Source organism: Bacillus sp. BS3(2021), from assembly GCF_021043345.1.
Taxonomy (GTDB): domain Bacteria; phylum Bacillota; class Bacilli; order Bacillales; family Bacillaceae; genus Bacillus; species Bacillus paralicheniformis.
This window is the reverse complement of sequence record NZ_JAJNDM010000006.1, coordinates 57410-112920: the sequence shown is the minus strand read 5'-3', so window position 1 is coordinate 112920 and position 55511 is coordinate 57410. Positions and strand designations below refer to the sequence as shown.

The window sequence follows — 55511 nt, the reverse complement described above, 5'->3', positions numbered from 1 at the left end:
CCACTTGATAAAAAATAAATCAAAATCGTTTTTTAAGCGGATGATTTCATCCAGATAAGGCTTAAATGCCTGATTTTTGACAAACTCCAAATCCGCCGTGCGCTCGACGATCTGCGAATCGGTCCGAAACGAAACGATCCGGTAGTTTCGTTCGGCGCACAGCTTCATTCCTTCGATCAGCGCCTTGAATTCCGCTTCATGATTGCTCAGTAAGCCGGCGGGAAGGGAGAAGGACTCGGTCTTCTGACCGTCTTTGATGAAAATGCCAAGTCCGGACGGTCCGGGATCACCCGCGCTTGCTCCGTCGATATAGACCTCAATCGGCATTGTTTCCGCTCCTTTCATCCAAAGGGGTGATTCTTTTAGCGGCATAAGCGTACGGCGCTGCGAAAACGGCGACAACGAATTTCAAGACATATGTCGTGATGAAAATCTGAATCCAGACATTCAGCGGATAAGCGCCCATAAATGCGACGCTTGTAAAAATCAATGTATCGAGCAGCTGGCTTAGGGCTGTGCTGCCGCTGTTGCGAAGCCACAGTGCCCGATCGGAAGGAAATAACCTTCTGATTCCCGAATATACATAAACATCAAGCGTTTGGCTGATGATATAGGCGAGCAGGCTGCCGAGCGCCACACGGGGCAAGAAGCCGAATATCGTCTCCAGCGCAGGCTGTGCAATGTCTTCCGGATGCGGCTTGAACAGAAGCGCTCCCTGCATGACGAGCGTCAAAGCAATCAGAATGAAAAAACCGATTGAAACGGCTTTTTTCGCTTCTTCCTTTCCGTATCTTTCATTGATGACGTCGGTCGCAAAAAATACGCTTCCGTACAGGATGTTGCCGAGTGTCGCGGTCAACCCGAACAGCTCGACCGTTTTGACCACCTCGATATTGGCGGCGGCTGTCGCAAAACCGATCCAGACAAATAAACCGGTTTTGCCAAATCGTTTAAAAAAGAAGAGAACAATGATAAAATTAATGATCGCAAAACTAATCCATAATATTTCGTTAAACAAGAACGAGTACTTCCTTTCTGAATAAACTGTTTTGATTATAGCATAACAAGCCATAATTTGAATAAAGGTGATTTTGTGAAACTGAGAGCAGGTATGAAAATCAAGATTAAAGGGTCTTCACCCATTCCTTTTACAGCTGATGAATGGATCGAGATGAAAGAGGCAGTGGCGGCTGGGCGTCAGCTTTCTCAAAGTCCGTATGTCACTGAACTTGAGTTTGAAGATGAGAAGGGCAGCTTTTGGACTCTGAAAGAGCTGGAAAAGCTGAAAGAAGAACTTGCGGCTGAACCGGATGAGATCACCGTCTATTTTGACGGCAGCTATGATAAAGAAAGTCAGCTCGCTGGTTTAGGCATTGTGATATATTACTCCCTCGGCGGGGATCGGTACCGATTGAGAAAGAACAAGAGCTTTCGGCTGACAACGAATAACGAGGCGGAATATGCGGCTCTCTCCGAAGCCGTTAAAGAGCTTAGAGACCTTGGGGCAAGCAGGAACTCCGTCGTCATAAAAGGGGATTCGCTCGTCGTGCTGAACCAGCTTGAAGGTAACTGGCCATGCTATGACCCCGTTCATTCGAAATGGCTGGACAGAATCGAGAGCCAGCTTCAAAAATTAAAGCTAACGCCCACCTATATTCAAATCAGCCGCAAAGACAACAAGGAAGCGGATCAGCTCGCAAAAAAAATGCTTGAGCATACCATTGTGGAAAGCCAAATCAAACTAGATGAATAACGGAGATGAACGTTTTGGATAAGAAAGAGATCTTTAAGGAACTCACACATTTGCAGGACACCTACTGTGAAGGGTGCTTCATTAAAAAACACTTCAGAAAAGAATACGGAAAAACGTATGCCCACGCATTTTGCATTTCAAAATGCACGGTCGGAGAAAAGCTCCGAACCTATGGAGACGTGCTGACAAACAAAAATTAAAAATTGATCCCCCCAATAAACCATCATCCTTGGGCCGCGCTAAAAAAACCGCTGAACGCGGTTTTTTTAATGCTGTGATTCGTCAAGCTGGTGCTGGCAATCATTTAAGATGTTGAGCTGTTCGTTTAAGAAGTCTTCATCCAGGGCGGATAGTTCCTCAGCCTGTGACAGCTGTCTGGCGTCTTCGATGGATTGATACGCCGATTTCAGCAAAGTGGAGCTCTTTTGCCTCGTCGCCATTCCCGTCGTCTTTTGGGCGGTTTCTACGGCTATTTCAAGCTGCTTGCGCTGATTAAATCCCGTTACAAGAGCATCGCGATGTTCTGAGTTCATGATCATACACCTCCGACAAGTATTTTTTCTAAAAAAGGCATTTTTATGTGTGAAATAGAAAAAATAAAGTAAAATTAATCCGATATAACTATTGAACCTAAAAAATATAAGTCTTTATTACTAATTTAGGTAATCATGAAAAAAAGGAGTCTGAGGAACAGTGGAAAGCAATGAACTGCAAACCGTTCTTCACAAGACATTTGTGGAGGTATATAAAGATCTTGAACAGCTCGTTGATATCGCGAAAAAGGGGCGTCCATCTCTCGAGAAGAACATTGAGGAAATCGAGCAAAGGTTGAAGCAAAATATACTGGCAATCGAAATTCAGCTGAAAATTAAATAGGAGAGGCAAAAAATGCCTCTCCTCTTATTTGAAGTCTCAATTGTCTTGATTTTGTTAAAGCTTTACAACGTTAGATGCTTGAGGTCCACGATTACCTTCAACAATCTCGAAAGAAACTTCTTGTCCTTCTTCTAGAGATTTGTATCCGTCACCTTCGATTGCAGTGAAATGAACGAATACATCGTCTCCGCCTTCAACTTCGATGAAGCCGAAGCCTTTTTCATTGTTAAACCATTTTACTTTACCGTTTTGCATATTGCTTAATCCTCCTAGTACTGTAGCACAATGTGCTAAAAAAAATTTTCATCATCTAACGGTGTTCTGCTAAATGATGGTTTCACTATACACTATCTATGGAGGCTTCGTCAAGCTGTCAAGAGAAAAAAATGAACTTTAATGCTTTTTTAAGGAATTTCTTTGAAATCGTTTTCAGTTTCTGGTTATTGATCATTATTTTTCGCAAAGTGGACGAAACATTTTAAGCGTCAGCCCGTATATAATAAAACCAATATCAGGAATGCGAAGAGGAGTGTTTATAGATGAACCGTTATTCGGTTGATGAGTTTGTATCCAAAACCCAGCAGGAAGACAAAGGGGAGGGGCTGTTTGAAATGGAAACACCCCGTCTCTTGGAAGTTAATCTCGATGGAAAAGTGTGGGCAAAGGCCGGTTCGATGGTTTCCTACAGGGGAAGAGTCAAATTTAAGCGTGAAGGGGTATTTGAACACGGAATTGGACGGATGGTGAAAAAAGTGTTCAGCGGAGAAGGGGCTGCACTGATGAAAGCGGAAGGAAACGGAAAGGTGTACCTCGCTGATCAAGGAAAGAAGATCTCCATCTTAAACTTGAAGGGGGACTCCATATTTGTGAACGGGCACGATCTGCTCGCATTTGAGCCGTCAATCCATTGGGACATCAAACTGATGAAAAGAATTTCCGGCATGCTGGCCGGCGGATTGTTTAACATTAAGCTTGAGGGAACTGGAATGGCTGCAATCACAAGCCATTACGAACCGCTCACTTTGATCGTAACCCCGGAAAGCCCAGTCTATACCGATCCAAACGCAACGGTTGCCTGGTCTGGAAGCCTTCAGCCTGAATTTGTGACAGATGTATCTTTTAAGACGTTCATCGGCAGGGGAAGCGGGGAATCGATCCAAATGAAGTTTTCAGGGAACGGGTTTGTCGTTGTGCAGCCGTTTGAAGAAGTTTATTACTCGGAATCTTAATATTAAACGAAAAAAACACTTGCAGGGCAAGTGTTTTTTTGACTCGGGCTTTTTTAGGACAGCGCCCGGACAGTCTGTTTTTTGTTCATGATGATTTCAGACTGCTCGATAATGTCCGTCAGGATGACTTCTGATGAATTGGATAAATGCAAGTTTTTAATGTTTTTCTTCATTTCGTTTAACTTTTTCTCATCAGCCAAAAGGGAGGAGACTGATTCAAGAATTTCCTCATGCCTGTTGACGACGATGGCAGCTCCTCTGTCTTCGAAGAACAGGGCATTTTCCTTTTCCTGCCCGGGAACAGGCTTGTAAAGGATGACGGGAACGCCGATTGCCGTGGCCTCCGTCAGGGTAATTCCGCCCGGCTTTGTGATCATGCAGTCAGCCACCCTGAACAGCTCGTCAATTCTTTCGATATAACCGAGTGATTTCAGCTTGTTTGGATAAAGGGCTTCAATGTCTTCCAGTGAAGATTTCAGCATCGTATTTTTTCCGCACACGACGACGACTTGAACATCCTCTTTCGTCACCAGAGATTCACACAGTTCCTTTACGTTTTTAAGAACCCCGTGTGCGCCTGCCATGATCAGCAATATCTTCTTGTCGGGAGACAGCTGATACTTCTCGTAGATTTTATCTTTGTCCATTTCTTCTTCAAACTGCCTGCGGATCGGAATACCCGTGATCTTGACATTGCTCGGGTGAGTGCCGATTTCGAGCAGTTTTTCCTTCACATAATCAGTGGCTACGTAATATTTGTCAATGTGTTCGTGGACCCAAATTTTGTGAAGGCAGAAATCCGTCATGACGTTAAAGGTCGGAATGACTTTTCCCATTCTCCGTCTGTATTCGGGTACGACAATCATTGGAAACGTATTGATGATGATGTCTGGCTGATGTTTTTTAACCAGTTGGTCCAGCCGTTTATTTCCCATTTTGAAATAAATATTAAACTTTCTTTTATTGTAAATTTTATCGACCCCATAGTAGAAAAGGCGATAAAACTGTTTACCGATTGAAAAGCTTTTCAGGTAGAGATACTGTGTGATCTCTGACACAATCGGGTTTGATTCTTGATACAAATTCGAAACAGTTACATTCTTAAAACCGAGCCGTTCGCACTCTTGGTAGAGCGTTTTGGCTACTTGAACATGGCCATTTCCGTAATTTGCAGTCAAAATTAATATATTTTTATTGGTATTCAAGCATATTCACCTCAATTAATTCAAACAGCAAGAGCTAAAATGGTAAAAAAACAGGAGTCAATGTCCACACATACCATACCATAAATATTATTTTAATTATAAATGAAGAACAAAAATTAAGGTATTTTTAAAGTATGGATCGGCAGGAAAGCACTGGGTTCCTTATTATTCCTGCTTTCGCGGCCAAGCCGAACCCCCTTATGGAAGACTAACCCAACTGTATTTTAACACATTTTGAATGTCTTGCATCAGACCAGGGCATGAGAATTTCATTTCCACTCGTACGGTGTTTCCTGGTAAACGTAATAATTCAGCCAGTTCATGAACAAAAGAGTCGCGTGAGCTTTCCAGCGGTTTACAGGCGCCGCACCGTCCGGCCCGTCTTTAAAATAATTCACCGGCGGATCAATGTCCATGTTTCTGGCCAAATCCCTTTCATACTCTTCTTTAAGAGTATCTGTATCATACTCAGGATGTCCAGTTAAAAAAACTTGTTTTTCATCTTTTGAAGCAATTAAACAGACGCCCGCTTCATCGGATACGCTGAGCACTTTTAAATGAGAAACGGCTTTTAGGTCATCCATATTTATATCTGTATGCCTTGAATGCGGGACATAGTAGAACTCTTCAAAGCCTCTGACCAGTCTTTCATTTTTCTCCATTATTCTGTGTTCGAAAACGCCAAATGTTTTTTTCGGCAGTTTGACTTTGCGAATTCCGTAATGATGATAAAGCCCCGCCTGCGCTCCCCAGCAGATGTGAAGCGTTGACGTGACATGCGTTTTGCTCCACTCTAAAATCTCCTGAAGTTCTTTCCAATAGGACACTTCCTCATACTCCAGGTGCTCGATCGGCGCGCCGGTAATGATCATGCCGTCAAATTTTCTGTTCCTGATCGAAGAAAAAGTTGTATAAAACTGTTCCAAATGCTGCCTTGGTGTATGTTTTGGCGTGTGTGTAGACGGTATTAAAAAAGTGAAATATACCTGTAAAGGAGAATTTCCGAGCATTCTGAGCAGCTGTGTCTCGGTCCTGATTTTCTGCGGCATCAGATTAAGAATCACAATATTTAAAGGTCTGATGTCCTGATGAAAAGCCCGTTTTTCATCCATGACAAAAATATTTTCACTTTCAAGAATCTGCTTCGCTGGCAAATTGATAGGTATGTTGATAGGCAACACGCCACCTCCGGTTTTCTCCGCTGATTTTTCTTCATTATAGGAACTTTTTGGCGATATTTCAATGTGTGAATTGTGTTACAATGAAAGAAGTGTGCGAAAAATATGGAAAATCATCGTGTGATGAACCAAAAGGAGGATCCTCTTGCAAATGAAATCCCATCTATCAGACATAGAAATCGCCCAAAGTACGGAATTAAAACCGATTGCCGAAATTGCACGGAAGCTCAATATAAATGACGATGAAATAGAGTGTTTTGGTTGCACAAAAGCGAAAATTTCTTTAAAAATTTTTGAGCGTTTAAAAGAAAAAAACGATGGACAGGTGATTTTGGTAACCTCCATCAACCCGACCCCGGCCGGCGAAGGGAAGTCGACTGTCACCGTCGGATTGAGCCAGGCGCTCTGGCAGATTGGCAAAAAATCGATCGTTGCACTGAGGGAACCTTCACTCGGTCCGACAATGGGACTGAAAGGCGGGGCTGCCGGAGGAGGATATTCCCAGGTTCTTCCGATGGAGGATATCAATCTTCACTTTACAGGAGATATGCATGCGATCACAGCTGCGAACAACGCTTTGGCGGCTTTTATAGACAATCATATTCATCAGGGAAACGAATTAAACATCGATATTAGAAAAATCGTCTGGAAAAGGACGCTTGACCTCAATGACAGGGCGCTGCGCGAAACCGTTGTCGGCTTAGGCGGAAAAGCGAACGGATTTCCCCGGGAAGACGGCTTTGACATTACTGTCGCATCGGAAATCATGGCCGTTTTATGCCTGGCCGGAGACTTGGCCGATTTAAAAAGACGTCTGGCAGCAATGATCGTTGCCTACACTGTTGACGGACAGCCGGTGACGGCCGGCATGCTCGGTGTTCAGGGAGCGCTCGCTCTCCTGTTAAAAGATGCCATCAAACCAAACCTTGTTCAGACTGTTGAAGGAACACCGGCGCTCGTCCACGGAGGCCCGTTTGCAAACATCGCACACGGGGCGAACAGTTTGATCGCGACTAAAACGGCGGCGAAACTGGCTGATTATGTCGTGACTGAAGCGGGATTTGGCGCGGATTTGGGTGCGGAAAAATTCATGCACATCAAAACGAGAGCCGGCGGGTTCACCCCGGGAGCGGTCGTGATCGTCGCCACCGTAAGAGCGCTGAAAATGCACGGCGGAATGCCTCTCGCCGATTTGAAGCAAAAAGACGTAAACGCATTAAAAAGCGGAATCGCAAACCTTGCCAAGCATATCGAAACGATAGACGCCTTCGGTCTTCCGTACGTTGTGGCCGTCAACAGGTTCGTACACGATGCGGAGGATGAGCTTGAGACGGTTCTTGGCTGGTGCAGGGACAACGGGCATCCGGCTGCACTGTGCAATGTTTGGGAAGAAGGCGGAAAAGGCGGGATTGACCTGGCAAGGGAAGTCATTCATGTCATGGAGCAAAAGGACAATCATTTTTCCTATTTATACGAATTAACCGACTCGATCGAAGACAAATTAGCCAAAATTTCCCGCACCGTTTATGGAGCCGAGGGGGTAGAGTTTACCGAAAAGGCGAAAAAGCAGCTGCTGGAATTGAAAAAGAACGGATTGGACGTGCTGCCAGTATGCGTGGCCAAAACTCAGTATTCTTTATCAGATGATCCGGGGAAAATTGGCAGGCCGAAAGGTTTCAGCATCACCGTCCGTGAATTAAAACCATCGAGGGGCGCGGGATTTATCGTCGCTTTAACTGGCAGCATTTTAACAATGCCCGGGCTGCCGAAACATCCTGCTGCACTTAAAATGGATGTCGGTGAAGACGGCAGGGCCAAAGGTTTATTCTAAAAAGGAGGGACCGTCATGTCCATTTACGATATCAGCGTCAAGACGATTAAAGGCGAGGACACGACACTGCGGCCGTATAAAGGCAAAGTGCTTCTTATCGTCAACACGGCCTCAAAGTGCGGATTTACACCCCAATATCAACAGCTTCAAGACTTGTATGAAACATATAAAGACCGGGGGCTTGAGATTCTGGGCTTTCCCAGCAACCAATTCATGAATCAGGAGCCTGGCGATGAAAAAAGCATAGAAGAATTTTGCAGCGTAAACTACGGGGTCACGTTTCCGATGTTTTCGAAGGTGAATGTAAAAGGAGATCAAATCCACCCGCTGTTCCGCCACTTGACGAACAAGGCGAAGGGCATGCTTGGAACAAAAGCGGTCAAATGGAATTTCACAAAATTTCTCGTTGATCAAACCGGGGAGAACGTTGAGCGTTTTTCACCGCAAACCAATCCAAAGGAGATGGAGGAGGCCATTCAGAAATGGCTGGGCTGAATCAGGAACAAACAGAACAGATCCGCTTGATGTCCGAATGGGTAAGAAAAAAGCTCGCAGCCGAAGGGACAGGACATGACTGGCTGCATATCGAAAGGGTTCGGAACATAAGCCTTCAGATTGCAAAAGAAGAGGGTGCAGACCTGTTTGTGACCGAAGCTTCCGCCCTTCTCCACGATATGATTGATGTAAAGCTGGACGATGAACACCGGGTTCCGCTAGATGAGTTGAAAAGGCGCCTCTCAGAAGACTGGAAGGTCGATCCTGGAACGGTTGACGGGATTCTTGCCATCATCACAAGAATGTCATTCAGAGACAGAGAAAAATATAAAGACGAACGCCTTTCAAAAGAAGGTATGGCAGTTCAGGATGCCGATCGGCTTGATGCGATCGGCGCCGTCGGGATCGCCAGGGCTTTGATGTATGCAGGGGCAAAGGGTCATCTCCTCTACGGGAGCGCCAATGCGCCTACTGCTGTCGGCCACTTTTACGAGAAGCTTCTCCTTTTAAAAGATTTGATGAATACAAAGACGGGACGGATGCTCGCGGAAAAAAGGCATCAGCTGATGCTCGAATTTCTCGGCGAACTGGAAAATGAATGCGCCTTCTCCGGAGAAAGCCGCCTTGATAGATCAGGACCGGGGGTTATGGTAGAATAAGACCGGATCTTTTAACAGAGGGGGACAATGATGAAAATTAAATCGATAGAACCGACACCGAGCCCGAATACAATGAAGGTGATTTTGACCGAAGAACTGCCGGGCGGAAAAAGCAATAATTATAAAAAGGACCATGCGGAAGGCGCGCCTCCCGTCATCCAAGAGGTTTTAAACATAGAGGGAGTAAAAGGCGTCTACCATGTGGCCGATTTTATCGCTGTCGAGCGCAATGCGAGATTTGACTGGAAAGACATCCTCCCTGCCGTGCGTGCTGCTTTCGGAATGGGCGAAGCCGAAGAGGCGGGGGGCCGTTCCGAAGAAAAAGAATCGTTTGGCGAAGTTAAAGTCTTCGTGCAAATGTTCAGCGGGATACCGATGCAGGTGAAATTGACCGACGGCGAGCGCGAGGAGCGCTTCGGCCTTCCAGAACGTTTCCAAGAAGCGATCTTGAAGCTTAAAACTGCGTCTTCCAACGTCGTGCTCGAACGGTCTTGGAAAGAGCAAGGCGTCAGATTCGGCGATTTTTCAGAAATCGGCCGTGAAGTAACGGAAGAGCTTGAGGCGGCTTACGATGAGGAGCGCCTGCGGAAGCTGACGGAATCAGCCGCATCAAGCGATGCTGAGGATAAACGCGCGGCTGTGCAGCGAAAGTCTTACCGGGTAACGCTTGAAATGATGGATGAGGAAGATTGGCAAAAACGCTATGCCCATCTTGAACAAATGGATCCGGATGAAAAGGACATTCCAGTACTCGAAAAAGCGCTCAATGACCCGAAAACATCGATCAGAAGACTTGCTGTCGTTTATTTGGGCATGATCGAAACGCCTGCGGTGCTTCCTCTTTTATATCAAGCACTCGAAGACAAAACGATCACGGTCAGAAGAACAGCCGGTGATTGTCTGTCAGACATCGGAAACCCGGAAGCGATTCCGGCAATGATCAAAGCGCTCAAGGACCCGAGCAAGCTTGTGCGCTGGAGAGCCGCCATGTTTCTGTACGAAGTCGGCGATGAGAGCGCGCTTCCCGCTTTAAAAGAAGCTGAAAACGATCCCGAATTTGAAGTCAGCCTTCAAGTCAAAATGGCGGTCGAACGGATCGAATACGGTGAAGAAGCGAAAGGCTCCGTATGGAAGCAAATGACGGAAAGCCGCAAAAAAGACGGCTGACAAGGACGCTGGAAACAGCGTCTTTTTTTATGCCTTAAGCTCTTCGCTCTGAAGCGGCGATCCATCCGGGAATTTTGAAAAAAGTCACGCGTCTTGTTATAAAATATCACTTTTTCTATAAAAATATTTCGAATATTGTTGAAAAACACGCTGAAAATATATATAGTAGTTAGCAATCATATGGAATGTGGAGGTTCTGATTCATGGGGAATGATTTACAGATGAAGATCAAAACAACCGTCATCTTGCGGATCAGTCCGGCAAGCGGTTAGCAGACAGTTTTTTAAAACTGAATATTCAGAAAATATAGAATGTAAATACGAAGATGTTTAGGAGGATCACGATGACAGGTTTACGCAGTGACATGATTACAAAAGGGATCGACAGAGCGCCGCACCGCAGTTTGCTGCGCGCGGCTGGGGTAAAAGAAGAGGACTTCGGCAAACCGTTTATTGCCGTTTGCAACTCATATATCGATATCGTACCGGGTCATGTCCATTTGCAGGAGTTTGGAAAAATCGTCAAAGAGGCGATCAGAGAGGCCGGCGGTGTTCCGTTTGAATTTAATACAATCGGGGTCGACGACGGAATTGCGATGGGGCACATCGGAATGAGATATTCTCTTCCGAGCCGCGAAATCATCGCCGATTCAGTGGAAACGGTTGTATCAGCGCACTGGTTTGACGGAATGGTATGTATTCCAAACTGCGATAAAATCACGCCGGGTATGATCATGGCAGCAATGCGGATCAATATTCCGACCGTGTTTGTCAGCGGGGGGCCGATGGAAGCGGGAAGAACGAGCGACGGACGGAAAATCTCGCTTTCCTCTGTATTTGAAGGCGTTGGCGCTTATCAATCAGGCAAAATCGATGAGAAAGGGCTTGAGGAGCTTGAACAGTTCGGCTGTCCGACATGCGGATCATGCTCGGGCATGTTCACGGCCAACTCGATGAACTGCCTTTCTGAAGCTCTTGGCATCGCCATGCCGGGCAACGGCACCATTTTGGCGACATCGCCCGACCGCAGGGAATTTGCCAAACAGTCGGCCCGCCAGCTGATGGAGTTGATCAAGTCGGATATTAAACCGCGCGACATCGTGACCGAAAAAGCGATCGACAACGCGTTCGCTTTAGACATGGCGCTCGGTGGATCAACGAATACGATCCTTCATACGCTTGCGATCGCCAATGAAGCGGGGGTCGACTACTCGCTTGAACGGATCAATGAGGTAGCGGCAAGGGTTCCGCATTTATCAAAGCTTGCGCCGGCTTCCGATGTGTTTATTGAAGATTTGCATGAAGCTGGAGGCGTATCAGCAGTCTTAAACGAGCTGTCGAAAAAAGAAGGCGCGCTTCACTTGGATACGCTGACCGTAACGGGAAAAACGCTTGGCGAAAATATTGCCGGGCGCGAAGTGAAAGATTACGAGGTCATTCATCCGATCGATCAGCCGTTTTCAGAGCAAGGCGGACTCGCCGTCCTGTTCGGCAACCTGGCGCCTGACGGTGCGATCATTAAAACCGGCGGCGTCCAAGACGGGATTACCCGCCATGAAGGACCTGCGGTTGTCTTTGACTCACAGGAAGAAGCGCTTGACGGCATCATTAACCGTAAAGTAAAAGCGGGAGATGTCGTCATCATCCGCTATGAAGGTCCTAAAGGCGGACCGGGAATGCCTGAAATGCTTGCACCGACTTCGCAGATCGTCGGAATGGGCCTCGGTCCGAAAGTTGCTTTAATTACCGACGGCCGCTTTTCCGGAGCCTCCCGCGGTCTTTCGATCGGCCACGTTTCGCCAGAAGCAGCCGAAGGCGGCCCGCTTGCTTTCGTAGAAAACGGCGACCATATCATTGTTGATATCGAAAAGCGGATTTTAAACATCGAAATCTCCGATGAAGAGTGGGAAAAAAGAAAAGCAAACTGGCCCGGATTTGAACCGAAAGTGAAAACGGGCTATCTCGCCCGGTATTCAAAGCTGGTGACATCTGCCAATACCGGCGGCATTATGAAAATCTAGCGGTTTTTTCGCCCGGTGTTTGAAATTCAGCCCCCGCTGTAGTATCCTTGACATCAGTAGCAAGGTTTATAGAGGGGGCTTTTTAATATGTCAACAGCTTATGAAGAATACATGCGCCAGCTCGTTCTTCCGATGCGTCAGGAATTGGTGCAGGCCGGCTTTAAAGAGTTATCGACCGCGGAAGAAGTTGAGACATTCATGGAAGGTGCAGAAGGCACGACTTTCGTCGTCGTCAATTCAGTCTGCGGATGTGCCGCAGGGCTGGCGAGACCGGCAGCCGTTCAGGCCGTCTCCGGAAGCGAAAACGGGCCTGATGAGACCGTTACAGTCTTTGCCGGACAGGACCGCGAAGCAACGGCGAAAATGAGGGAATACTTCGAAGGATATGAACCGTCTTCACCTTCAATGGCACTGCTGAAAGGCAAAGAAGTCGTTCATTTCATTCCTCGTGAACAGATTGAAGGCCGTGAAATGACGGAGATTATGAAAAACATCACGGACGCTTTTGAAAAACATTGCTAAAATGCCCTTTGAAGGGCATTTTTTACGGAGAAAAACATGATTGTCACAACAAGCTACAGACCGACTGAAAACACGGTTTTAACGGCGGAAAAAATCAGCCGGACGCTCGGCGCCCGCTTTTCCGAACGGAGAAAACGGCCGATTCGCCAAATCCGGGAGACAGAGCAGGAAGATGTTCTCGTGGTTGGAAAAGAGCGCTTCGAGCTGTATCATTCAGAAGGCGAAAAGTTCTTTTTCCACCCGAACTCTGCGATGTTCCGGGCGAAGCGCATGTTAAGAGGCGAACCGGATCCTTTTGTCGAAGCTGCACAAGTTGAACCGGGAGACAAGCTGCTCGATTGTACGCTCGGCCTTGGATCAGATGCCATCATTGCAAGCCTTGCCGCTGGCGAACAAGGCGAGGTGTGCGGAATTGAAAAAAGCCCGCTCCTCGCTTTTCTTGTCGAGGCGGGACTTCAATCGTGGGAGACAGGCCTTGACGCTTTGGATCAGGCGATGAAAAGGATTCGGGTTCATTCCGGCGACAGCTTTGAATATCTGCTGGAGCTTGATGATGATTCAGCAGATATCGTCTACTTTGACCCGATGTTTGATGATGGAATCGAAGAATCAAACGGCATCGCCCCTTTAAGAAAGTGGGCGCATTCCGAGTTTACGCTTGACGGTGCTTTAAATGAAGCCCTTCGGGTCGCCAGAAAAAGAGTGGTCCTGAAAGACCACTGGAAAAGTCCGCGCTTCGAAAAATACGGATTTCGCGTAAAAAAACGCAAAACGGCCCTGTTTCATTACGGTGTTCTCGAAAAATGAAATCCCAAGGCATATACCTTGGGATTTTTTAATCTGCGATTTCCATGACGATAAAATAAGCGAGGGTAATCAGTGAAGCGGTTATAAAAAGACCTTCAATCATGAACGATCACTCCCAATTTTGGAATTTTCATCTTTGATTGTAAACGTTTTATCGCCAAAAGAAAAGGCGTTTTGTTTATTTGCACCGTCACTTTATGAATGACTGAAAATTCAACCTATGATAGAATAAGAGAAAACGAGAAAGCGATCCAAAAGGGGACTAACCAGTCATGAAGATGTGGATGAGAAAAGCGCTTGTCACATTATTTACAATTGCAACGTTCGGCCTTGTATCTCCTCCTGCGGCATTAATGGCGGACAAGCCGCAGGAGCATCAGAGCATGAAAGAATCCGGGTATACAGCTGTTTATCAAAAGCAGGAAGAGCCCGAACTTGAAGAAGACGGCGAATCCAAATCTTCATTTGACAGCTACAAGGATGAACTGCTCAATGAAGCAGAAGATCTGTCATTCGTAAAATTCGGCAGCAGGATATCGCCGGTCATCGAAGACGAGTACAGGGAAGAAGTGCTTCCAAAGGTCGAGGAGATCATCGTCAGCCATCTCATGACAATGCAGGACAATGACGCTTACCAGGATCTTGTCATTTCCAAAACGCCGACGGCGGGGAAGTCGGAGAGAATCTTCCACGTTTACAACCGGAAAACGGGGGAGGATGTGCTGAGGTTCCATGTGCGCAGGGACAAGCCGCCGCATAAAGGGTACTGGTTTAACTTTCATTATCATACTGCCGAAGACGGCTTTCAAAAACATCACGATCTCGGAAGCATATACTGGGACCGCAATACACCGCCTAACTGGATGAGCCACTAAAGGAGATTGATGCAGATGAAGAAGTATACGATGAATGAAATGGTGCACTTAACGAAAAATATGCTGAATGAGCGCGGGGTTACGATTGAGGATATTGCACTGATCGTACAAAAGCTGCAGGAAAAATACCATCCTGATCTGTCGCTTGCTGTATGCGTTGAGAATGTCGAAAAGGTCTTAAACAAAAGGGAAATCGTTCATGCCGTGTTAACGGGGATAGCGCTTGACCAGCTTGCCGAGAAAAAGCTATTGCCTGAACCGCTTCAATATTTGGTCGAAACGGATGAACCCCTTTACGGGATCGACGAGATTATTCCGCTTTCCATCGTAAACGTCTACGGTTCGATCGGCTTGACGAACTTCGGCTATCTGGATAAAGAAAAGTTCGGCATCATTAAAGAACTGGACGACTGTCCGGACGATGAGGTTCACACGTTCCTTGATGATATCGTCGCTGCCTTGGCGGCAGCTGCTGCAAGCCGAATTGCCCATTCGCATCAGGATCTTGAGGATGAAGAAAGAACAGACGGACAGAGCGTTGCGAAAAGCCGTTGAAAGACCTCGCCCTCCCCGCCATCAGGCGGGGTTTTTTTATGCCGATATTTTATGTCTTTTCCCGAAAAATGTCTTGTTTTCGAAAGGTTAAACAAGATACACTACAAAAGGATGAAAAAAATGAAACATCATGCGGATATATCCCGTCATATGTTAGAGAACCGGAATTGAACAAAACGGGGAATGACACCAATGCATTCGGGCGGCCTGATCAGAATGAAAACCTCGAAGAAAGGTTTCCTCTCATCACAGCTTTAACCTCCATCTTCATGCATCATGTTCACAGATGATCACACAAAGAGATGAGCATCATCCGGCATTATTTCGCTACAAACATCATAAGGGGGCTTTAAATTAATGATTTCATTGATTACCGCCATGGACAGAAACCGCCTGATCGGCAAAGATAATGATCTGCCATGGCATCTGCCGCAGGATTTGAAGTATTTTAAAGAGGTGACGAAAGGACACGCCGTGATCATGGGGAGAAAGACGTTTGAATCCATCGGCAAACCTTTGCCTCACCGGGAGAACATCATCGTCACATCCAATAAAGAACTGGATATTCCGAATTGTCAGGTGATGCACTCGGCAGAAGAAGCGGTGCGGTTTGCGAAAAACAAAAACGAAGAATGTTTTGTCATCGGCGGTTCAACACTGTACGCGGAGATTCTGCCTTTTGCGGACAAGCTGTATGTGACAAAAATCGATGAAACCTTTGAAGGGGACCGGTATTTTCCTGAATTCAGCGAAGCTGAGTGGGAAATCGTTTCGAGGCGGAAAGGCCTGAAAGATGACAAAAATCCATATGACTACGAATTCCTCGTTTATCAAAGAAAAGGATAGAGGAGAGGATTTTCATGTTTCGCTATTGTTTTTTATGGATGTATTCGGCCTATATGTTCATCAAGCATATCAAGCTCCTGCAGGCGCTACAGACACTTGACCCGCGCCTTTCGTACGCCAATCAGATGGAAGCTGTCTTTGATAAGCCGAAAGCTTTTTTACGGGGGTGCATCGGCTTAACCGGTTCGACCGTTTCCATCCATCAGAATGGAAGATCCCCGGCTGGCCCCGTCCTTTACGTGCATCCAAAGCTCGGCCTGTCAGAGCTCGCCGTGCTGCTCGGACACCTTGATAAAACGGCTTCGTTTTTTGCTGATCCGCGCGCCTTTCGTTATCCGCTGCTCAGCAGCTGGCTCAATAAAATGGCCGCGGTCAAAAAAAGCGCCGACAAGGAAGCATCACTTGAAAAAGTGGAAGAGATCGTCAGGAAAGGCCAAAGCTTTATTCTGTCTGAAGATGACGGGCTCGATTACAAATCTTTATCCAAAAAGCTCGGCATTCCGATCGTTGCAGTCGAAACAGCCGGTACGGAAGACATGAAGAAAGGCAAGTTGTTCAAGAGGCTGAGACCTGCTGATATCGACTTGACGATCTACCCGGCATACGTCCTAACCGAAAACAAACAGCTTCGGGCATAAAAAAACCAGGCTTCCTTTATGGGAGCCTGGTTTTCGCCGTTTATGATATAAACGGCACCTTTGCCACGTAGAAAAGCACGCAGAAAAACATGGAGGCGCTGCCGCCGAGTACGAAGGTGTGCCAAATCGCATGATGATACGGGATCTTTCTCCATAAATAAAAGATCGTTCCGACAGAATACAATATTCCCCCTAAGAGCAGCAGGGCGAATCCTTCTCCGGTCAAGGCCGTATAAAGCGGCTTGATCGCAATAATCGCCATCCAGCCCATCACAAGATACACCAGCGTGCTGACCACGATAAATCGTTTCACAAAAAAGATTTTAAATACAACTCCGCCAATCGCAAGTCCCCAGACGACCGCAAGCATTGTATAGCCGAGCGTGCCTTTCAAAGGTCCGAGGAGCAGCGGTGTGTATGTACCCGCAATCAGTACGTAGATGGCTGAGTGATCGATGATCTCAAGAATATCTTTTGTTTTTTGGTGCTGAATGCTGTGCAGAAGGGTCGAACTTAAATACAGGAACAGCATGGAAGCGCCGAAAATCGAAAAGCTGACAACATCCACCGGACTTCCGTAGCGAATCGCAAATATCACCAAAAATACGATGGCGGGTATGGAGAGGAGAACGCCGAGCCCATGGGTAATTGCATTCGCAATTTCTTCTTTAATCGTGTACATACCAAGACACCCTTTCTATTCTTGAATAATGTGATGCTTTAAAGAGCTTAAAAAGCGGAGGCCTTCAAGCGTGATTTTTGTCCCGGCTCTTCCGCGGCCCTTTGTAATAAACTCTCTTTTTTCCAAATAATCCAATCTGCTGCGCACTTGCTGGGGGGTAAGCTCCGACTTGCCGTTTTTGCTCAGTTCAGACAGAACTCTGCGGCTGGCAGGCTCTCCTTTTTCATTTAATTGCTTGACTGCATCGAGCAAAAACGCAAACTCCTCTTTTTCCATTAAAGTCAGTGATGTTGAAGCCGTTTTTTTATCTTTTGGCTTCTTCTTTTCGATTTGTTCTCTTAACGCCGGCGGAGTGTCGTAAAGCTGAATCGTTTTCCCGTCTGAGACGGTTTTCATATAATCCGTCATGTTTTTGAGTTCTCTGACGTTCCCCTCAAACTCATGCTGCTCTAAAGCCTTCCAAACGACCGGTTCGACATATATGTCATGATCCCCGCTTTTTAAAAAATGATGCACGAGAAGGGGGATGTCGCTTCGCCGTTCAGCAAGGGGGGGAAGCGGAAGGTCGAGCACATTGAGCCTGTAGTACAAGTCCTTGCGGAATTCGCTGCTTTCAATCCGTTCACCGAGCGGCACGCTTGAGGTGACAATCAGTCTTTTTGGCATCCCTTTTTCAATGGCTGCCAAAAGCTTGCCCTGGAGAGGCAAGGAAAGCCCCCACACTTCGTCGAGAAACAAGGTTCCGGATTCATTCATCTCTGAAAGAAAAAAGTCTTCAGCCGCTTCATCTTCATTCAGCGTGCTGCAGCTTACGTGTGTGAAGGGATCATGGTTGAAAGATGATCCGGAATGAATGGCTTTGGCGAACAGCTCTTTGCCTGTGCCTGTTTCTCCATGAATCAGAATCGGATGGGAAGAGGCTGCAAATTGTATCGCTCTGTTTTTCGTTTGCAAAAAGGAATCGCATTCCCCGATCAGCTCGGAGAACCCTATGGATGGGTACGTGTGTTTAATCATGGCGGATCTCCTTTTGGTTCTAATTGGTTCTATTATAACACCCAATTAGAACAAATAAAGAGTTTTTTGAAAAAAAGTATATTTGGCTGCACATTAAGAATCGAAAAGAACTCCGTATATATTGAGAAAGTGTATAATATTCTGTAAATAACAAAGAATTGCCCTTTAAATTTTGAATATTCATGATATAATGGCGTATTAAATAAAGCTTTATACAGAAAGGATCTTATACATGAAACCGTTGCTTAAAGAAAACTCTCTCATCCAAGTCAAAGACATTTTAAAAGCCCATCAAAATGTAAAAGATGTTGTCATTCATACCCCCCTCCAAAAAAATGAGAGGCTCTCCGAGAGGTACGATTGCAACGTATATTTAAAAAGAGAAGACCTGCAGGTTGTCCGCTCTTTTAAACTGAGAGGCGCCTATTATAAAATGAAGCAGCTTTCAAAAGAAACGACGAAAAACGGGGTCGTCTGCGCCAGTGCAGGAAACCATGCGCAGGGGGTCGCTTTTTCCTGTAAACATCTCGGTATTCACGGAAAGATTTTTATGCCGTCGACGACTCCGAGGCAAAAAATTTCTCAAGTCGAATTGTTCGGCAAGGAATACATCGAGATCATCCTGACAGGCGACACGTTCGATGATGCATATCAAAGCGCAGTCGCCTGCTGCGAGGAAGAAAAACGGGCATTTATCCACCCGTTTGACGATCCTGCCGTCATGGCCGGACAGGGAACGGTTGCGGTCGAAATCTTAAACGATATCGAAACAGAACCCCATTATTTATTTGCAAGTGTAGGCGGCGGCGGCCTGCTTTCAGGAGTGGGAACCTACATGAAAAACGTGTCCCCGGATACAAAGCTGATCGCGGTTGAGCCCAAAGGCGCGCCGGCTCTATTTGAATCAAACAAAAAAGGCGAAGTCGTGACCCTCGAGAAAATCGATAAATTTGTAGACGGAGCCGCCGTGCAAAAAATCGGCGAAGAGACATTTAAAACGCTTGAAACCGTTGTAGATGATATTTTGCTCGTTCCCGAAGGAAAGGTATGTACCGCGATTCTTGAGCTGTACAACCAATGCGCGATTGTCGCCGAGCCTGCGGGAGCGCTGCCGATCGCCGCTTTAGACCTTTACAGGGATGAAATCAAAGGAAAGAATGTCGTATGCATTGTGAGCGGAGGAAACAACGATATCGGCAGAATGCAGGAAATCAAAGACAGATCGATGATGTATGAAGGACTCCAGCATTATTTCATCGTGAACTTCCCGCAAAGGGCGGGAGCTTTGCGCGAATTTCTAGATGAAGTGCTCGGGCCGACCGATGATATCACCCGGTTTGAATATACGAAGAAAAATAATAAAAGCAGCGGCCCTGCGCTCGTCGGCATCGAATTGAAACAGCGCGAAGACTACGAGCCGCTGATTGCGAGAATGGACCGCAAAGGCTTCCGCTATGTCGAAGTGAATAAAGATGAAGGCCTCTTTCATTTGCTGATTTAAGAAATTTTTTTGAAAACACGCATAAATCAAAGACAACGGCTCCTGAGATTATGTATAATAAAGAAAATATCTCATAAATGAGGATTGATAGCTTGTTACTTAAAAGCCTGGAGTTCAAACGTTCGGATGGACAGAAGGTGAAGGTGACGGAAATACCCCTGCTGAAGGAGGACGACCCGCATTTTTTTATGGCCAGTCTGAGGCTCGAAATCTTTTTAAAGACACTCTATTGCTCAAAGCGGAAAAAAAACGTCTACTCCTTTAGGGACTACTTAAAGAGAGCATTGAAATGGCAGGATTACCTCGCCATTTATCAAGAGGAAGAATTGAAGCATAATGCATAAGAATTGATAGCATTCTTTGCCGGCCCATGAAGACAGCCAAATCCGCTTGGAAAAGGGCGGAAGACGGCATTCGGCCGGCAAAGAATTTTTCATGCCGAATTTGGCCTCACTAGGAAATTCACCATTTGAACCGACAGGATGTGAAGGGAATTGCCAAGCATTAAAATTGTAACGGACTCAACAGCTGACTTGAGCGAAGAACTGCTCAGAGAATATCATATTTCCGTTCTCCCGCTCTCGATATCAATCGACGGCATTGTTTACAGAGACAGGTTCGATATTCAGCCGGACGAATTTATTGAGAAAATGGAGAGCGCCGCAGAACTCCCGAAAAGTTCACAGCCGCCTTTAGGCGCTTTTATCAAACTGTACGAAGAGCTGACCGCTGACGGAAGCGAAGTGATCAGCATCCATCTCTCAAGCCAATTGAGCGGGACATACCAGACGGCTGTAAGCGCTTCAAACATGGTCGACGGGAATATTACGGTGATTGATTCCATGTATATTTCAAAAGGCCTCGGCTTTCAGGTCGTACGAGCCGCCTTGCTGGCCGAAGAGGGAATGACGGCCGAAGCGATTGTAAAAGACCTGGAGAACTTGCGCGACCGGACATCCCTCTATGTGACAATTGATCATTTTGATAACTTGATCAAAGGCGGCCGCATCGGGAAAGGAAAAGCGCTGATCGGCTCATTGCTCAAGGTTAAGCCGATCGCGAGGCTTGAGGACGGAATCTATACGCCTGAAAAAAATGTCAGGAGCACCAGTCAGCTTATCCGTTATTTAACGGGTCAATTTCTTTCCGCGGTGAAGGGAAGGACGGTGCAAGCGATCGGAATCGCCCATGCCGATGCACTCGACCTTGCTCATAGGCTGAAAGACTCTTTGCTTGAACATATCCCGGGAATCGATATTGATATTGCGTACACAACGCCGATTATCTCTGTTCATACCGGAAAAGGAGCGATCGGTTTTACTTTTTACACCGATTGAAAAAGGGGATGGAAGGATTGAAAAACGTTTTTGGCATTTTCCTTGCAGGTATTCTCACAGTGTTTCTTTCGTCCTGCGGAACTAGCAAGATTGAAAATTCTTTAAACTATGACGTACAATCTTTTTCTTTTCAAAATCAAGACGGGAAAACCGTGTCTCTTGAAAGTTTAAAAGGCCAGGTGTGGGTGGCCGACTTTATATTTACAAACTGTAAAACGATCTGTCCGCCGATGACTTCACATATGGCTGAACTGCAAAAACAAATGGAAGAGGAAAACCTGCAGGCCCGCATCGTCTCATTCAGCGTTGACCCCGAAAATGACACGCCGGAAAAGTTGAAAAAATTTGCGGCCAACTATCCGCTCAATTTTCAAAACTGGGATTTTTTAACCGGATACTCGCAGGAGGAAATCGAAAAATTTGCGCTGAAAAGCTTTAAATCAATCGTGAAAAAACCTGAAGATGAGGATCAGGTGATTCACCAATCGTCATTTTATCTAGTCGATCAAAACGGCAAAGTCGTCAAGGATTATGACGGTGCAAAAAATACGCCGTACGATGAAATCATCGCCGATATTAAGACGCTGGAAAACCGTTGATAAAAACGGGCGCCTGCCGCTGAAGCCTGCTTCCTGACCACGGAAACAGGCTTTTTTTTACACCTGTCAAATCATTTTCAAAAGAATCAAAACATGGTACACTTTTTTTTAGGTATCTAGAAGGAAGGGGCATCATTTTTGAACATACGGTTTATAACAGTCATGATGGCCCTCGTCTGTCTGCTTTCAGCCTGTACGGAATGGAATGCGGGCGTTGAAAAAACATCGGTCTCCCCTAAGCGCGATATCGTGATTGCAGCAGTGGGCGATTCTCTGACAGAGGGGGTAGGCGATCAAGAGAAGAAAGGCTATGTCGGCATGGTGGCCGACGAGCTTGAAAGCCGGAGCGATGTGAAGTCCGTAACGGTCAAAAATTATGCCGTTAAAGGCTCCCGGACTGATCAGCTGCTTGAAAGATTAAAAGAAAAAGAAGTACAAGAGGGCCTGAAAGATGCAGACTACATTTTGTTTACAATAGGGGGCAACGACCTGATGAAAGTCGTCCGCCAAAACTTCGCGCACTTAACGCTTACACCTTTCCGCGTTGAACAAAAACTGTTTGAAAAGCGGTTTTCGAATATTTTAGCGGAAATTAGAGAGCAAAACGCCAGCGCTGAGTTGATTTATGTCAGCATGTATAATCCGTTTAAGTTTACGCTGTCTGAACTGAGGGAAATTGACCAAGTCGTAGACGAATGGAATGAAGGAGCAGAAAAAAGCCTGAAAAAGGTCTCCAACACGAAAATAGCGAATATCGCTGATATTTTTGAGGAATACAGCGATGAAAAGAAGATTGCAAAAGATGAGTTTCATCCTAATCAATACGGATATTCTTTAATAGCGAAACGCGTTTACGAACAAATTAAAAACGAAGACCCCCAAGCAGAATAAGGTGAAAAAATGAAGAAATGGAAGAACTTATTTTTAATTTTAGCAGCAGTCAACGTCATCATACTTGCCGGGATTTTCATTCTCGTATTCATGCCCGGCGGTCAAAAGGAACCGTCGCGGCCGACTCCGAGCGAATACCAATTGAACGTGACGAGCACGAAAGAATCATTGGCCGCATTCATCAACACATATTTGGAGAAGGAGTCTTCGCCGGATCTTGACTATCAAATCGAAATCGACGATGAATTCCACATCGTCGGTGCGATCCGCGCCTTTTCCTCGACAGTCGATGCGAGGGTGTCCTTTCGGCCGACAGTGGAAAAAAACGGAGATGTGGTTCTTGACGTGACGAGATTTTCGATCGGCAAGTTAAATGTTCCGATATCGATGGTGCTGAACTACATGGATCAATTTTATGATCTTCCTGATTTTGTACACGTTCGTTCGGATGCTAAAGAAATTCAAGTCCGTCTGTCAGAGATGCCGCTTAAAAACGGAATGTATGTGAAAGCAAAAGACATTGATTTAGAAAAAGATCAAATCGAATTTGTTTATTATCAGCCTGCACAAACAGATTCATAGATCGTGCGGCGGGATTTACAGGGGTGAACATATGGAACGTATCTACACATATTTCAGCTTGCTGTCTATGTTGTTTTCACTGTACTTCGGCGGCCTCGCCGCCTTCAGTTTCATCGATGAAAACATGGACAAGATGTATTTGAACATCGGGTATTGTGCGTTGTTTTTAAGCATTATGATCTTTACCCTAGATGCGAAAAAACATAAAAAAACTGACCATCACAATCAATAATTGCCGGCAAAATCCTAAAACATGAGACCGTTTTAGGATTTTGTTGTCCATGCTTCAGCAGACTGTAAAAGAGACATCAGGTCTCTTTTTTTTCGCTATGAAGGCGGAGCTTTGGCAGGAAACGGCGCCGCTTTTATTGTGAGAGAAGGGGAGCCGTTGACGAAACCGAGGCCATACAAAGTTGTGGATTCCCCGGCGTGAAGCGTGATTTTCGGAACCTTCAGCAGGACCGCTGTTGAACCGGCGGCCTTTACCTCCATGTCGATTTTCTGTGAACGCACCTGGATGTACCGCGTGACCGTTTGAAAGGGGACACCTGAAAACAGGACAGGTCCGTTTTGCACTGCAAAGTCAAGAGCCGGAGAGTCCGGTGATAAATGAACGAAACGGATGCTGCGGCTTTCCGGATCAGCCGCAGGCCGGTCATACATTCCGACGGGAATGAGCTTTGCAGCTGTGCCTGTAACGGCAACCGTGCAGTACCCGCCGTGGATCAGGTGATACTGTACCGACAGCAAGGGACCGTGCGCCCTGCCTCTTTGGAAAACATCGATTTGAATACGGCCGGCAGGAAACCGGACATAAGAAGATAAATCTGTATAGGAGATGTTTTGAAAAACGGATATGCCGTTTACGAATACGTCGAGATTGTCGGTGTGAGGAGCCGCGTGGAGCAGTCTGATCATCGCTGCTTTTCCGCCGTTTCGAAAATAAAAGGGCGCCTCTACAGGCGGAAGATGGTAGCAGTTCCTCCGAAAACCCTCCGCCATTTGACGGGCATCATGATCTGTAGAGAACATTTTGTCACGCCCCTTTGCATGCTTTCTGACATTATATGAGGCTGCGAAGCCATCGGTCACATCGCGATCAAGACGACAGATGAAAAGGAGTAAACAATGAAAACGGATTTTACATACGGAAATGTGTTTAAACAGCTGGTCTTTTTTTCCGGCCCGATCATTTTAGCCAATCTTTTGCAGATTTCATTTCAATTCGTCGATAGCTTGTGGGTCGGAAATCTGCTCGGAGCAAAAGCACTCGGTGCTGCGGCCGTCTCAGGGACGGTTTTCTTTACGGTGCTGTCGTTCGTATTGGGCGTCAACAATGCGGCGCTGACGATTCTTGCGCAGCAGAAAGGAAAAGGGGATAAGAAGGGACTTGCTTCATATATCAACGCGTTTGTTGTTCTGATGACAGCGATGAGCGTATTGCTCGGGGTTATCGGCTATTTTTTCACAGAGCCTCTGCTTTCGCTTCTTCAAACGCCCGGCAATATGATGGATTTGGCTGCAAGCTATTTGAGCATTCATTTTATCGGGATTATATTCTTATTCGGCTATAATTTCATCAGTACAGTGTTAAGGGCGGTCGGCGACAGTCAAACACCTTTGCGTTTCGTCCTCTTGGCCGTCATCCTGAACCTGTTCATTGATCCGCTGTTTATCTCGGTATTCAACCTCGGAATTGCCGGAGCGGCCTATGCAACCGTCGTTTCCCAAGGGATTGCTTTCATTTACGGTGTGGTCTATACGGTGAGAAAGCGGCTTGTTCCATTTTCAAAGCCCGCGCTTCCGTCTCTTGAAGAGACGTCCGTCATTTTGAAGCTCGGAGTGCCTGCCGGCTTGCAAATGATGGTGATTTCAGGCGGCTCGATGGCGATTATGAGCGTTGTCAATTCATTTGGAGAACGTGTCGTGTCAGGGTTTGGCGCGGTACAGCGGCTTGACAGCCTGCTGATACTCCCGGCGATGGCCATCGGCACGGCTGTCAACAGTATGGCTGGCCAAACCGTCGGCAGCGGCGATATGGAGCGTACGAAAAAAATCGCTCACTACGGCGTCATTTATGTTCTGCTGTTTATGGCTGTCGTCAGCACCGCGATATTTCTGACAGGCTATCATGCGGTCAGGCTGTTTATTTCGGAAGCCGATTCAGCTGCATTCGGGGAAGAATATTTAAAAACGATTGCTTTTTTCTATCCGTTTATCGGGATTAACTTTGTGTTAAACGGTGTTGTAAGGGCAGCCGGCGCGATGTTTCAAATTTTGGTGCTGAATGTGATTTCTTTTTGGGTTTTGCGCTATCCGTTTACATACTTATTTTCAAAGTGGCTTGGCGAAAGCGGCATAGCGCTTGGCATTGGAATGAGCTTTATGCTGAGCAGCCTGACCGCGTTTTTATATTACCGCTACGGGAAGTGGAAGCACCTCGTTTTATTTGAAAAATGAAAGAACAAGCTCCTGCGGCAAGCCCCGGAAGCGATTCCCGCCGGGCATCTGAAGCAAAGAAACAAAAATGCTGTTAACGTCTTAATAATTGACGATATATACAATATAAAATGAGTTTGGTGTTGGGGGCTTGTCATGTTTTTAATCGATTTATTTTTGAATTTGTGCATTTTAATTACTTCACTCTTTATCTACACTCAGCTAAAGTGGAATATTTTTTCCCGAAAAGCTACAAACAAACAACTTAATTGGATTGACGGCGTCATGGGAGGATTGCTCGGGAATGTGCTCATGTTCTTTTCGATCCAGGCAACCGATGAAACGATCGTTGATTTGCGTTATGTGCCCGTTATGATTTTGTTTCTATTTACGGGCGTCTTTCCGGCCTTTATTTGTTCTCTGCTGATTATAGGAGGAAGATTTGTTTACGGGGGGAATATATCTTCGATTGCAGCGCTTACAGGAATGATCGTTATATTCATAGGATATTATCTCATCCTCAGGGTCATGGATAAAGACGCTGACACTTATCGAAAGACATTTGCTTTGGTCATTTTTGCCAATGTGGCGATTTCAATTGTGATCTTGATGCTCCTCCATGATTTCCATTTAGTAAAAATTTTAATGATATGGTTCTGGATTTTATCTACTATCGGCGGATTTACATCAGTATATGTCGTCTCATATTTAAAAAAATCTCATTTTCTGTTGAAAAAGTATGAAGAGGAATCGTCGCTTGATTATTTAACGGGATTGAATAATGTCCGCCATTTTGATGCGATATGGAATGCTCATATTTCAAACGCAAGGGAGAAGAACGAGAAACTGTCTTTGCTTATGATCGATATCGATTATTTCAAAACGATTAATGATACATACGGACATTCAAATGGAGACGTGATTTTAAAAGAACTGGGAACGATTTTAAAAAAGTCAACACGTGCGGAAGGTATCGTATCAAGAAACGGCGGAGAAGAGTTTTCGGTCATATTGCCGAACAGTTCTCATTCGCAGGCTGCAGAGATTGCTGAAAGGATACGCAAGGAAGTGGAGACACACACTTTTTCAATTTCTCATTCTAAAAAGATTCATATTACCGTTTCGATTGGGGTTGCGGCATTTCCGGAGGTCATTCGCAGTACGGACGAGTTGATTGAAAAAGCCGACCAATGTTTGTACAGGGCTAAACACCTTGGGAGAAACCGGGTGTGCGCTTCCGTTTGAATTTACGTTAAGCTGCACGAAAAAGGATAGATGGAACGATGTCCATCTATCCTGTCTTTTTTATGTTCGTTTATCGAATTCCGCAAGTTTGATAAAAGTCTTTTCATCTTCAATTAATCCGCACGCGCCGCACTGCACTTTTATGGCGGGACCGCTGTAGGGCAGGTGAAATGGAGAAAGCTCGTCATCTGAATACGTTTCCATGATCTCCCCTGTTGCCGGATCAATCTTAACGGATGTCGGAGACTGTTCGATTAAGTTGAACCGTGTTCGGTTTGTTTTGCAGTTTGGACAAAGATAAGGAGCTGTCATATGTCAATACACCTCTTTTTTTAATTAAGGTGCACAGATTCGGGCCAATTTATGTAAAACCCGATTAGCGCTGTTCCCGTTTTTTGTCCAATTTGCTGAACAGTTCAATCAGCGTTTTCAGCTCTTCATCACTGAAGCTGCTGAACCGCTTGAAATAATATTCCGTTTTCTTTTCTTCAAAATATCTGATAATTTCTTTTCCCGCGTCCGTCAGATGGATTTTGATGATCCGTCTGTCTTCTTTTGACCGGACTCTCGTGATCCATCCTTTTTCAACCAATGCATCGGTTACAGCTGTGATATGGCTCGCAGAAACGCCTAAAATCGTTGCAAACTCCGTGACTTTCTTCGGACCTTGCTCGCTCAGCAGGCGGAGAATCATGAATTCATTGCGGGACATCTCTTTTTCGAGCAGCTCATTTATCTCATCACGTATCTGTTTAAATACTGTGCGAAGCAGTGCTTCCATATCATACATCATTTGTTCTCTAACTTTCAAAATTTCGCCCCTCCATATAAGTAGCAAATTTCAGCTTTTTTTAAAAAGGAATGACCGAATCAGCATGAATATTATTTTTCATGAACATGATATCACTATGATACCATAATTTTCGTTTTTCAAGTGTATGTTTCAGAAGATTTTTAGTTCATTTGACCATCAATTGAACAACGATCCATGACAATGATAGATGAATACTGCTGTTTCTTAGAATTTGGTGATGGCAATGACATATTATCGTCATTTTTTCTTTTTAGGCAGCGGCTGATTTTGCGATGAGCGGGAGAGGGCTTAAAAATGAGCATGCTGTGATATAATGGTTCCCAACAAATGTTGAAAAGAAGGAGGCAGAACAGATGGCTGAAAAACGAGAACTCGCCACATTTGCCGGAGGCTGCTTTTGGTGTATGGTCAAGCCTTTTGACGAACAGCCGGGCATTATAAAAGTCGAATCCGGCTATACCGGCGGCCATACGGAAAATCCGACCTATGAAGAGGTTTGCACCAATACAACGGGACATAGGGAAGCGGTGCAAATCACGTTTGATCCCGATGTCTTTCCATACGAAAAACTGCTGGAACTCTACTGGCAGCAAATCGATCCTACTGACAGCGGAGGACAATTCGCAGACCGCGGCGAGTCTTACCGGACAGCGATTTTTTTCCATAATAACAAGCAGCGGAAACTCGCTGAGGAATCGAAGAAAAAGCTTGAAGAAAGCGGCATCTTTAAAGATCCAATCGCGACCGACATTCTGGAAGCCGCGCCATTTTATCCGGCTGAAGAATATCATCAGGATTATCATAAAAAGCATCCTGAACGCTACACACAGTATCGGATCGGAAGCGGAAGAGAAGGATTTATACAACAACATTGGGGGCGTAAGCATGGCGAACAATAAAGAAGAACGGCTGAAGCAGCTGACCCGGATGCAGTATGAAGTGACGCAGAAAAACGGGACGGAGCCTCCATTCCAAAACGAATACTGGGATCTGCACGAAGACGGAATCTATGTCGATATCGTGTCGGGAAAACCGCTGTTTTCATCGCTTGACAAATTTGACGCACACTGCGGCTGGCCAAGCTTCACAAAACCGGTCGATACCGGGGAGATCGAAGAAAAACTTGACACTTCACACGGCATGGTTCGGACTGAGGTGAGAAGCAAGTCTGCCGATTCCCATCTTGGACACGTGTTCCCGGACGGCCCCGGACCGGACGGCCTGCGGTATTGCATCAATTCAGCAGCCCTCCGTTTCGTGCCGAAGGATGACCTTGAGAAAGAAGGGTACGGCGAATATGCCAAGCTGTTTGAAGGGGAAAAATAGATCTTAAAGGCACTCGTCGTGTACCTTAGTTCTCAAAACGTTAATAGAATTGTTGATATACCAAACGTTTACAAAGTTTTTGGTTCATGTTGGTTCAAATCAATAATTAATATTACAAAGACAGATTTAAAGCATCGGCATTTTGCTGGTGCTCTTTTTCTGGTATTAATTCCAGATAATAATTTTTGCGTTGTTATATGACCTAATTGTTTGGAAACATAAGCAATATCTATATCTTGAGCAAATAAAAATGATGCATATGTATCTCTCAGACCGGGGTTTACCTTCTCTTAAATAAAGATTTTTATATTTATATTGCACTTCATTATACTGAAATTCCTAAAGGGACATTTCTTTATAAAAATTTGCAAGTTAAGAAGTTAATGATATTATATTTTATAAGGACAAAACGAGGTCTATACAGACATTTAAAGGAGGGGAAAAATAATGGGAAGAAAGCCAGAAGATATGTTAAATGAAGTAGTAAAACCCAAAGAGATAATGGAGTATTTTGATTACAAATATGATTCATACATGATTGTTTCGCAAAAAACGATTAAAAGATGGATAGATGAATTAGGAATTGAATGTATTCAACCTAAACCACAGAGGAATAAAGATATAAGATATAAAAAATCAGATGTACTAAAGCTTGAAGAAGAAAAAGAATATAATTTATTGAAAAAAGCAGAGAAACAAATAAGAGACAGGGAAATTAAGAAAATTGCTCATGCTTCAAGAAGAAAGATACAAGAGTACTATGACATGCTATCATCGGTGACCGATGAAGAGAGAAGAGAGAACGAGTTTCAACAGTCTTTATCTGACTATAGTGTTCCTGCAGATAATACAATCAAACAAGATATGGTAGAGATGTGTTTTAAAGAATTGTTTCCTAATGTTGAATTTAACAAAGAAGAATTAAAAAAATGTTTGTTTATTACGGATAATCAAGATATGTTTAATGATTTAGAATATGGTAAAGCGAAATTATATCTTGAAGAAAAATTATATATTATAAAACGCAGGAGATGAACTAAAATTTACCATTACAAATAGGCATTTCTGAAGAAATCACTTAACAAAAAATGCTATTATAGGGTGTATTAAATTATTAGATAGAGGACTGGGGTATAAATATGAAGAATGAAAAAAGTGGTATAGATCAATACATAAGAAATTTAATAGAGTCACTGGGTGTGAATTATGAGGAACAGGGTAGTACTAATATTGATATAAAAAAAGCATTAAAAACAGCAAGCAAGCATAAAGAAGGGAACATTGGAAAACCTGAATTTCTTTTTTTCTCAAAAGAATTTCTAGTTGTTATTGAAGATAAGGTAGATGTTGATAAATCAGTTTTATATAATGAAGATGGCGAAATTGATTTAACCAGACCTGTCATAGCAGGTTACGCATTAAATGGTGCTGTTCATTATGCAAAGCATATAGTGGAGAATTCCTTAACTATTGAAAAAGTATTCGCAATTGGTGCATCTGGGAATAGTCATAGTAATAATATTAAGATAGCTTATGTAGATAAAAAAGGAGTAAAAGAGTTACCTGACTTAAATAATTTAGATGACATACACCCTGATAATGTTGAGGAATTTTATAAAGTTGCAGTACTAGGAGAATTGCCAAAAGAAGAAAGAGAGCTTAGAGAGGTCAATAAAATTGCATCAGATATGCATGAAGATTTAAGAAATTATGGTTCGCTTGAAGGAGAGAAAAAAGCAACTGTTGTTTCTGCTATCCTATTAGCATTAGAGGAGCCAAGTTTTGATTTAGAACAACTTAAGTCTTCTAATAGAAAAGGAATAAAGGATGGCGAAATAATATTTAAAGCAATTGAAGTATATCTTGAGAACTCTGGTATTATACCTTATGCCAAAAGAGGAGAATTACTAGACCAATTTAATTTTATAAATAACGATATTACACTTAATAACTATAAAGATTCATTAGGCATGTCACCTTTGAAGTACTTCACTATAAAATTAAAAGAAAATTTAAAAGATAGTATTAAACATAGTGATATGGATGTATTAGGAAACTTTTATGGTGAATTTGTTAAGTATGGTGGAAATGATGGGAACTCTTTAGGAATTGTTTTGACACCAAGACATATTACAAATTTAATGGTTGATTTAATTGAAATTAATAAAAATGATTTTGTCTTAGATCCAGCATGTGGTACTGGTTCCTTTTTAATTGCTTCTATGAATAAAATGATTATGCAATGTGGAACAGACGAAAATGAAATTCACGACATAAAGCAAAATAGACTGCATGGTATTGAATTGCAACAAAAATTGTTCACAATCGCAACTACAAACATGATTTTACGTGGTGATGGAAAAAGTAATTTACGAAGGGATGATATGTTTCATGTAGATAAAGAAGAAATTAAGAACAAAGGTATAACAAAGATACTAATTAATCCTCCTTATTCTCAAGCTAAAACTAAAGACTTACATCATTTAGCCGAGATAAATTTCATTAAAGAGTCCTTAGAAATGATTAATGAGGGAGGAAAGTTGTGTGCTATTGTTCCTCAAAGTACAATGATTGGAAAAAGAAAAGAAGACAAATTAAAAAAGAAAGAGATCTTGGAGAGACACAGTTTAGAATTTGTAATTACTTTAAACAAAGAAACATTTTATGGTGTAGGGGTAAACCCTTGCATTGCTGTATTTACTGCTGGCATCCCACACCCAGAAAATAAAAGAGTAAGTTTTGTAAACTTTACAAATGATGGTTATGTAGTAAGGAAACACATCGGCTTAGTGGGTGATGGGACTGAAAAATCAAAGAAGGAACATCTATTGAATGTTCTAAAGGATTACGAAGATGATGATACAAAATTCATTGTAAAGTCTAAAATTACTTGGGAAGATGAATGGCTGCATAGTTTTTATTACTTTAATGATGAGACACCATCTGTTGATGATTTTAAGTTAACACTGGCTGACTATTTGAGTTTTGAGTTTGATATGAGAAGTCATGGGAGAGGTTATTTATTTGATGATATAGGTGAAGAAGATGAATGATAAATTACAAATAGAACTAAACAGCCGAGAATGGAGAGCCTTTCCCATTGGCGAATTATTTGAAGTGGATAAAGGAGTATATTTACCTGAAAAAGACATTACTGAAGGTGAAACACCTTATATAACAGCCAATTCCTCAAATAATGGTGTATCTAGGTTTATAGGTAATAAACCACTTTTTGATGGAAATACAATCACAATCGAAAAAATTAATTTTAAGGCGTATTATCAAGCCAAACCTTTTTATTGTTCACATGATGTAACGGTTTTGCGACATAAGAAGTTAAATAAATATAATGGCATTTTTATTGCTAACATGATTACCAGACAGGGAGAGAAATACTCATATGGTAAGCAAGCTCAATTAAATGTTACGAAAAGAGAGAGTGTATTACTACCTGTCAACATTAAAAATGATCCAGATTGGGACTTTATGGAACATTTCATAAAGGAATTGGAGTTTAAAATAAAACCAAATGTCACTTATAAAGAACATATTATTAAGGATTGGAGAGAGTTAGGGGAGGTGGAATGGGGAGAATTTAACCTTGAGGACTTGTTTGATACAAAGATTGGGAAAAGTATAAATGGAAATAAGGTCAATAAAGTTGATGGAATTACACCTTATATAACTAGAAAGGAATCGTATAATGGGTTAGATGGCTTTATTGATTGGAAAGATACTTCTTTTCTTAATAGGGTAAATACACCAGTGATAACTATTGGAAATGAGACTGCTAAGCCATTTGTACAAGAATACAGCTTTTTCACTGGCACCAAAGTAAATATCTTAACACCTAAATTTGGTGAAGCAAATAAGTATCATTTGCTTTTTATTTGTAGGTCATTAGAAATGAATAAAAGAAAGTATTCTTATTCATATACAATAAATTCAACTAGGCTTAAAAAGCAAAAAATCAAATTACCTGTCACTATTAAGGGTGACCCTGATTGGTCATTTATGGAACAATATATGAAAAGACTAGAAAACGATTTAAATAGTAAATTCAAATGAAATGTATAGTATAGAAGGTAGGTTGCCTCTTTTAGTTAGTGGGTTCTATAAATCTGAACTAAGAGAATAATTAATATGTATAACTAACATCTGTTATTTGGGTTTAAATTAGATCATTTTTAATTTAGATTTATATTTTTGTGTCCTTTAATACTTTTGTTAGTTAAAGAATTTGGGGTGGTTACATCTGAAGTTATAGAGTGTATTTCTCAAAATGTTAATAAATCTTATATACCAAGTGTTTTCCCTCTTTGTTCGGCAGAGAGGGCTTTTTCATGTCCGAATTTGGAATTGTATACCCTTTGTATACCCCGAGCTAAAAATAGAGTAGTCTCTATTGATAAAGTAAAGCGGCATTAAGACTGCTGCGAGGATACCCAGTATACAATAAAAATTTGAAACATGTTTGATGTTAAAGAGGTGGTCTCGTTAAGGATAAAATAAGTCATAAGGCTGGGGGTAACAAGCATCCAACAAACCAACAACCAGCCGTTTTGGTTCCTCTATCAAGTATCCTACAATGATGATTGTCTACAACTGATTAGCCATAGCTTTGAATAGTTTGCGCTATAATCTTCATCTTTGAATACTCTTTACGAAAAATCCGTTAACACCCCACGAAATACAAACAAGGAAAAATGTTGATTTAAAACGGTTTATGAACTTCTATTATGAAAGACCGCAAGAAATCCGGAGAAGAAAGCTGAGAAAAACGGCATGTTCAGATGACTTTTTTTAAAAGGGCCATCTTTTTTAGAGGATTTTCTGCTCTGAAAGCGAAAAACAATATAATAGAACATCTTAGAAAAGAGGCAGCCGTTGTGACATCCATTTCAAACACAGAAGACCGTTATTTAATGCTGACATGCAGCAAAAAAGTTGAGTCGCATTATCATATATACACAGATGACCAGATCCCGCAAATGTTTTCATCTCATTTTCTGCAGCTGCAGGACGAATTTCCGCTGAGAGAGCTGTACTCCCTGCTCGTTCGGGTACCCGATATTTTAAACCGAAATTATATTCATGTGAAAAGCTCTTTTAACCGCGATCTCCCTTTCACAATGAAAAAGTCGCTCTTTGATCTTGGATACATTCTTGATGAAGAATTGTTTTATTCGATCCGGCTTGCAGATTGGAAAGGAGTTTCCCCTGTGCGGGCAGAATGGGGGACGAAGAAATCTCTCATTGACGGCTGCCGCATCATGCAGGCTTATGATTCGTTGTCGATCAATGAAGCGTTTGCGAAGGAAAAGCTGCTGCGCAAGTATCGTTTTTACGAGGAAGGCATCATTCAGCTGTGTGTCTGCTACTCGGAAGAAGGAGAACCGATTGGATGTGCCGAGCTTTATCTCGATCAGGACGAAAACGTTGCTAAAATCGAGGAAGTCGCCATTTTGGAGCCTTATCAGCGGAAAGGCTATGGATCGGGCCTTATCAAGCAGATGCTCGTCGCTGCCAAACAATCGAGCATGGAATCGTGCTATCTTGTGACTTCGGGAAGCGATCAGGTGAAAACGTTTTATGAAAAGCTGGGTTTTCAGCAGAAGGGAAAGCTTACGACGATATTTAAATATTTGTTTGAATAAAGTAGGCAGGTGCACATACCAATTGGGACTTGGCCTGCATAGGCTGGGGTGTAGACTTTATACGAAAGGATGATAAGCCTGTGCATTACTCCCATTATTGCTGTCCTACTGGAGGATACGGCTACGGGTTTCACGGCAGAAACACATTTGTGCTCATCGTTGTCCTCTTTATTTTGCTCATCATTGTCGGTGCGGCTTTCATTTGCTAGCTAAAAGCCCAACGCCCGGTCGCATGACATGCTCACAAAGCCTTCCATCCGGAAGGTTTTTTTGTTTTCGTTGTAAAATTTTACATATATATGTAATATAATCATGAGGTGAAAATATCGGACAAACGGGGGAGAAACTTTGAAATATGCTTGGGTCATTAAAGGGGACTTTTTCAGACTGTGGTCTGGAACGTTTTTATCGCTCTTTAGTTCGGTTCTTTTCTATTATTCATTGGTATGGTGGTCTTTAGCTGAAACCGGAAGCGCCCTTTCGGGAAGCGTCGTGATCGGCATCGGGCTGACTGTCTCGATTTTGATATCGCCGTTTACAGGCTGGCTGTCCGACAGGTTTCACAGGGGGAAATTGATTGCGGCTTCAGATATGATCATTTCAACTGTATTTTTAATAATCGGATTTTTGGCGCTGTCAGGCATGAGTTCAGTTATGTTACTGGCGGTTGCAAGGGTGATTGTATCGGCATGTTTGACCGCAATCGAACCTGCTGCAAGATCGCTCTTGCCGGATACACTGAGGAAAGAACAAATTGAAAAAGGAATCGCATTTCAAGAAGTGATCTCACAGCTTATCCAAGTGATCGTTCCGCTTGTCACAGGGGTTCTGTTTTCCTTTCTGCATTTCGGCTGGTTATGGGTGCTGTGCGGAAGCCTCTCCTTCCTATCCATCTTTTTGGAGTGGAGAATCAAAGATAAAAGGGGCAGCCAAAAGCGTATTCCTTTTACAAACAAACAATTGTTCAGCGGTTTTACAAGCTTGCTTCAAAATAAGCCGCTCAAGTATTTGTTGTATGGGACGAGCATACAGCAGCTTGTATTCAGCGGTTTTCCAATATATATCGTCATTTGGACCTCGCTATTATTAAAAGATCAGGCTTGGCTGGGCGGCGCTTTTCAATCATTTTGGGCGTGCGGGACGCTGTCTGCGGCGCTTTTCTTGTCTTTTATCGCAAAACCGGAGCACGCAAAAGCTGCTGTGCCCGCTTTAATGCTGATTTTCGGCCTGCTTTTGTCGCCTCTAGGCTGGATTAATCATGTCGTGCTCGGCGCCGCGATTTTGATCGTCATCGGAATGATCAGCGGCGTAGTCAACATCTATATTGAAGGTTACTTGCAAAGGGTAACGGAAGGTGAAAACAGAGGCAGATCGCTGGGCGCTTTTTTTGCGGTCAACAGCGCTTTTATGCCGCTCGGCTATGCGGCCGCGGGAATGTTGTCGGATGCTGTCAGTCCCGAATATTTATTCCTCATCGTCGCACTGCCCGCGCCGTTTGCTGCGTTTTCGATGATGAGATCATTTTATTTATGGGAAAAACAGACGAAGGAAACCGTTGCTTTGCAGGACAAAACGTCAATGTGAATAAGCGCGCTTGGAAAAATAAAAGGACATGTCCTTTTATTTTTTTGTTTACACTAACGGCGATCGCTCCGAAATCAACCATTTCACTTGAAAAGAGAATGCCGCCTTTTCCCCATTCATATAATGTAAAGAAAAACCTCTCATTGGGGAAGGGGGGATGTTTTCATGTCATTTTTGATTAAGCCGGATTTGCACGCAAGCTATCCGGTCGTTCAGTATGCAAAAGGAAGCTGGATTGTCGACAATTCCGGAAAACGGTACCTTGACGGCTGTTCGGGGGCTGTTACCTGCAATCTCGGGCACGGTGTACAAGAAGTGATTGATTCTCTCAAAGAGCAGCTTGATTCCGTTTCATTTGTCTACCGTTCACAGTTTACGAGTGAACCAGCTGAACAGCTTGCCGAACTCCTTGCTGAATGGCTGCCGGGTGATCTGAATTGGTCTTTTTTTGTCAACAGCGGGTCGGAAGCTGTTGAAACCGCCATGAAAATCGCCGTTCAATACTGGCAGGAAAAAGGACAAAACGACAAAACGATTTTCCTTTCAAGATGGAACAGCTATCACGGAATTACAAACGGAGCCCTGTCGCTGTCGGGATTTTATGAGCGCCGCTACAGGTTTACGCACATGCTGCACAAGTATCCCGCCGCTTCCGCGCCAAACTGCTACAGATGCCGGCTTTCTCATCCCGACTGCCAGGAAGCGTGCGTGAAAGAAATCGAGCTCGCCATAAAAAGGATCGGCAAGCAATTTATCGCGGGCTTCGTGGCCGAACCCGTCATCGGGGCTGCTGGAGCAGCCATAACAGCGCCCGATGGTTATTACAAAAAAGTAAAAAAGATTTGCGAAGAAAATGAAATTCTTTTTATTGCGGATGAAGTCATGAGTGGGATGGGAAGAACCGGCCGGTTGCTGGCGATTGAACATTGGGGTGTGACCCCGGATATTGCCGTACTCGGCAAGGGGATGAGCGCAGGGTATTCACCGATTGCCGCAGCTGTCATATCCGATGACATCATGGAAACGGTCAAAAACGGCTCAGGAGTCATCATGAGCGGACATACGTACAGCGCAAACCCTTTTTCAACCCGTGCGGCGCTCGCCGTTCTCCGCTACATTCTGAAGCACGATCTTGTCAAACAAGCCAGGATAAAAGGGGAAAAGCTGAAAAAGATGCTGAAAGAAATCATGAAACAGTCGAGCATCATTGGCGACGTTCGGGGCAAGGGGCTTCTTATCGGGATTGAATTTGTCGCCGATCGAAAAAGCAAAAAGACATTTCCTTCATCAATGCCGGTGTCGGCTCTCGTCATTTCCGAAGCGAAAAAAAGAGGCCTGCTTCTTTATCCGTCCCAGGCGGGCATTGACGGCGGCGGGGGAGATGCGGTCATCATTGCGCCGCCCCTTACGATATCGGATCAAGAGCTGGAAGAACTTATTCATATATTTAAACATGCCGTACACGAGATTGAAAAACAAGCAGAAAAGGTGATACGCGAAAGATGACGGTCCTGAACAAACGAATTGCTGTTGAAGATGCGATTGCCGATTTGAAAAACGAAGCGACCGTCATGTTTGGCGGATTTGGGGGAGTCGGTTCACCGCCTTCTTTCATCAGTGCGATTTTGAAAAAAGGCGTAAAAAATTTAACGGTCATATGCAATGACGCAGGCTTTCCCGGCATCGGCATCGGGCCATTAATCGTCAATAACCGCGTAAGGCGGCTGATCGCTTCCCATATCGGATCAAATCCCGTTGCGGGAAAACAAATGACTGACGGTTTTCTCGCTGTTGAATTTTCACCGCAAGGGACGCTCGCGGAAAGAATCCGTGCGGGCGGCACAGGTCTTGGCGGCATTTTGACCGATATTGGGATCGATAATGACATGGTGCGTCAAGGAAAGAAGATCGTTTCTTTGAATGGTCGTGCATACCTTGCCGAAGAAGCGCTGAGTGCGGAATACGCTTTTATTTATGGGAAAACCGCCGATGAATTCGGCAATATCATCTACGACAAAACGGCGCGTAACATGAACCCGCTTATGGCGATGGCTGCTGATCGGACATTTGCCGAAGTGGAGCGGATCGTTCCCCTGGGAGAGCTGGATGAAGAAGAAATTGTAACACCCGGTGTTTTTGTCGAAGGTGTCGCTGAAACGGAAGGGGTGAACTGGAAATGGGTTTGGGAGTCATAGAGCGGGAGAGAATTGCAAAACGGGCGGCCCGCGAAATCAAAAGCGGAATGATTGTCAATCTGGGCATCGGCATTCCGTCTTTAGTTCCCAATTTTTTAGATCCGGGCACTTCCGTTATGATCCAATCTGAAAACGGGCTTCTCGGCATCGGCGAGTCGCCTGAAAAAGGAAGGGAAGATGAGAATCTTTGCAATGCGGCAGGCTGGCCTGTCACCGTAGTAAAAGGCGCTTCTTATTTTGATTCGGCTCTGTCGTTCGGCATGATCAGAAAGGGCGCGATTGATGTCACGATTCTTGGTTCTCTGCAGGTCAGCCAGTCAGGGGATCTGGCCAACTGGATCGTCCCCGGCAAAAAGGTTCCTGGAATGGGAGGGGCGATGGAGCTTGCCCAAAAGGCGAAAAAAGTCATTGTCGTGATGAGCCATACCGATAAAAACGGCGCCCCCAAACTTGTCGCCGACTGCACTCTGCCACTGACTGCAAAAGGCTGCGTTGACATGGTGATTACAGAGAAAGCCGTGATCACCATTGACAGCGGCGGCTTTGTATTAAAAGAGCTGATGAATGAAGAGGATCTTGATGATGTGCTGCGGCTGACGGATGGAAAGGTCCGGATCGAACTGCCGCTTTCGTAAGAGGAGGAATTGGATGGAGAACATAGAGAGAAAGGTGTGCGATTGGATCGATTCGCACGAGAAAAAAGCGGTTCGCCTTTTGAAAAAACTCGTCGGAGAAAAAAGCACAATGGGCAGTGAATTTACCGCCCAAGCTGTCGTCCTGGAGAAACTGAGGCAATTCGAAGCTGAAATCGATGTCTGGGAGCCGAGCATGAAGCAATTGGAACAGCACCCGCTGTTTAAATCAGACAGAACAAGCTTTAAAGAAAGCCCGAATATTACGGCTGTCAAAAGAGGAAAGGGCGGCGGGAAATCGCTGATCTTAAACGGACACATCGATGTCGTGCCTGAAGGAAACAGAAAAGACTGGGAGACGGAGCCTTTTCAGCCGGTCATGAAGCAAGGACGGATATACGGCCGGGGCACAACTGACATGAAAGGCGGCAATACGGCTCTTTTAATGGCGATGGAAGCGCTGGAGCAATGCGGGGTTCAATTAAAAGGAGACCTGATTTTTCAAAGTGTCGTAGACGAGGAGTGTGGCGGAGCCGGGACGCTGGCGGCCGTCATGAGGGGCTACAAGGCGGACGGCGCTTTGATTCCCGAGCCGACAAATATGAAAATGTTTATTAAGCAGCAGGGGTCGATGTGGTTCAGAATCACGGTCAAAGGGCTTTCTGCACACGGCGGCACAAGATATGAAGGTGTCAGCGCCATTGAAAAAAGCATGCTTGTCATCCAGTCGCTTCGCCAGCTTGAACAGGTCAGGAATAAGAGAATAACAGATTCTTTGTATGACAATATCCCGATTCCGGTTCCGATTAACATCGGCACGATCAAAGGAGGCGCATGGCCTTCATCGGTCGCTGACACGGTGACACTGGAAGGAAGGTGCGGAATCGCTCCGAACGAATCTCCTGAAGCCGTCCAGTCCGAGTTTGAAAACTGGCTCAATGATCTTCAATACCATGATGAATGGTTTAAACACTACCCTGTTGACATAGAATGGTTCGGCGCCATGTGGCTCCCAAACGATTTGGCTGAAGACCATGAACTGACGAAAGTGCTGAAATCAGCCTATCAAACCATCACGGCAAACGATCCCCTAATCGAAGCTTCCCCGTGGGCGACAGACGGCGGAATATTGTCGCACGCCGGAGGCACCCCTGTCATCGTCTTCGGTCCGGGAGAAACGAAAATGGCTCACCAGGCAAATGAATACATTGAAAAAGACGCCCTGATTCAGTCAGCCAAAATCATCAGCCTGTTTATTATGAATTGGTGTGATTATGAACGGTGAAAAGATCAGCTGTTTTGGAGGTTAAATATGGTGGAAAAATGGAGCAATGACAGCTGTACGCTTGAAGCGGATGTCGACTTGTTCAGTAAAAGAATCAGAATCATCAATTATGAAGGCGATGTGTGTTCATTTTTTCCCGCCATATTGAAAGAAGCAAAAAAACACGGCATAGGGAAAATGATCGTTTTCACCAAAACGAATGACAGAAACGCTTTGCTTGAGCGGACGTTTGAACCGGAAGGGAAAATTGACGGATACTTTAACGGGCATGATGCTGACGTGTTCGTAAAATATGTGAAAGAAGACAGGCGAAAAACCGCTGACTGGCTTGCGCAGGATCAAATGCTGACAGAGCTGTTCAGCACTCCCCGCATCGCGGAGGCCCAAAACGCTTCCTTTCATATCAGGCGGGCCGCCTCCAGTGATGCGCCTGGTCTCGCCGATCTCTACAACTGCGTCTTTCCTGTATACCCCGCGCCTGTTTCAGATCCGGCATATCTTAAGGAAGCGATGGGGAAAGGGGCTGTTTACTACCTCGCTTTTGACGGGGAAAAAGTGATTGCATCAGCAGGTGCAGACGTGAATCCCGTTTTGGGGAATGCGGAAATAACAGACTGCGCCGTCCTGCCGGAATACAGGGGCTTTTCATTGACGAGGCGGCTGATTGCCGCACTCGAAACCGATTTGAAACAAGCGGGTATCTTTTACGTTTATTCAATCGCAAGAGCAGCTTCTTTCGGGATGAACGCCAGTCTTTATCATTTATCATACTCATATAGGGGCCGGCTTTTGAACAACTGCCTCATTTATAAAACCATCGAGAACATGAACATCTGGTGCAAAAATTTAAGCCGGTCTTAAAAAGCGGTCTTCCGCGGGTTTTATATTTGAAGAGACACTTTTCACACCGGTCACATAACCTGAAAAGTATAGGGAAAATGCTGATAGGGGGATGAAAGATGGAAAACGGTCTGTTTCAGCCGAAAAGGCACTGGAAGGATATTGAGCTTTGGAAAGATGTTCCCGAGGAAAAATGGAACGACTGGATCTGGCAGCTGACCAACACCGTCAGAACGCTTGACGATTTGAAAAAAGTCGTCAATCTTACGAAAGAGGAAGAAGAAGGGGTGAGAATCTCCACAAAGACGATCCCTTTAAATATTACGCCGTATTACGCTTCACTGATGGATCCGGATGATCCGCGCTGTCCGATCAGAATGCAGTCGGTGCCCCTGGCAGAAGAAATGCACAAAACAAAATACGACCTTGAAGATCCCCTTCATGAGGATGAAGATTCGCCTGTCCCCGGCTTAACCCACCGCTATCCGGACCGGGTTTTGTTTCTCGTCACTAATCAATGCTCGATGTACTGCAGATACTGTACAAGGCGGCGTTTTTCCGGACAAATCGGCATGGGCGTGCCGAAAAAGCAGCTCGATCAGGCGATCGCATATATCCGGGATACGCCCGATGTCAGGGATGTCCTGATTTCAGGAGGGGACGGTCTTCTCATTAACGATCAAATTCTTGAATATATTTTGAAAAACCTCCGTGCGATCCCGCACGTGGAAATCATCCGGATCGGCACGAGAGCCCCGGTCGTCTTCCCGCAGCGGATTACCGACAAACTTTGCAGCATTTTGAAAAAGTATCATCCCGTCTGGCTGAATACGCATTTCAACACGAGCATCGAAATCACGAAGGAAGCGAAGGAAGCCTGTGAGAAGCTGGTCAACGCCGGGGTTCCGGTCGGCAATCAGGCCGTGATTTTGGCTGGTATAAATGACAGCGTTTCCATTATGAAAAAGCTGATGCATGATTTGGTGAAAATCAGAGTCCGTCCGTATTATATCTATCAATGCGATTTGTCTGAAGGAATCGGCCATTTCAGAGCGCCTGTCTCCAAAGGTCTTGAAATCATTGAAGGCTTGCGCGGACACACAAGCGGTTATGCAGTCCCTACCTTTGTCGTTGACGCGCCGGGCGGGGGCGGAAAAATCGCCATACAGCCGAATTACTTGATTTCGCAAAGCCCCGATAAAGTCGTGCTCCGCAATTTTGAAGGCGTCATTACGTCTTATCCTGAGCCTGAGAACTATATTCCGGGAAGAGCGGACGACTATTTTGCCGAAATTTTCCCTGATGTAATGAAGGAAAAAGAGGAGATCGGCATATCGGCAATCTATGCGGATCAAGCTCTTTCATACACACCGGACGGCTTAAAACGGCTTGAAAGAAGGGAGAGCTATTCCACAAGGCCCGATCATGAAACATTGAAAAGCCGCCGGGCAAAGCGCGATGAATTGAAAGAAAAGAAATTCCTTGCTCAGCAAAAAAAAGAAGGCGAAGCTGAGGGGCGTGTGCAATGAAGAGGTGTGAATGGTGCAGTGAAGAAAAAGCCGGGGAAGCCCGCACGGCGGTTTATTGGGAGCTTCCTGACGGGACGAAAGCGATCGAAATCACCGATACACCTGCGGTGGAATGCGAAGGCTGCGGCATGGTCTATCAGGAGGACAATGTCACTTGGGAAATTGAAAATCAGCTGCTCTTGATCGATACAAAAAAACTGCCTTCGTCCGTTTCGTATGATGCGCTGATGAAAACAGAGCGCATATTGAAGCGCAATTACTTTGATTTTTCTTCATGAAGCCGGCTTTTTGCCGGTTTTTTTTGTTTGTATTTTTTCAGACGCCCTGTATAATAGAACATCAAAAGAGGACAGGAGGGGAGACCGTGAAGTCTTTTTACCATTATTTAATGAAATACCGCCATCCGAAACCGAAGGACGCGATCAGCGAATTTGCGAACCACGCTTATCTTGATCACGGATTTCCCAAGACATCAACTCATTACCATGAAATCAGCTCTTACCTTGAGCTTAATGGGGATTATTTATCGTCAATGACGACATTTGATGAGGCTTGGGAGCAATATATTTCGGAAACAAAGCGATAAAAAATCCGCAGTTCTGAATAACTGCGGATTTTTTACGTTCGCCTAAAGCCGGCTGGGCTTTTCGGAAAACTCATCGGGCTTTGTAACCTTAGCCCATGCGAATTAACAGCACTCAGCATACGATAAGCGTAACACGGAAGCTTCAAGGCAAGGGGGAATCCAAATATGAAGTCAAACGCGCCTAAATTCAAAGTCGGGGATGTTGTCGTTGTCGTGATGTACGGGACGGTCGGAACGATTACAAAAGTTCATAAAATCGATAAGCATTTTTTGTATGAAGTCAATCATAATGAAGTGCTTTATTTTGAAACTTCTCTTCAGCTCTACAAAGATTATGACGGGGTCATTGTCGATACGGAAAAGCTTGATATCGAATATGAATTTTTAATCGGGGATGTCGTCTATGTAAAAGATTACGGCAAAGAATTGTTTAAAATCACTGGGCACAGAACGGAAATTTGGAGATATGTGGAGGATGGCTGGGAAGACATCATTTACGAGCTGACCCGTTTGAAAGACGGAGAATGGCTTGAAACCGAAGAAGAAGATTTAACGCTCGTCCTCAGAACTTACGAAATGGACCAGTTCGTCCATCAGCTTCTGTTTGTTCATTATGTCGGCGAAGCCGGACAAGAGCTTGATGAACCGATATCTGAAAAGGTGTTTCTGCCCTTCGCGGGGGATCCCGAGGAGCAAGAACATGAACGCAACATGGCAGTTGCTGTCGTGGATGAGCTGCTTGATATTTACAATGACTATAAAGTATTGTATGAAATGTTTCAGGATGCGGAATATAAAGAAATGATGGAGTTTGTGTTAAGCAGCCTGAAAGAATATTTCAAATGATAAACAACAAATATAAAAAGTAAGGAAAACAGCCGAACACAATCAGGCCGAACATGGCTTTCAAGACCTTCCCCAACACCAGGTCAAACCCTTCTCCGTCAAGTGTTTCAAGCGTTTTTTGGATCATTTTCTTTTCCCCTTCCGGCTTTTGTCTTGTTACGACATGTATATGACAGAGGACAAACATTATGACAAACCGGTTATAAAACCGGATGCCAGCTCATACATCAGAATAAGGAGGCGATCACAATGAAAGAAATTGAACTGATGATAGATACAGAAGAAATCGCTGATTTTTTTTATCTAGAGCTGACAAGAAGAGGCTACATACCGAGCGAGGACGAACTGTTCGAAATTGCCGATATCACCTTTGATTATCTGATTGCAAAATGTATGATAGATGAGCATATAGAGGATTGAAAAAAGGGACCGGGGCGCACCTGCTCCGGTTTTTCTTATAAATTTGCCCGGCGGGGGAGCCGGGTGTAAAATGTTTAAAAACAATGACAAGGAGGCACTGATTTTTTCAATGTATAAAGCACTATTTTCAGCCGCTGTCTTTGCAATGATGGCCATTCTTATCCGCATCCCGGCGGTTCAATCGTTTGATGTGAGCGTGATACAGGCTCTCGAATCTGTCAGACACCCGGTTCTCACAGCGTTTTTTAAAGCGGTGACAGAGCTTGGGTCAAGCGGCTTCATGCTGCCGCTGATGCTTGCTTTAACCTTGGTACTTGCCGTCTATAAAAAAGCAGCGGCATCACTGTATCTTTATTTGCTGTTTTTTGTTGAAAGAACGGCCAATGAAGCTTTAAAAGGCTGGGTTGCCAGAGAGCGCCCTTCGATAAACCCGCTCGTGCACGAACCGTCACACAGCTTTCCGAGCGGCCATTCAATGAATGCGGCGAGCATATATCCGTTTATCGCATATCTCTTTTTGCTCTGCATTCCTTTTTTTCAACAACGCAGCCGCGCACTTTACATGTGGACAGGCCTTATCGTCGGACTTATCGGCATCAGCCGCATGTATCTCGGCGTTCATTATATGACAGATGTCATCTCAGGATTTTCTCTCGGTCTGGCGCTGTTTTTCATCTTCAAAAAAATTGGCGAAAAGTACCCGCTTGTTCGACAAAAGTAGTCAAAGGGATTGAGCCGCGAAGCGCCAATTGTATAAAAAAAGGAGGGATCTGTATTGCCGTTAATGTTTCAACTGTTTAAAAAGAAGCTGACACCTTATGATGTGACGATTTTTCAAACGCCTTGCTTTGGTGAAGATAAGGGATATGAAATGGTTTACAGAACGGAAATAAACGGCAGAACCCATGAAGATGTGCTGGAACGGACATTTTCCACTTTCAATGTTTATGACACGGTGCCGAATGATTATAAGGCGAGATTCCTTGCAACAGGCGACATCGTTTTAATCGATGAAGGAAGAAAGGGAAAAACCTATTATAAACTGCTGTCTACGGGATGGAGCAAAATCAACCGCATTTTGCTGCAGTCATCGTAAAGCTGAAAAAACTGCGGAAGCGCTGTCCGCAGTTTTTTTATGTTGTATTCTTTCGTTTTCTGGCGCTGAATTCCTTTTCGTGTGCATCCTCTGCTGCGATGACGTCCTTTGTCGGGATGTGGTTGTTCTTTTTCAGACCGGTGACTCTGTTTCGCTGTTTTTTGCCCATCATTTATGACCTCCTTCCTAAAAAATAGGATGACTAAACGCCCCGCTATTTATCCAAGAGAAAGTCGTCTTTATTCTGTCATATTGATCGCGGCCGGGTAGACATACGGCTGCTTCGGCTCGCTGATCTCCTTCCATCGCTTCGTGCGGATGATCGGGATGACAGCGCCGTTATAAGATGCTTTGCCGAGCGTTCCTTCCAATTCAATCCATGTATCAGGCTGCAATTGCTCAGCGCCGCTCCATTCGGCGAGAAACCCGATCAGGCTGGCGTCTGCGATGCAGTGCGTGATCATAAATCGGGACAGCACGAGCTGGCGTGCGCTCAGCCCCGCTTCCTTATGGACGAAGCCTTTGACCGTGATTTCTTTTCCAATGTAATGATCAAGACGGCTTGTCACTTCATCATAATAGTCTGCAAACATATCGTCATTCATGACAATTTGCTTTTCATGCTTAAATTGCTCCATCTTCCGGTCATACGCCGACTTCGGCATCGCTGAATCGGCGAGCCCCTGCTGAATCTCCGGTGTCATGACATGTTCCTTTTCGCCTTCGGTTTGAGGGGCGATCTCCGTTTTGGTGAGCATCGTCCCTTTATTGGCGGCGACAGACGAATTCAGTACAGCCGGGGAAAGGGTGAATCCGGTGATAAGGGGAAGCGTGATTACGCCATAATGCATCAGCCTGATGAAAAAAGGCTTTGATTCGTCATGATCATGTCCGCAGCCGCAATCTCCAGAGTGGTCATCCTTCACCGTCCAGACCCTTGTCAGCTGAATGATAAACAGAAACGCAAACACACCTGCGGCGATGAGGCTTGTGTAATCGTATTTCGGATTGATCAGCTTATCAATTTCCCCTGTGTAATGGAGCTTGAAAATAAAGACGGAAAAAGCCGCCAACACGAGTGCGCGCAAAAATTGCCGAGGCTGAAAAACCATTGGTGAAACCTCCTTTCTAAAGCAAACTGACAAATTTGATACAAACATAGACAACAACTGTGATCAGAACAGACAAACAAATGACGAACTTCGGCTTAAACGCATGCAGCATCATGACCGTATTTTTTAAATCGAGCATCGGTCCGTATACGAGAAAAGCAAGGATGGACGAAGAAGGAAACAAATTGGAGAAGGAGGCGCCGATAAATGCATCCGCTTCAGAGCACAGTGATAAAAAGTAAGCCAGTCCCATCATGACCAATGCCGAGTCGAGCATGCCCCCTCCGAACAAAAACAGCGATTTTAACGGGAGGTAGGTTTGCACAAGTGCGGCAATTAAAGCGCCGATAATCAGAAACCTTCCCATATCAAAGAATTCGTCAACAGCGTGTTTCAGCATATCAAATAGCTTTTCCGAAAAAGGGGATTGTCTGCCGGAATGGGCGCAGTGTGCAGCTGTTATGCTGCTTTCCGTTTTCAGCTGGCTGGAGCGGAACATCATGCTGATCGCAAAAGCGATGATGACCGCTGCGGCAAAACCGACAGCAACCCTTAAAACGGCCATTCGCAAATCATTGCCAAATGCCATAAAAGTGGATAAGATGACAATCGGATTGATCAGCGGACCTGTCAACAGAAAGCCGACGCCGGCATAGATGGGAACGCCTTTTGAGACGAGCCTTCTCACGATCGGGACAATTCCGCATTCGCAAGCCGGAAAACAAGCGCCGAGCAAACAGCTGACAATTACTCCTGAAAACCTGTTTTTTGGAAAAAGCGAGCGGATGTGCTCTTCAGTCACAAAAATCTGGATGAAACCGGCGATCAATACCCCGATTAACACAAAGGGAAGAGCTTCGATTAAAATGCTGATGAAAATCGTATTCAGCTGCTGAACGGAAGCCGGAATCTGGAAGGGGAGGCCTGCGGCGAGCGATCCGCCGGCTGACACAAGGCATAGCAAAACACCGATGACAACAAGCCCGGTAAAGTCGATTAAATAACTATTAAGTGAACGAAACATCACTTTTCCTCCATCCTGAAATAGCTAATCGTAATGATTCTTTTTTAAAGGTATGCCTGTCCTTTTTTAAACATGACAACAAAAGAATGATGCCGAAGTGAAGCAGGGCTTTATTTTCTTTTTCCGCGATGTTGGTTTATAATACATATGCGATGGATGCTGCAATCATCATCACCTATCAGCTTTAAAAAGGCAGGAGGAATATTCATGAGCGTACATATTGGCGCAGAAAAAGGACAAATTGCAGAAACGGTGCTGCTGCCAGGAGACCCGCTGCGTGCAAAATATATCGCTGATACATATTTGGAAAACGTTGAATGTTATAACGAAGTACGGGGAATGTACGGCTTTACGGGCACTTATAAAGGAAAGCGCGTTTCCGTACAGGGGACAGGCATGGGTGTGCCTTCTATTTCAATTTATGTCAATGAACTGATTAGAAGCTATGATGTGAAAAACCTGATCCGCGTCGGATCGTGCGGTGCGATCAGAAAAGACGTCAATGTAAGAGATGTCATTCTGGCAATGACTTCATCAACCGATTCGCAAATCAACAGAGTGGCATTCGGATCGATCGACTTTGCGCCCTGCGCAGACTTCGGCCTGTTAAAAGCTGCTTATGACGCTGCAAGTGAGCGGAACATCCCGGTTACGGCAGGGAACGTGTTTACGGCGGATCAATTCTATAATGACGACAGCCAAATTGAGAAGCTTGCCAAACACGGAGTGCTTGCGGTCGAGATGGAAACGACGGCGCTTTATACATTAGCTGCGAAATTCGGCCGAAAAGCCCTCTCCATTTTAACGGTCAGCGATCACGTTATTACCGGCGAGGAAACAACGGCAGAAGAAAGACAGACGACCTTTAATGATATGATTCTGCTGGCTCTGGATACCGCATTGTAACCAGATACATGCACTGAAAAAGGATGGATTCGAATGAACGGAAAGTACAAATACGTGACGATTGCTTCATTGCTGAGTGCAGCGGTTCTGCTTGGCACAGGATGTACCATGACTGAACAGAAGCAAAATGACACGGCTAAAACACAGAACACTGCAAATGCAAGCAAAGATGCGAAAGACCAAAAGGACGACAGCAGCCTGGAAGATCAGGAGTTCATACTTGAGAGCAAGTATTTTAATCAAATTAAAGATGTAGACGGGCTGCCGACGATTCAAAATCCGGAAAACATACTGGCGCTTGTCAATAAAGAGTACGCGCTTCCCGGCAACTATGCACCGAGCGACCTGACAGTGCCTGATGTCGCGTTTTCTTTTACCGAGGATATCGACAAGCGGTATATCAGAAAAGAAGCCGCCAAAGCGCTTGAAGAGATGTTCAGTGCCGCGAAAAAAGAAGGCTATGAACTGGCTGCGGTGTCCGGCTACAGATCCTATGACAGACAAAAAGCGATCTATAACAACGAAGTGAGCCAAAAGGGAGAAGAAAAGGCGAAAGAAGCTGTGGCATATCCGGGTCAAAGCGAGCATCAGACAGGACTTGCGATGGATATTTCCAGCAAAAGCAACGGCTTCGCCTTATCAGAGGACTTCGGCAATACGAAAGACGGACAATGGGTCGAGAAGAACGCCTACAAATACGGCTATATCATCCGTTATCCGAAAAACAAAGAAGACATTACGAAATATAAGTATGAACCATGGCACCTGCGCTATGTAGGCAAAAAAGCGGCTAAAGTCATCCAAGAACGCGGCTTGACGCTTGAAGAGTATTTTAAACAGGTGAAAAAGATATAAAAGGGAAAAGGCCGATAGATATCGGCCTTTTCATGTTACCAAAAAAACAAACCTGCAAGGGCCACACCTGCAATTAAACCGAGGCCAAGTCCGTATACAGGGCCCCAACCCCATCCGCCGCCGTAATATCCGTAGGCGAACCCGCGGCCTCCCCGTCTGATCATCGGGGCGATATACACTTTGCTTGGTGATACACGGACGATTCTTCCGACATGGACGCGGCCTCCTTTGTCGGTGATTCTCGCAACTCTGCCAACATTTTGGTGGCAAAACCTATAATATCGGTCCACTTGAATGCTCCTTCCATCATCTAATCTATTCCTAGTCAGCTTATGATAGTTTCAATAGAAAAGGTTGGACGAAAGAAGGAGGACAAATGATGGTTTATAGATGTGATATAAAAATAATATGATCAAGAGAATCCCGGTATTTTTCCAGGTAATGCAGGTGTTTTTCCATTGTTTCATAGTTTTTGTCGGAAATCGAAGGCGACAGATCCATTTCGACGGCGTCATCAGGGTCTGCTGTGTCTTCCAATAGGACAGGGATGATGCTAACCTTTGAAAATCCTTCTTCCCGCAGGACATTGACCCATTCATTCTCGGCATTTAAAGCGGTGAATCCGTAAAAGTCCGTGATTTCTTTTTTGGCTTCGTCTGTCAGAGCGTTGCCTTCCTTAAGGCACACTTCGATCGCGATCAGCATCCCTCCGGGTTTTAAAATCCGCCGGATTTCCTGTAAAGCGGACCGGATATCTGTGAAGCTCAGTACAGATTCAGATAATACACAGGCAAAGCTTTCAGACTGAAACGGCATTTCCTCGAGTGGAGAGTGGACAATCGGAATGGATAGCTGTTCTTTTTTAAAACGCTGTCGGGCTTTATCGATCATGACCGGGTCGGCATCAAGGGCAGTGACAGGAAACAGCATCTGCCCCAAATAAGCGGCGGTCTGGCCGGTTCCGCAGCCTGCATCAAGAATCGGCTGCTCAGGGTCGATGCCGGCTTTGGCGAGCACTGCCTTTGACAGGGACATCCCGCCAGGATGAGCGGATGAGACGCCGAAGCTGGCAAGCATGTCTAAATAATCGCTCAAATTGAGATCCCTCCTTTTTTGTATGCATATGCAAAAAAGGAATAATGGTTGAAAAACGATCGAATGCCAGCAGCCCGGAAAATCGGATCCTGAGTAATTCGAGTTGACGAATAAAGATTCGTCCATGATAATATGGTAAGAAGAAAAGGTGGTGTTCGTTTGAAACAGCAGTTAAAACTCTTTTTGGCTGTATTGATTACGGCTGTCGCCGCCTCCGCACTGACGCTTTATCTGGTGGGCAAAGGCAGCGGCGGTTCAGTATATTCCGCTTCAGACTCCGAGAAATTCGAAAAGCTGATGGCGGCGTACGACAAAATCAAGAGCGACTATTATCAAAATGCAGACGATGAAAAGCTGACTGACGGGGCAATTAAAGGGATGCTTGGAGCTTTGGACGATCCATATTCAACATACATGGATAAGAAAGAAGCTAAAAGCTTTGAAGAAAGCATTACCTCTTCTTTTGAAGGAATCGGCGCCCAAGTAGAAGAAAAAAATGGACAAATTCTAATCGTCGCGCCTATTAAAGGATCTCCCGCAGAAAAAGCCGGCTTAAAGCCGCATGATGAAATTCAGAAAGTGGACGGCAAAAGCGTAAAAGGCAAGACCGTCAACGAAGCGACAGCAATGATCCGCGGCAAAAAAGGCACGAATGTCAAGCTTGTTCTCAACAGGGGAGGCGTCGGCCAAATCGATGTTACGATTAAGCGCGATACGATTCCGATCGAAACGGTGTACTCTAAAATGATCGGCGGCAACATCGGTGAAATCCAAATTACGTCTTTCTCTGAAAATACCGCTAAGGAACTGACGAAAGCCATTGATGACTTGTCTGAAAAAGGTGCGGAACGATTCGTGCTTGACCTCAGAGGAAATCCCGGCGGCCTGATGGACCAAGCGATTATGATGAGCAACATGTTTGTCGATAAAGGCAAAACCATTATGCAGGTTGAATCCAAAAACGGGAAAAAAGAAGTGTACAAAGCTGAGAAGGAACGAAAAGTGAACAAGCCGACCGTCGTTCTCGTCAACGGAGGAACGGCAAGCGCCGCTGAGATCATGGCCGCAGCACTTCACCAGTCTTCAGGCATCCCGATTGTGGGTGAAAATACGTTTGGAAAAGGAACGGTTCAAAATGCGGAGAGCTTCTCCGACGGATCGACCGTCAAGCTGACGATTGCCAAGTGGCTGACGCCAAATGGTGACTGGATTCACGAAAAAGGAATCAAACCTCAATATAAAGCGGAGCTCCCAAGCTATGCTAAACTGCCGTACCTGGATTCCAAAAAAGAGTATAAGGCAGGCAGCACCGGAGACGAAGTGAAAGCTGCCCAGCAAATGCTCCAAGCGCTCGGCTATAAGCTGAATGCGACGGGGGCATTCGACGCACAGACGGAGGCTGCCGTTAAGGCTTTTCAAAAAGACCAAAAGCTGAAAACGACAGGCATCCTAACGGGCGAGACGACGATCAGCATGACAAGTAAGCTGCAGGCTAAGCTTGCTGACAATGATACGCAGCTGGATAAAGCGATTGAGATCTTAAAAAAAGAAAAATAAAAGAAACCCTTGCGCTCACACGAAGCGCAAGGGTTTTTTGGTGATCAAGCGCTTTTTTGCACATCCTTCTTAGCATGGAACAAAAAGCTGATCACAGAATTGTGTTTTACATTTTTCACAAAAAACGGATTCAACAAGACAACGGTCAAAAGGTTGGCGGTAAGCCCCCAGAAGCCTTCGTAAATGCCGAAAGTAGCACCTGTTAAATAAACGGTAAATGTAACGGCTAGGCCGATGAGAAGACCGATGATCGTCGCTTCCTTCGTCTGGTTTTTCCAGAACAGGCTGATGACGATGGCAGGGAATATCTGCACCATGCCTGATACACCGAGAAGCTGAAGCGTTACAAGCGCTGCCGGGAACAGCATTCCGAATAAAAGGGCCAGACCGATGACGACGAATACCATCGAGCGGGTGATGATCGTCAGCTTTTGTCCCGAAACGCGGGGGTTGATCAAATCGCGGTATAAATTGTTAGCGAATAGGTTGGATGCCCCTATCGCCATAATCGAACACGGGATCAGACTTGCCAGGGCAATCGTTGAATAGGCGAATCCTTGCGTGACGCCGCCGTAGGAACTTTGAATTAAATACAGCAATGCAAATCTCGGGTTAATGTCATCAGGAAGTACGAGAAATGCGATAAAGCCTAAGAAAATGACTAAAATCAATACAATATTGTACAACGGCAGAAACATACTGTTCTTTCTGAGTGCATCCGCGCTGTTCGCCGTGAAAACGCCTGTCGCCGCATGGGCCCACATGAACAGAGCAAACGCGGAAACGATCGATGCCGTGATGAACCAGGCGATTCCGCGAGGTCCGTCAGAAGGGATTGTCAGCATATGCGGCGCTTCATTTGCCAGCTTGTCAATCATCGGCGTCCAGCCGTTAAAATGGATGAGCGGCAACGAAACGACCATAAACAGCATCATCACCCAAACTAAAATGTCTTTAATAATGGCAGTGTATGTAGGACCTTTGATGCCGCTGAAAAACGTATAAAGCGCGACAAGGACGAACGAAATGATTACGACGACATTGACGTTAATAAACCCTGTACCCGCGACTTGAAGCGTATCCTGAATTCCGCTGAGCTGCAGGCAGATATACGGGATCAGCATTAAGACGCCGACAATCGCAACAAGCGAAGACAGGAGCTTGCTGCTGAAGCGCTCCCTTGCATAATCGGCCAGCGTTGTGAGCTGGTGCACTTTCGCAACCTTCCAAATCTTCGGCAGAAAAAAATAGGCGATGAAATAGGCCAAAACCGAATAAGGAATCGCGAAAAAAGCGACGCTTCCGCTTGTAAAAGCGGTGCTTGTCAATCCTAAAAACGTGTAGGCCGTATACAAGTCGGCACCCACAAGAAACCAGACGAGCAGCCCTCCGAACCGCCTTCCGCCGACAGACCACTCTTCAACCGATTTCCGCGACTGCTTATTGCTGCCGGCGATAAACCCGATACAGACCACGGTCAAAATAATGCCGGCGGTGATGAGGAGCGCTGTTAAATTTCCCTGCATCACTCATAACCTCCGTTTCTTTTCTCAAATCTGTAAATCGCAAATGTGATCATCGGTGTCAGCACAATCCACAGCACCAGCCAAAAATGAAAAAATGGAAGTCCGAAAACGATCGGATCAATCCGGTTTACAAATGGTAGCAAGGCAAGCTGCCCGATAAAAGGGATGATGAACAAAACCCATTTAAAAAGCTGTTGATTCACCTTTTTTCCTCCTTTAGCGATTTTAATGTTCATAATCATAGCAGTTGTCAGATTTAATCACAAGATAATTATTAGAAAAAAGTGATTTTTTAAATTATTTAAACAGGCGTTCTGGCTTACATATTCGAAAGTATAACTTTACAATAATTAATATCTTGAATTCGAGATAAAACAGAATGAAGAGGATCACCATGCAGGAGACTGCTGAGTAAAAGAATGGGAAAGAGACGGGCGAACGGGGGCTTTTTGATTGATGAACCGCTGGAAAGCACCGGCGCAATGACATCGCTGAAACAAAATGGGAAAAGGAGTGAAAGGAAATGAATCATATATATGAGAAAGGGAATTCTGATACCACCCTGTTGTTATTGCATGGAACAGGGGGAAACGAACACGATCTTCTGCCGATCGGCAGGATGATTGATTCCGATGCAAATTTACTCGGAGTCAGAGGAAATGTGCTGGAAAACGGAATGCCCCGGTTTTTCAGGCGCTTGAGAGAAGGGGTGTTTGACGAGAAAGATTTGATCGACCGGACGGATGAATTAAAAGCGTTTTTAGATGAAGCCGCAAATGAATTTCACTTTGACAGGAGCCGGGTGGTCGCAATCGGTTATTCAAACGGCGCCAATATCGCGGGAAGTCTGCTGTTCCGTCATGAACGTGTACTGAAAGGGGCGATTTTGCATCATCCGATGGTTCCGTTTAGAAATCGCAAGCTCCCTGATATGACAGGCCTGCCCGTGTTCATTGGAGCCGGCAAAACAGACCCCCTCTGCCCGCCGCAGGAATCAAGCGAGCTTGCCGGCTATTTCACAAACGCCGGCGCCCAAGTGCTCCTTCACTGGGAAAGCGGCGGTCATCAGCTGACACACAGCGAGATCGACCAGGCGAAAATCTGGTATGAAAAGCATATAAAAGCATAAAAATAAACCTTAGTCCTTTTTGGGGACTAAGGTTTTTAGCGTGTTTACAGCCATGTAGATACGTCAGACACATCAAAACGATTGCTTTTGTGCGCAGGTTTGACCGGTTTTCCGATCGAAATCAGCATGACCGGTACATAACGTTCATTGATGTTGAATTCTTTAACGAACGCTTGCTTGTCAAAGCCGCCCATCGCGCATGTGTCATAGCCCATAGCTTTAGCCGCAATCATCAGCTGCATGGCCGCGAGCGATGCGTTAGTAAAGGCGGCGTCTCTTGCAAATCCGCTGTTTTGATAAGCGCCGTTGATTTGTCCGAGCAGCGTGTTTTTAATGTCTTCGGTCATATAACCTGCTTCTGTCAGAGGGCCGTATACGGCTTCACCGTTCAGGTTCGCTTGTAAGTCTCCAAGCACGGCTACAACCGCAGATGCCTGGCTGACTTGTTTTTGGTTGAACGCGATCGGAAGGAGCTTATCTTTTGATTCTTGGCTGTGGAAGACTGTAAAATGCCAGTGCTGCAGATTCCAGGCTGACGGAGCCTTTGT

The 55511-nt window shown here is 44.9% G+C and carries 68 protein-coding genes (2 of these 68 running past the window's edge); 48 read left to right on the top strand and 20 right to left on the bottom strand.

Features of this window, described 5'->3' with window-relative positions; genetic code table 11:
- Both LQ247_RS14685 and LQ247_RS14680 read right to left on the bottom strand, forming a co-directional pair.
- Positions 1 to 327 carry the 5' portion of a reverse transcriptase-like protein gene (locus LQ247_RS14685; RefSeq protein ID WP_020451895.1) on the bottom strand. 72 nt of this gene lie to the left of the window's left edge, so only the first 327 of its 399 coding nucleotides appear in the window; the start codon lies at positions 325 to 327; its stop codon lies off the left edge, out of view.
- Entirely contained in the window at positions 317 to 1018 is a 702-nt protein-coding gene (locus LQ247_RS14680; RefSeq protein WP_023857402.1) for a queuosine precursor transporter, read from the bottom strand. The genes LQ247_RS14685 and LQ247_RS14680 overlap by 11 nt, the downstream gene beginning before the upstream one ends.
- 75 nt (positions 1019 to 1093) lie before the next feature.
- Here LQ247_RS14680 and LQ247_RS14675 point away from each other — a divergent pair, with 75 nt between their 5' ends.
- Positions 1094 to 1753 (top strand): reverse transcriptase-like protein, encoded by a 660-nt coding sequence (locus LQ247_RS14675; RefSeq protein WP_020451893.1) that lies wholly within the window; start codon positions 1094 to 1096, stop codon positions 1751 to 1753.
- A 14-nt stretch (positions 1754 to 1767) separates the two neighbouring features.
- A complete protein-coding gene (locus LQ247_RS14670) occupies positions 1768 to 1953 on the top strand; it encodes a zinc-finger domain-containing protein (protein WP_003182841.1) in 186 nt (61 codons plus the stop codon).
- A gap of 66 nt (positions 1954 to 2019) precedes the next feature.
- On the opposite strand, the gene LQ247_RS14665 is transcribed toward LQ247_RS14670, so the two are convergent.
- Complete coding sequence (locus LQ247_RS14665; protein WP_231006211.1) at positions 2020 to 2286, bottom strand: DUF2564 family protein; 267 nt, start codon at positions 2284 to 2286, stop codon at positions 2020 to 2022.
- 160 nt (positions 2287 to 2446) lie between these two features.
- Between LQ247_RS14665 and LQ247_RS14660 the strand changes: the two genes are divergently transcribed.
- Positions 2447 to 2629 (top strand): hypothetical protein, encoded by a 183-nt coding sequence (locus tag LQ247_RS14660; protein WP_003182837.1) that lies wholly within the window; start codon positions 2447 to 2449, stop codon positions 2627 to 2629.
- Positions 2630 to 2683: 54 nt separating this feature from the next.
- Here the strand turns inward: LQ247_RS14660 and cspD are convergent, their stop codons facing one another.
- Positions 2684 to 2884 (bottom strand): cold-shock protein CspD, encoded by a 201-nt coding sequence (cspD, locus tag LQ247_RS14655; protein WP_003230776.1) that lies wholly within the window; start codon positions 2882 to 2884, stop codon positions 2684 to 2686.
- 284 nt (positions 2885 to 3168) lie between these two features.
- Here cspD and LQ247_RS14650 point away from each other — a divergent pair, with 284 nt between their 5' ends.
- On the top strand, positions 3169 to 3858 hold the full coding sequence (locus tag LQ247_RS14650) for an AIM24 family protein (RefSeq protein WP_020451891.1): 690 nt from the start codon (positions 3169 to 3171) through the stop codon (positions 3856 to 3858).
- Between the two features lie 53 nt (positions 3859 to 3911).
- Here the strand turns inward: LQ247_RS14650 and LQ247_RS14645 are convergent, their stop codons facing one another.
- Positions 3912 to 5063 (bottom strand): diglucosyl diacylglycerol synthase, encoded by a 1152-nt coding sequence (locus LQ247_RS14645; protein ID WP_020451890.1) that lies wholly within the window; start codon positions 5061 to 5063, stop codon positions 3912 to 3914.
- Positions 5064 to 5332: 269 nt separating this feature from the next.
- Complete coding sequence (metA, locus tag LQ247_RS14640; protein WP_020451889.1) at positions 5333 to 6241, bottom strand: homoserine O-acetyltransferase MetA; 909 nt, start codon at positions 6239 to 6241, stop codon at positions 5333 to 5335.
- Between the two features lie 151 nt (positions 6242 to 6392).
- On the opposite strand from metA, the gene LQ247_RS14635 reads away from it, so the two are divergent.
- From LQ247_RS14635 to LQ247_RS14585, 11 genes are all read left to right on the top strand, one after another.
- A complete protein-coding gene (locus LQ247_RS14635) occupies positions 6393 to 8072 on the top strand; it encodes a formate--tetrahydrofolate ligase (RefSeq protein ID WP_101561244.1) in 1680 nt (559 codons plus the stop codon).
- Positions 8073 to 8087: 15 nt separating this feature from the next.
- On the top strand, positions 8088 to 8567 hold the full coding sequence (locus LQ247_RS14630; protein WP_020451887.1) for a glutathione peroxidase: 480 nt from the start codon (positions 8088 to 8090) through the stop codon (positions 8565 to 8567).
- Positions 8555 to 9226: an HD domain-containing protein gene (locus LQ247_RS14625; protein WP_026579411.1), complete on the top strand. Its 672-nt coding sequence runs from the start codon at positions 8555 to 8557 to the stop codon at positions 9224 to 9226. The genes LQ247_RS14630 and LQ247_RS14625 overlap by 13 nt, the downstream gene beginning before the upstream one ends.
- Positions 9227 to 9256: 30 nt before the next feature.
- Positions 9257 to 10393 (top strand): conserved virulence factor C family protein, encoded by a 1137-nt coding sequence (locus LQ247_RS14620; protein ID WP_096748197.1) that lies wholly within the window; start codon positions 9257 to 9259, stop codon positions 10391 to 10393.
- Positions 10394 to 10736: 343 nt separating this feature from the next.
- Positions 10737 to 12413, top strand: a complete 1677-nt coding sequence (ilvD, locus tag LQ247_RS14615; RefSeq protein WP_020451884.1) for a dihydroxy-acid dehydratase — start codon at positions 10737 to 10739, stop codon at positions 12411 to 12413.
- Between the two features lie 87 nt (positions 12414 to 12500).
- Entirely contained in the window at positions 12501 to 12935 is a 435-nt protein-coding gene (locus LQ247_RS14610) for a BrxA/BrxB family bacilliredoxin (protein ID WP_025811259.1), read from the top strand.
- Between the two features lie 36 nt (positions 12936 to 12971).
- On the top strand, positions 12972 to 13742 hold the full coding sequence (locus LQ247_RS14605; RefSeq protein ID WP_035399808.1) for a class I SAM-dependent methyltransferase: 771 nt from the start codon (positions 12972 to 12974) through the stop codon (positions 13740 to 13742).
- Positions 13743 to 14014: 272 nt separating this feature from the next.
- Positions 14015 to 14617 (top strand): YpjP family protein, encoded by a 603-nt coding sequence (locus LQ247_RS14600; RefSeq protein ID WP_023857393.1) that lies wholly within the window; start codon positions 14015 to 14017, stop codon positions 14615 to 14617.
- Between the two features lie 15 nt (positions 14618 to 14632).
- Entirely contained in the window at positions 14633 to 15172 is a 540-nt protein-coding gene (locus LQ247_RS14595; RefSeq protein ID WP_025811261.1) for a phosphatidylglycerophosphatase A family protein, read from the top strand.
- Positions 15173 to 15529: 357 nt separating this feature from the next.
- Complete coding sequence (locus LQ247_RS14590) at positions 15530 to 16018, top strand: dihydrofolate reductase (protein ID WP_020451878.1); 489 nt, start codon at positions 15530 to 15532, stop codon at positions 16016 to 16018.
- 14 nt (positions 16019 to 16032) lie between these two features.
- A complete protein-coding gene (locus LQ247_RS14585) occupies positions 16033 to 16656 on the top strand; it encodes a 1-acyl-sn-glycerol-3-phosphate acyltransferase (protein WP_231006208.1) in 624 nt (207 codons plus the stop codon).
- Between the two features lie 40 nt (positions 16657 to 16696).
- Here LQ247_RS14585 and trhA read toward each other — a convergent pair whose 3' ends face one another.
- Both trhA and LQ247_RS14575 read right to left on the bottom strand, forming a co-directional pair.
- Positions 16697 to 17338 carry a PAQR family membrane homeostasis protein TrhA gene (trhA, locus tag LQ247_RS14580; RefSeq protein ID WP_020451876.1) on the bottom strand — a complete coding sequence of 214 codons (642 nt, stop codon included), beginning with the start codon at positions 17336 to 17338 and terminating at the stop codon, positions 16697 to 16699.
- Positions 17339 to 17353: 15 nt separating this feature from the next.
- Positions 17354 to 18355 (bottom strand): sigma 54-interacting transcriptional regulator, encoded by a 1002-nt coding sequence (locus tag LQ247_RS14575; RefSeq protein ID WP_023857390.1) that lies wholly within the window; start codon positions 18353 to 18355, stop codon positions 17354 to 17356.
- 232 nt (positions 18356 to 18587) lie between these two features.
- On the opposite strand from LQ247_RS14575, the gene ilvA reads away from it, so the two are divergent.
- The 7 genes from ilvA (at position 18588) to ypmT (ending at position 23497) form a co-directional block, all read left to right on the top strand.
- Positions 18588 to 19856, top strand: a complete 1269-nt coding sequence (gene ilvA / locus LQ247_RS14570) for a threonine ammonia-lyase IlvA (protein ID WP_020451874.1) — start codon at positions 18588 to 18590, stop codon at positions 19854 to 19856.
- Positions 19857 to 19948: 92 nt separating this feature from the next.
- Complete coding sequence (locus LQ247_RS14565; RefSeq protein WP_020451873.1) at positions 19949 to 20200, top strand: YpmP family protein; 252 nt, start codon at positions 19949 to 19951, stop codon at positions 20198 to 20200.
- Between the two features lie 150 nt (positions 20201 to 20350).
- Entirely contained in the window at positions 20351 to 21193 is an 843-nt protein-coding gene (locus LQ247_RS14560; protein WP_020451872.1) for a DegV family protein, read from the top strand.
- 8 nt (positions 21194 to 21201) lie between these two features.
- A complete protein-coding gene (locus LQ247_RS14555; RefSeq protein ID WP_280639422.1) occupies positions 21202 to 21792 on the top strand; it encodes an SCO family protein in 591 nt (196 codons plus the stop codon).
- A gap of 138 nt (positions 21793 to 21930) precedes the next feature.
- Positions 21931 to 22683: an SGNH/GDSL hydrolase family protein gene (locus LQ247_RS14550; RefSeq protein WP_020451870.1), complete on the top strand. Its 753-nt coding sequence runs from the start codon at positions 21931 to 21933 to the stop codon at positions 22681 to 22683.
- Between the two features lie 9 nt (positions 22684 to 22692).
- Positions 22693 to 23265, top strand: a complete 573-nt coding sequence (locus LQ247_RS14545; RefSeq protein ID WP_020451869.1) for a YpmS family protein — start codon at positions 22693 to 22695, stop codon at positions 23263 to 23265.
- A 31-nt stretch (positions 23266 to 23296) separates the two neighbouring features.
- On the top strand, positions 23297 to 23497 hold the full coding sequence (ypmT, locus tag LQ247_RS14540; protein WP_020451868.1) for a protein YpmT: 201 nt from the start codon (positions 23297 to 23299) through the stop codon (positions 23495 to 23497).
- A gap of 95 nt (positions 23498 to 23592) precedes the next feature.
- Here the strand turns inward: ypmT and LQ247_RS14535 are convergent, their stop codons facing one another.
- Positions 23593 to 24297, bottom strand: coding sequence for a DUF4397 domain-containing protein (locus tag LQ247_RS14535; RefSeq protein ID WP_020451867.1), 705 nt, complete (start codon positions 24295 to 24297; stop codon positions 23593 to 23595).
- A 96-nt stretch (positions 24298 to 24393) separates the two neighbouring features.
- Here LQ247_RS14535 and LQ247_RS14530 point away from each other — a divergent pair, with 96 nt between their 5' ends.
- Both LQ247_RS14530 and LQ247_RS14525 read left to right on the top strand, forming a co-directional pair.
- The gene (locus LQ247_RS14530) at positions 24394 to 25725 is read left to right on the top strand and encodes an MATE family efflux transporter (RefSeq protein ID WP_123032388.1); all 1332 of its coding nucleotides are present in this window, start codon (positions 24394 to 24396) and stop codon (positions 25723 to 25725) included.
- Between the two features lie 135 nt (positions 25726 to 25860).
- Positions 25861 to 26949, top strand: a complete 1089-nt coding sequence (locus LQ247_RS14525) for a diguanylate cyclase (protein WP_020451865.1) — start codon at positions 25861 to 25863, stop codon at positions 26947 to 26949.
- A 60-nt stretch (positions 26950 to 27009) separates the two neighbouring features.
- Here the strand turns inward: LQ247_RS14525 and LQ247_RS14520 are convergent, their stop codons facing one another.
- Both LQ247_RS14520 and LQ247_RS14515 read right to left on the bottom strand, forming a co-directional pair.
- Positions 27010 to 27261, bottom strand: coding sequence for a hypothetical protein (locus LQ247_RS14520; protein WP_020451864.1), 252 nt, complete (start codon positions 27259 to 27261; stop codon positions 27010 to 27012).
- 64 nt (positions 27262 to 27325) lie between these two features.
- Positions 27326 to 27760, bottom strand: coding sequence for a MarR family transcriptional regulator (locus tag LQ247_RS14515; RefSeq protein ID WP_020451863.1), 435 nt, complete (start codon positions 27758 to 27760; stop codon positions 27326 to 27328).
- Positions 27761 to 28116: 356 nt separating this feature from the next.
- Here LQ247_RS14515 and msrA point away from each other — a divergent pair, with 356 nt between their 5' ends.
- The 17 genes from msrA (at position 28117) to LQ247_RS14430 (ending at position 44243) form a co-directional block, all read left to right on the top strand.
- Complete coding sequence (gene msrA, locus LQ247_RS14510) at positions 28117 to 28662, top strand: peptide-methionine (S)-S-oxide reductase MsrA (protein ID WP_231006206.1); 546 nt, start codon at positions 28117 to 28119, stop codon at positions 28660 to 28662.
- Complete coding sequence (msrB, locus tag LQ247_RS14505) at positions 28649 to 29089, top strand: peptide-methionine (R)-S-oxide reductase MsrB (protein ID WP_020451861.1); 441 nt, start codon at positions 28649 to 28651, stop codon at positions 29087 to 29089. Before msrA ends, msrB begins: the two co-directional genes overlap by 14 nt.
- A 447-nt stretch (positions 29090 to 29536) precedes the next feature.
- Positions 29537 to 30124, top strand: a complete 588-nt coding sequence (locus LQ247_RS14500; RefSeq protein WP_195258125.1) for a hypothetical protein — start codon at positions 29537 to 29539, stop codon at positions 30122 to 30124.
- A 104-nt stretch (positions 30125 to 30228) separates the two neighbouring features.
- Entirely contained in the window at positions 30229 to 32142 is a 1914-nt protein-coding gene (locus LQ247_RS14495; protein ID WP_195258126.1) for an HsdM family class I SAM-dependent methyltransferase, read from the top strand.
- On the top strand, positions 32135 to 33157 hold the full coding sequence (locus LQ247_RS14490; RefSeq protein WP_195258127.1) for a restriction endonuclease subunit S: 1023 nt from the start codon (positions 32135 to 32137) through the stop codon (positions 33155 to 33157). The genes LQ247_RS14495 and LQ247_RS14490 overlap by 8 nt, the downstream gene beginning before the upstream one ends.
- An 821-nt stretch (positions 33158 to 33978) precedes the next feature.
- Positions 33979 to 34746 carry a GNAT family N-acetyltransferase gene (locus LQ247_RS14485; RefSeq protein ID WP_025811273.1) on the top strand — a complete coding sequence of 256 codons (768 nt, stop codon included), beginning with the start codon at positions 33979 to 33981 and terminating at the stop codon, positions 34744 to 34746.
- Between the two features lie 80 nt (positions 34747 to 34826).
- Positions 34827 to 34955, top strand: a complete 129-nt coding sequence (locus tag LQ247_RS14480; RefSeq protein ID WP_003182774.1) for a YjcZ family sporulation protein — start codon at positions 34827 to 34829, stop codon at positions 34953 to 34955.
- A 139-nt stretch (positions 34956 to 35094) separates the two neighbouring features.
- Positions 35095 to 36330, top strand: coding sequence for an MFS transporter (locus LQ247_RS14475; protein ID WP_023857382.1), 1236 nt, complete (start codon positions 35095 to 35097; stop codon positions 36328 to 36330).
- Positions 36331 to 36495: 165 nt separating this feature from the next.
- Positions 36496 to 37836, top strand: a complete 1341-nt coding sequence (locus LQ247_RS14470; protein ID WP_214485374.1) for an aspartate aminotransferase family protein — start codon at positions 36496 to 36498, stop codon at positions 37834 to 37836.
- Positions 37833 to 38525 carry a CoA transferase subunit A gene (locus tag LQ247_RS14465; RefSeq protein ID WP_231006204.1) on the top strand — a complete coding sequence of 231 codons (693 nt, stop codon included), beginning with the start codon at positions 37833 to 37835 and terminating at the stop codon, positions 38523 to 38525. Before LQ247_RS14470 ends, LQ247_RS14465 begins: the two co-directional genes overlap by 4 nt.
- Positions 38507 to 39160: a 3-oxoacid CoA-transferase subunit B gene (locus tag LQ247_RS14460; protein WP_020451854.1), complete on the top strand. Its 654-nt coding sequence runs from the start codon at positions 38507 to 38509 to the stop codon at positions 39158 to 39160. The genes LQ247_RS14465 and LQ247_RS14460 overlap by 19 nt, the downstream gene beginning before the upstream one ends.
- A 13-nt stretch (positions 39161 to 39173) precedes the next feature.
- Positions 39174 to 40442 carry a peptidase gene (locus LQ247_RS14455; RefSeq protein WP_026579416.1) on the top strand — a complete coding sequence of 423 codons (1269 nt, stop codon included), beginning with the start codon at positions 39174 to 39176 and terminating at the stop codon, positions 40440 to 40442.
- A 27-nt stretch (positions 40443 to 40469) separates the two neighbouring features.
- A complete protein-coding gene (gene ablB / locus LQ247_RS14450; RefSeq protein WP_145624881.1) occupies positions 40470 to 41303 on the top strand; it encodes a putative beta-lysine N-acetyltransferase in 834 nt (277 codons plus the stop codon).
- Positions 41304 to 41401: 98 nt separating this feature from the next.
- Positions 41402 to 42811 (top strand): lysine 2,3-aminomutase, encoded by a 1410-nt coding sequence (gene ablA, locus LQ247_RS14445; protein WP_039072794.1) that lies wholly within the window; start codon positions 41402 to 41404, stop codon positions 42809 to 42811.
- Complete coding sequence (locus LQ247_RS14440) at positions 42808 to 43089, top strand: YokU family protein (RefSeq protein ID WP_020451850.1); 282 nt, start codon at positions 42808 to 42810, stop codon at positions 43087 to 43089. Before ablA ends, LQ247_RS14440 begins: the two co-directional genes overlap by 4 nt.
- 86 nt (positions 43090 to 43175) lie before the next feature.
- On the top strand, positions 43176 to 43397 hold the full coding sequence (locus LQ247_RS14435; RefSeq protein WP_224067134.1) for a YozE family protein: 222 nt from the start codon (positions 43176 to 43178) through the stop codon (positions 43395 to 43397).
- A gap of 165 nt (positions 43398 to 43562) precedes the next feature.
- On the top strand, positions 43563 to 44243 hold the full coding sequence (locus LQ247_RS14430) for a hypothetical protein (protein WP_043054349.1): 681 nt from the start codon (positions 43563 to 43565) through the stop codon (positions 44241 to 44243).
- Here the strand turns inward: LQ247_RS14430 and LQ247_RS14425 are convergent.
- Positions 44236 to 44370 carry a hypothetical protein gene (locus tag LQ247_RS14425; RefSeq protein ID WP_231006202.1) on the bottom strand — a complete coding sequence of 45 codons (135 nt, stop codon included), beginning with the start codon at positions 44368 to 44370 and terminating at the stop codon, positions 44236 to 44238. The genes LQ247_RS14430 and LQ247_RS14425 overlap by 8 nt on opposite strands.
- Before the next feature lie 122 nt (positions 44371 to 44492).
- On the opposite strand from LQ247_RS14425, the gene LQ247_RS14420 reads away from it, so the two are divergent.
- From LQ247_RS14420 to LQ247_RS14410, 3 genes are all read left to right on the top strand, one after another.
- Complete coding sequence (locus LQ247_RS14420) at positions 44493 to 44663, top strand: YozD family protein (RefSeq protein WP_020451846.1); 171 nt, start codon at positions 44493 to 44495, stop codon at positions 44661 to 44663.
- Between the two features lie 109 nt (positions 44664 to 44772).
- The gene (locus LQ247_RS14415) at positions 44773 to 45384 is read left to right on the top strand and encodes a phosphatase PAP2 family protein (protein WP_041817450.1); all 612 of its coding nucleotides are present in this window, start codon (positions 44773 to 44775) and stop codon (positions 45382 to 45384) included.
- A 63-nt stretch (positions 45385 to 45447) separates the two neighbouring features.
- Complete coding sequence (locus LQ247_RS14410) at positions 45448 to 45759, top strand: YodL domain-containing protein (protein ID WP_173636688.1); 312 nt, start codon at positions 45448 to 45450, stop codon at positions 45757 to 45759.
- A gap of 37 nt (positions 45760 to 45796) precedes the next feature.
- Here the strand turns inward: LQ247_RS14410 and LQ247_RS14405 are convergent, their stop codons facing one another.
- From LQ247_RS14405 to LQ247_RS14395, 3 genes are all read right to left on the bottom strand, one after another.
- On the bottom strand, positions 45797 to 45928 hold the full coding sequence (locus LQ247_RS14405; RefSeq protein WP_023857374.1) for a hypothetical protein: 132 nt from the start codon (positions 45926 to 45928) through the stop codon (positions 45797 to 45799).
- A gap of 70 nt (positions 45929 to 45998) precedes the next feature.
- A complete protein-coding gene (locus LQ247_RS14400) occupies positions 45999 to 46871 on the bottom strand; it encodes a TIGR03943 family putative permease subunit (protein ID WP_216904416.1) in 873 nt (290 codons plus the stop codon).
- A 16-nt stretch (positions 46872 to 46887) separates the two neighbouring features.
- A complete protein-coding gene (locus tag LQ247_RS14395) occupies positions 46888 to 47895 on the bottom strand; it encodes a permease (RefSeq protein ID WP_020451841.1) in 1008 nt (335 codons plus the stop codon).
- 207 nt (positions 47896 to 48102) lie between these two features.
- Between LQ247_RS14395 and deoD the strand changes: the two genes are divergently transcribed.
- Positions 48103 to 48801, top strand: a complete 699-nt coding sequence (deoD, locus tag LQ247_RS14390) for a purine-nucleoside phosphorylase (RefSeq protein WP_003182742.1) — start codon at positions 48103 to 48105, stop codon at positions 48799 to 48801.
- Positions 48802 to 48834: 33 nt separating this feature from the next.
- Positions 48835 to 49656, top strand: coding sequence for a M15 family metallopeptidase (locus tag LQ247_RS14385; RefSeq protein WP_025811280.1), 822 nt, complete (start codon positions 48835 to 48837; stop codon positions 49654 to 49656).
- Positions 49657 to 49691: 35 nt separating this feature from the next.
- Here the strand turns inward: LQ247_RS14385 and LQ247_RS14380 are convergent, their stop codons facing one another.
- Together LQ247_RS14380 and LQ247_RS14375 are read right to left on the bottom strand one after the other, a co-directional pair.
- Positions 49692 to 49946: a hypothetical protein gene (locus tag LQ247_RS14380; protein WP_020451839.1), complete on the bottom strand. Its 255-nt coding sequence runs from the start codon at positions 49944 to 49946 to the stop codon at positions 49692 to 49694.
- Between the two features lie 94 nt (positions 49947 to 50040).
- Positions 50041 to 50751 carry a class I SAM-dependent methyltransferase gene (locus LQ247_RS14375; RefSeq protein WP_026579549.1) on the bottom strand — a complete coding sequence of 237 codons (711 nt, stop codon included), beginning with the start codon at positions 50749 to 50751 and terminating at the stop codon, positions 50041 to 50043.
- 159 nt (positions 50752 to 50910) lie between these two features.
- On the opposite strand from LQ247_RS14375, the gene LQ247_RS14370 reads away from it, so the two are divergent.
- Positions 50911 to 52308, top strand: coding sequence for a S41 family peptidase (locus LQ247_RS14370; RefSeq protein WP_020451837.1), 1398 nt, complete (start codon positions 50911 to 50913; stop codon positions 52306 to 52308).
- A 44-nt stretch (positions 52309 to 52352) separates the two neighbouring features.
- Here LQ247_RS14370 and LQ247_RS14365 read toward each other — a convergent pair whose 3' ends face one another.
- Together LQ247_RS14365 and LQ247_RS14360 are read right to left on the bottom strand one after the other, a co-directional pair.
- Complete coding sequence (locus LQ247_RS14365) at positions 52353 to 53834, bottom strand: sodium:solute symporter family protein (protein ID WP_023857371.1); 1482 nt, start codon at positions 53832 to 53834, stop codon at positions 52353 to 52355.
- The gene (locus tag LQ247_RS14360) at positions 53834 to 54037 is read right to left on the bottom strand and encodes a DUF3311 domain-containing protein (RefSeq protein ID WP_020451835.1); all 204 of its coding nucleotides are present in this window, start codon (positions 54035 to 54037) and stop codon (positions 53834 to 53836) included. Before LQ247_RS14360 ends, LQ247_RS14365 begins: the two co-directional genes overlap by 1 nt.
- A gap of 320 nt (positions 54038 to 54357) precedes the next feature.
- On the opposite strand from LQ247_RS14360, the gene LQ247_RS14355 reads away from it, so the two are divergent.
- Complete coding sequence (locus tag LQ247_RS14355) at positions 54358 to 54963, top strand: alpha/beta hydrolase (RefSeq protein ID WP_020451834.1); 606 nt, start codon at positions 54358 to 54360, stop codon at positions 54961 to 54963.
- A gap of 44 nt (positions 54964 to 55007) precedes the next feature.
- Here the strand turns inward: LQ247_RS14355 and LQ247_RS14350 are convergent, their stop codons facing one another.
- Positions 55008 to 55511 carry the 3' portion of a nitroreductase family protein gene (locus tag LQ247_RS14350; protein WP_020451833.1) on the bottom strand. The gene runs 117 nt beyond the window's last position, so only the last 504 of its 621 coding nucleotides appear in the window; the start codon falls outside the window, past its right edge; the stop codon is at positions 55008 to 55010.

Excerpts from the sequence above, each read along its gene's own strand:
- LQ247_RS14665 (WP_231006211.1), bottom strand. The coding sequence starts at position 2,286 with ATGAACTCAGAACATCGCGATGCTCTTGTAACGGGATTTAATCAGCGC.
- cspD (WP_003230776.1), bottom strand. The coding sequence starts at position 2,884 with ATGCAAAACGGTAAAGTAAAATGGTTTAACAATGAAAAAGGCTTCGGC.
- LQ247_RS14650 (WP_020451891.1), top strand. The coding sequence starts at position 3,169 with ATGAACCGTTATTCGGTTGATGAGTTTGTATCCAAAACCCAGCAGGAA.
- LQ247_RS14635 (WP_101561244.1), top strand. The coding sequence starts at position 6,393 with ATGAAATCCCATCTATCAGACATAGAAATCGCCCAAAGTACGGAATTA.
- LQ247_RS14630 (WP_020451887.1), top strand. The coding sequence starts at position 8,088 with ATGTCCATTTACGATATCAGCGTCAAGACGATTAAAGGCGAGGACACG.
- LQ247_RS14625 (WP_026579411.1), top strand. The coding sequence starts at position 8,555 with ATGGCTGGGCTGAATCAGGAACAAACAGAACAGATCCGCTTGATGTCC.
- LQ247_RS14620 (WP_096748197.1), top strand. The coding sequence starts at position 9,257 with ATGAAAATTAAATCGATAGAACCGACACCGAGCCCGAATACAATGAAG.
- ilvD (WP_020451884.1), top strand. The coding sequence starts at position 10,737 with ATGACAGGTTTACGCAGTGACATGATTACAAAAGGGATCGACAGAGCG.
- LQ247_RS14610 (WP_025811259.1), top strand. The coding sequence starts at position 12,501 with ATGTCAACAGCTTATGAAGAATACATGCGCCAGCTCGTTCTTCCGATG.
- LQ247_RS14605 (WP_035399808.1), top strand. The coding sequence starts at position 12,972 with ATGATTGTCACAACAAGCTACAGACCGACTGAAAACACGGTTTTAACG.
- LQ247_RS14600 (WP_023857393.1), top strand. The coding sequence starts at position 14,015 with ATGAAGATGTGGATGAGAAAAGCGCTTGTCACATTATTTACAATTGCA.
- LQ247_RS14595 (WP_025811261.1), top strand. The coding sequence starts at position 14,633 with ATGAAGAAGTATACGATGAATGAAATGGTGCACTTAACGAAAAATATG.
- LQ247_RS14590 (WP_020451878.1), top strand. The coding sequence starts at position 15,530 with ATGATTTCATTGATTACCGCCATGGACAGAAACCGCCTGATCGGCAAA.
- LQ247_RS14585 (WP_231006208.1), top strand. The coding sequence starts at position 16,033 with ATGTTTCGCTATTGTTTTTTATGGATGTATTCGGCCTATATGTTCATC.
- trhA (WP_020451876.1), bottom strand. The coding sequence starts at position 17,338 with ATGTACACGATTAAAGAAGAAATTGCGAATGCAATTACCCATGGGCTC.
- LQ247_RS14575 (WP_023857390.1), bottom strand. The coding sequence starts at position 18,355 with ATGATTAAACACACGTACCCATCCATAGGGTTCTCCGAGCTGATCGGG.
- ilvA (WP_020451874.1), top strand. The coding sequence starts at position 18,588 with ATGAAACCGTTGCTTAAAGAAAACTCTCTCATCCAAGTCAAAGACATT.
- LQ247_RS14555 (WP_280639422.1), top strand. The coding sequence starts at position 21,202 with ATGGAAGGATTGAAAAACGTTTTTGGCATTTTCCTTGCAGGTATTCTC.
- LQ247_RS14545 (WP_020451869.1), top strand. The coding sequence starts at position 22,693 with ATGAAGAAATGGAAGAACTTATTTTTAATTTTAGCAGCAGTCAACGTC.
- ypmT (WP_020451868.1), top strand. The coding sequence starts at position 23,297 with ATGGAACGTATCTACACATATTTCAGCTTGCTGTCTATGTTGTTTTCA.
- LQ247_RS14535 (WP_020451867.1), bottom strand. The coding sequence starts at position 24,297 with ATGTTCTCTACAGATCATGATGCCCGTCAAATGGCGGAGGGTTTTCGG.
- LQ247_RS14530 (WP_123032388.1), top strand. The coding sequence starts at position 24,394 with ATGAAAACGGATTTTACATACGGAAATGTGTTTAAACAGCTGGTCTTT.
- LQ247_RS14525 (WP_020451865.1), top strand. The coding sequence starts at position 25,861 with ATGTTTTTAATCGATTTATTTTTGAATTTGTGCATTTTAATTACTTCA.
- LQ247_RS14520 (WP_020451864.1), bottom strand. The coding sequence starts at position 27,261 with ATGACAGCTCCTTATCTTTGTCCAAACTGCAAAACAAACCGAACACGG.
- msrA (WP_231006206.1), top strand. The coding sequence starts at position 28,117 with ATGGCTGAAAAACGAGAACTCGCCACATTTGCCGGAGGCTGCTTTTGG.
- msrB (WP_020451861.1), top strand. The coding sequence starts at position 28,649 with ATGGCGAACAATAAAGAAGAACGGCTGAAGCAGCTGACCCGGATGCAG.
- LQ247_RS14500 (WP_195258125.1), top strand. The coding sequence starts at position 29,537 with ATGGGAAGAAAGCCAGAAGATATGTTAAATGAAGTAGTAAAACCCAAA.
- LQ247_RS14495 (WP_195258126.1), top strand. The coding sequence starts at position 30,229 with ATGAAGAATGAAAAAAGTGGTATAGATCAATACATAAGAAATTTAATA.
- LQ247_RS14490 (WP_195258127.1), top strand. The coding sequence starts at position 32,135 with ATGAATGATAAATTACAAATAGAACTAAACAGCCGAGAATGGAGAGCC.
- LQ247_RS14470 (WP_214485374.1), top strand. The coding sequence starts at position 36,496 with ATGTCATTTTTGATTAAGCCGGATTTGCACGCAAGCTATCCGGTCGTT.
- LQ247_RS14465 (WP_231006204.1), top strand. The coding sequence starts at position 37,833 with ATGACGGTCCTGAACAAACGAATTGCTGTTGAAGATGCGATTGCCGAT.
- LQ247_RS14460 (WP_020451854.1), top strand. The coding sequence starts at position 38,507 with ATGGGTTTGGGAGTCATAGAGCGGGAGAGAATTGCAAAACGGGCGGCC.
- LQ247_RS14455 (WP_026579416.1), top strand. The coding sequence starts at position 39,174 with ATGGAGAACATAGAGAGAAAGGTGTGCGATTGGATCGATTCGCACGAG.
- ablB (WP_145624881.1), top strand. The coding sequence starts at position 40,470 with ATGGTGGAAAAATGGAGCAATGACAGCTGTACGCTTGAAGCGGATGTC.
- ablA (WP_039072794.1), top strand. The coding sequence starts at position 41,402 with ATGGAAAACGGTCTGTTTCAGCCGAAAAGGCACTGGAAGGATATTGAG.
- LQ247_RS14440 (WP_020451850.1), top strand. The coding sequence starts at position 42,808 with ATGAAGAGGTGTGAATGGTGCAGTGAAGAAAAAGCCGGGGAAGCCCGC.
- LQ247_RS14430 (WP_043054349.1), top strand. The coding sequence starts at position 43,563 with ATGAAGTCAAACGCGCCTAAATTCAAAGTCGGGGATGTTGTCGTTGTC.
- LQ247_RS14425 (WP_231006202.1), bottom strand. The coding sequence starts at position 44,370 with ATGATCCAAAAAACGCTTGAAACACTTGACGGAGAAGGGTTTGACCTG.
- LQ247_RS14420 (WP_020451846.1), top strand. The coding sequence starts at position 44,493 with ATGAAAGAAATTGAACTGATGATAGATACAGAAGAAATCGCTGATTTT.
- LQ247_RS14415 (WP_041817450.1), top strand. The coding sequence starts at position 44,773 with ATGTATAAAGCACTATTTTCAGCCGCTGTCTTTGCAATGATGGCCATT.
- LQ247_RS14410 (WP_173636688.1), top strand. The coding sequence starts at position 45,448 with ATGTTTCAACTGTTTAAAAAGAAGCTGACACCTTATGATGTGACGATT.
- LQ247_RS14405 (WP_023857374.1), bottom strand. The coding sequence starts at position 45,928 with ATGGGCAAAAAACAGCGAAACAGAGTCACCGGTCTGAAAAAGAACAAC.
- LQ247_RS14400 (WP_216904416.1), bottom strand. The coding sequence starts at position 46,871 with ATGGTTTTTCAGCCTCGGCAATTTTTGCGCGCACTCGTGTTGGCGGCT.
- LQ247_RS14395 (WP_020451841.1), bottom strand. The coding sequence starts at position 47,895 with ATGTTTCGTTCACTTAATAGTTATTTAATCGACTTTACCGGGCTTGTT.
- deoD (WP_003182742.1), top strand. The coding sequence starts at position 48,103 with ATGAGCGTACATATTGGCGCAGAAAAAGGACAAATTGCAGAAACGGTG.
- LQ247_RS14385 (WP_025811280.1), top strand. The coding sequence starts at position 48,835 with ATGAACGGAAAGTACAAATACGTGACGATTGCTTCATTGCTGAGTGCA.
- LQ247_RS14365 (WP_023857371.1), bottom strand. The coding sequence starts at position 53,834 with ATGCAGGGAAATTTAACAGCGCTCCTCATCACCGCCGGCATTATTTTG.
- LQ247_RS14355 (WP_020451834.1), top strand. The coding sequence starts at position 54,358 with ATGAATCATATATATGAGAAAGGGAATTCTGATACCACCCTGTTGTTA.